Below are 53,225 nucleotides of genomic sequence, written 5' to 3' on the forward strand. Positions count from 1 at the left end.
GGATCAACGAGGCCGAGGGCACCATCACCTACTTCGACACCGAGAACATCGGTATCGCGGTGGACTCCGAGAAGGGTCTGATGACCCCGGTCATCAAGGGTGCGGGCGACCTCAACATCGCCGGCATCTCGAAGAAGACCGCCGAGCTGGCCGCCAAGGTCCGCGACAGCAAGATCACCCCGGACGAGCTGTCCGGCGCCACCTTCACCATCAGCAACACCGGCTCGCGCGGTGCGCTGTTCGACACCGTGATCGTGCCGCCGAACCAGGTCGCCATCCTGGGCATCGGTGCCACCGTCAAGCGCCCGGTGGTCATCGAGGCCGACGGCGGCACCGCCATCGGCATCCGTGACATGACCTACCTGTCGCTCTCCTACGACCACCGCCTGGTGGACGGCGCCGACGCCGCCCGCTACCTGGTCGCGGTCAAGGAGATCCTGGAGGCCGGCGAGTTCGAGGTCGAGCTCGGCCTGTAAGGCACTGCCGGTCCGCGGTTTCGGCTGCACGGAGCCCCGCGTCGTCCCTGGACGGCGCGGGGCTCCGCCGTTGCCCGGGCCCGCCTGCTGTCCGCCTGCTTCCGGCCGCGTCCGGTTGTCTCGGGCCGCGCCTGGCTGCGTCGAACATCACCAGCGTTTCGCCGGGCCATGGCATGCGCGGGGGCTTGCGAACGGGGATGCTGGAGCGGTGATGGACGAGACCGACTTCTGGCAGATGATCGACGAGACCCGGGAGGACGCCGACGGCGATCCGGACGAGCAGGCCGACCGGCTGGTGGAACGGCTGGTCCAGCTGACCCCGGACGACGTCATCGACTTCGCCCGGCTGTTCGAGGCCCGGTTCCAGCGGGCCTACCGCCACGACCTCTGGGGCGCCGCCTACCTGCTGCTGGACGGCGCCTCCGACGACACCTTCGACTACTTCCGCTGCTGGCTGATCGGCCAGGGCCGGGACGTCTTCGAGGGCGCCCTGTTCGAGCCTGACGACCTGGCGGACCTGCTGCCCGAGTTCGACGAGGAGGAGGACGGCGAGGCCGAGGACCTCGGCTACGCCGCCGACGAGGCGTACGAGCAGCTGACCGGACTTCCGCTGCCCGAGGTGGGCGGGCGGCAGTCCGGCCGACCGGCCGGGGCCGCGCTGGACTTCGACGACCCGGACGTCATGGCGAAACGGTTTCCCAAGCTCTGGGAGCGCTACGGGGATTAGGACGCGTCAGACACGCCCACGGCATGAGCGGGGCCGGACGCGTCAGGCGGTGCTGCCGCCGCCGGACGTGCCGTCCTGCTTGACGCCCTTGAGGATCTGGTCCAGCACGGACGCGTCCGGCGCGCTCGGGGTGTCGTCCACCCCGCCCTCGAACACCACGAAGCCGCCGCCCTTGGCCGGGACGGCCGCCAGCAGGACGTAGCCCTGGGTGCCGTCCGCGGTGCGGATGTGCCAGCGCACGGCGTAGCCGGACACGCCCGCGACGGTCGTGTAGCCGGAGCCGGAGTCGGTGTGCGAGCTGATCCCGGTGAAGATCTGGCCGGCGTACGCGGGCATCGTGGCCTCGGCGGCCGTCTTGGCGGTGACGCCCTGGACGGTGTCCTTCTCCACCGAGAACTGGCCGCGGATGCAGGAGCTGCCGTCTGGGCAGGTGTAGCGGCCGGTGCCCAGGTAGACCGTGGAGTGCGGGGAGTTGGGCGCCACGTCCCAGCCGTCGAACACCGGGACGGTGATCGCGTGCTGGGCGTCCGGGACGGTGCTCCTGACGGTCGGCGCCGGCTTGGGCGCGGGCGTCGGGGCGGACGTGCCCACCGTGGGGCTCGGGGCGGGGCCGCTCCGGGTGATGGTGACCGTCGGGTTCGGGGCCGGGTCGGCCTGCGGGGAGCCGCCACTGAGCACGATCCCGGCGACGATCCCGCCCACGGCGAGGACGGCGACCGCGATGCCGACGACCAGGCCGGGCCTCATCCGGCGGGGCGCCGGCTGCTGCGGCGGGTAGCCCGGCGCCGGGTAGCCGTAGCCCGCGCCCTGGGCGGGGTAGCCGTCCTGGGCCGGGTAGTAGCCGTCCTGGGCCGGGTAGTAGCCGTCCTGGCCCGGGTAGCCGTAGCCCGGGGCGGGGGCGCTGCCCGGGTAGCCGGGGGCGTCCTGCGGACCGCCGTAGCCGTACCCGGGCTGCCGGCCGGGGGGCTGCCAGCCCTGGGTGGGGGCGTCGGCGAGGTGGCCGACGCCGCCCTGGAGCGGGCGCAGCTCGCTGGTCCAGGCGTTGCCGTCCCACCAGCGCTCGTGACCGGGGGTGCCGTCCGCACCGGGGACCGGGTACCACCCGGGGGGCGTCGAGTTGCTCACGGCCGTACGGTACCCGGCGGGGTGCTGGTCCAGACAGAGCGGATCGGTCACGACTCTGCACCACCCGCCACATCTGACCACTCGTCAGATGTGGCGGCCGGCAAGGCCGGTCGGGCGGGTCAGTCCGCCAGGCGGCGGGCCATCCAGATGTCGTCCACGTAGGACCCGTCGATCAGGAACTCCTCCGCCAGCGAGCCCTCGACGACGAAGCCGCAGCCCTCGTAGAGGCGGCGGGCCGGGGCGTTCCAGCCGAGCACCCGCAGGGTCAGCTTGCGCGCGCCCGCGGCCCGGGCGGCCTCGCAAGCCGCCTCGACCAGGCGCCGGCCGACACCCCGGCCGCGGGCCGTGCCGTCGACGACCAGGCCCTGGATCTGCCGGACGTGCCGGTTGCTGGCCAGCGGGGTCGGCGGGACCTGGCGGACGTAGCCGACCACCCGGCCGTCCAGGAGGGCGACCAGGTACTGCTCCGGGGTGTGCCGTTCGTCGAAGACGCCGTCCTCCTCGGGCGGCTGCGGGGAGACGTCGGCCAGCGGGGACCAGGCGGCACGGTTGAGAACGGCGAGTTCGCCCTCGTCCTCGGGTTGAGCTGGGCGGATGATCAGATTGTCCTCGTGCATGCGCGTCATGCTAATGAGGCGCATGCCGACATGACAGGGCTTGAGGAACTGGGAGGATGGACGCATGCGCATCGCTGTCACGGGCTCCACGGGATTGATCGGTTCGGCTCTCGTCCGCTCCCTGCTGGCGGACGGCCACGAGGTGGTCCGGCTGGTCCGGCGCCGCTCCAGGACGGGCCCGCAGCCCGACGGCAGCACGGCCATCGGCTGGAACCCGCTGCTCGGCCAGGTCGAGCAGGACGGACTGGCCGGGGTCGAGGCGGTCGTGCACCTGGCCGGCGCCGGGGTCGGCGACCACCGCTGGACGGACGCCTACAAGCGGGAGATCCGGGAGAGCCGGGCACTCGGCACCGAGACGCTGGCCGTCGCGCTGGCCGCGCTCAAGGAGCCGCCCCGGGTGCTGGTCAGCGCCTCCGCCGTCGGCTGGTACGGGCAGACCGGCGACCGGGTGATCGACGAGGACTCCCCCGCCGGCGACGACTTCCTGGCCGAGGTCTGCGTCGAGTGGGAGGCGGCCGCGCGGCCGGCCGAGCTGGCCGGCATCCGGGTCGTCCACCCGCGCACCGGGATGGTGCTGTCCGCAACCGGCGGGGCCGGCGCGCGGCTGTTCCCGCTGTTCAAGCTGGGGCTGGGCGGGCGGCTCGGCGACGGACGGCAGTACTGGAGCTTCATCTCACTGGCCGACCAGGTCGCCGCGCTGCGGTTCCTGATCGACCGGGACGACCTCTCCGGCGCCGTCAACCTCACCGCGCCCGACCCCGTCACCAACGCCGAGCTGACGGCGGCGCTCGGGCGGGTGCTCCGGCGGCCGACCCCGTTCCCGGTGCCGGAGGCGGTGCTCAAGGTGGTGCTCGGCGAGCTGGCGGTCGAGGTGGTCGGCAGCCACCGGGTGGTGCCGCGGCGGCTGCTGGACGCGGGCTTCCGCTTCGCGCACCCGGACGTGGACGTGGCGGTGCGCGCGGCGCTGTGAGTGGCGCCGGGATGGTGCGCACGGCGCTGTGAGTGGCGCCGGGATGGTGCGCACGGTGCTGTGAGTGACGCTGGGGGCGACCGGCGTCGCGGAGCCCTGCCGTCCGCCGCGGGGCTCCGGTGCGGGCTCCGCCGCAGGGCTCCGGTACGTCCCGCTGCGTACGGTGGCTACGGCATTCGCCCTGGCCAGGGGCATATGCCGGGCGGAGATCGGGTGGGGGTCGGACGGGGCTCCGGGAGGGGGCGCATGGGAGCACACACCAGGCGCGTCGCACGCCCCCGGTGACCGTGCGCGCCCGCCGACCCCGGAACCCGGCCCCAACGGCGCACTGTCCGTGACCGCGCTCCCGCCCGGTGCCGCGCGCCCCCTCTCGCCCCTTGGATCGGGCCCGATGCGCTTGTCTGATGCTCACACTGACTGGGCATCACACCGTCGGACCGTGTCCCGGCACCCCGCTGCCTGCGTCGGCCGGAGCCCCGGGACCAGGGAGGGAGCACGCCAGTGCCCACATACGACTTCACCCGCCGCGCCCGCCGCCCGTCCGACCCTGACGTCATCGTCATCGGCGCCGGACTCGCCGGCCTGGCCGCCGCACGCACGCTCACCGGCCGCGGCCTCACCGTGCAGATCCTTGAGGCCACGGACCGGATCGGCGGCCGGATGGCCACCCGCGAACTGGACGGATTCCGGCTCGACGACGGCAGCCACCTGCTGAACACCGCCTTCCCCGAACTCCGCCGCGTCCTCGACCTCGACCGCCTCGACCTGCGCCCACTCGCGGCCGGAGTCCTCGTGCACAGCGGCGGCCGGCGCTACCGCACCGGGGACCCGCAGCTCACCACCGCCCGGCAGGCCGCCACCCGCGCCCCACTCGGCAGCCCGCTGGACAAGGCCCGGCTCGGCAGCTGGCTCGGCCGGCTCGCCACCACCCCCGCCAGCCGCCTCAAGGCCCGCCCGGAGACCACCACCGCCCGCGCGCTGGCCGGCCACGGGCTCGCCCCGCGCACCCTCGACGGCTTCCTACGGCCACTGCTCAGCGCGCTGCTCAGCGACCCCGCCCTCGGCACCAGCAGCCGGATCGCCGACCTGGTCCTGCGCTCCTACGCGCGCGGGCGGCTCTGTCTGCCCGCCGGCGGGATCGCGGCCGTGCCGGCCCAGCTGGCCACCACCCTGCCCGCCGGCACCGTACGCACCGGGGTGCAGGTCACCTCGATCGCCGCCGACGGCGTGGAGACCGCCACCCACGGGCGGATCGGCGCCCAGGCCGTCGTCCTCGCCACCGACGCCCGCTCCGCCGCCGAACTGCTGCCCGGGCTACGGCTGCCGGACTTCCACCCCGTCACGACCTTCTACCACGCGGCCGACCGCACCCCGCTGGGTGAGGCCGTCCTGCTGCTCGACGGCGACCGGCCCGGCGGGCAGCCGCCGCTGGTCTCGCACTCCCTGGTGCTCAGCGAACTGCACCCCTCGTACGCCCCTGCCGGGCAGGCACTGATCGCCACCACCGTGCTCGGGCGGCGCTCCTTCGACTCGGGTGGCCCGGCCGGGCTGGAACCGGCGGTCCGGGTCCGGCTCGCCGAGCTGTACGGCGCCTCGACCACCGGCTGGCAGTTCCTGAACGTGCGGCACGTCCCGGACGCGCTGCCCGCGATGCCGCCGCCGCACAACCCCCGGCGCCCGGTGCGGGTGCTGGCCGGGCTGTACGTCGCCGGGGACCACCGGGACACCAGCACCGTGCAGGGCGCGCTGGTCTCCGGGCGGCGGGCGGCGCAGGCCGTGCTGCGCGACCTCGGCGTCCCGACCAACGCCCGGGAGGCCGAGGCGGCGGCCTGAGCCTGGCGGGGTCGGCCTGCGGGCTCCCCGTCCGGCTCCCGGCCCGTCCGGCTCCCGGCCCGGCGGGCTCCGGGTCCGGCTCCGGCTCCCGATCCGGCAGGCTCCGGGTCTGGCTCCGGGGACACGCTGACGACCTGCCGGTGGGTGACGGAGCGGCGACATGCCAGGATGCCGACATGACCGCTCATCGGATGATTTACACCGTACGGCCGGTTGCGCGGTGAGCGCCGCCGTCCAGCCGGTGGCCCTGATCCTGATCCCCGCCGCGGCCGTCGCCGCGCCGCTGCTCGCCGACCGCCTGCTGCGGTGGATCGCCGTCCCGACCGTCGTGTTCGAGATCCTGCTCGGCGTCCTGATCGGCCCCGACGTCCTGAACTGGGCGCACGTCGACGACCTGGTCAACGCGCTCTCCCAGTTCGGCCTGGCCATGCTGATGTTCCTGGCCGGGTACGAGATCGACTTCGCCAAGCTGCGCGGCGGCCCGCTGAAACGGGCGGGCACCGCGTGGCTGGTCACGCTCGTGGCGGCGCTCGGCGTGGGCGCGCTGGTCAACCGGGACCCGCTGAACGGCGCCTTCGCCGGGCTCGCGCTCACCACCACCGCCCTCGGAACCATCCTGCCGATCCTCCGCGACTCCGGCGAACTCCCCACCCCCTTCGGATCGTTGGTGATGGCCACCGGGGCGGTCGGCGAGTTCGGGCCGATCATCGCGATCGCCATCCTGCTCAGCGGCAACTCCCCGGTCCGGACGGCCGTCATCCTCGGCGCCTTCGCGGTGATCACCGCCGTCGCGGTCCTCGGCGCACGCCGCCCCCGGCCCGGCTGGGCCACCCGGCTCATCGAGCGCACCCTGCGCACCTCCGGGCAGTTCGCGGTCCGGGCGGTGATCCTGGTGCTCGCCGTCATGGTGGCCGCCGCGATCTGGCTCGACCTGGACATGCTGCTCGGCGCCTTCACCGCCGGGATCGTCTCCCGGCTGCTGCTCTCCGACATCCGCCGGGCCGAGGAGGAGGTGATCGAGGCCAAGCTGGAGAGCATCGGCTTCGGTTTCCTGGTGCCGGTGTTCTTCGTGGTCAGCGGGATGAACTTCGACCTGTCCGCCCTGCTGGACGACCCCGGCACGATACTGCTCGTCCCGGTGTTCCTGCTGCTGCTCCTGGCCGTGCGCGGGCTGCCCGCCGGGCTGCTCGCCCCGGCCGGACTCGGCCGACGGGACCGCACGGCGCTCGGGCTCTACGGCGCGACGGCGCTGCCGCTGGTCGTGGTGATCACCACCATCGAGGTGGACGACGGTCACCTGCCGTCCTCGACGGCCGCCGCGCTGGTCGGCGCCGGCTTGCTCTCGGTGCTGGTGTTCCCGCTGGTGGCGCAGCGGGTGCGCGGCGGCGTCCGGCCGCCCGCACCGGAGGCCGGGCAGCCGCGCGTCCGGGCCGAGAGCTGGTGAGCCGCTTCGCCCCCGCCCGTCGCCGAGGCGGTCCTAGCCGCCGCCGGGGCACTCGGAGCCGGAGCCGGTGCCGGGCGGACGAGCCCTTCGGCCCGGGGCGGACCCGGGCCGGACGGGTTTCCAGGGCCGCCGGGGCTCGCCCGACCGGCCCCTCTTCGACAGGTCCTCAGATCACGCCGGCCTGGCGGGCCGTCTCCTCGAAGGCGCGGGCCACCGGGCTGCCCCGGTAGGGGGTGAGGCGGCGGTGGAAGTCCCGGACGTACTCCAGCGAGCGGGCCGAGCGCATCTCCCCCGCCGCCCGCAGCGCGTCGGTGGCCATGGTGCAGGCCTCGTCGAGGTCCCCCATGCCGAGCCGGGCGGTGGCCAGCACCAGCCGGCAGAAGATCCGGCTGCGCGCGTAGGCGGGCGAGCGCAGCCGCAGCGACTTCTCGGCGTGCTGCGCGGAGGTGCGCCACTGCTGGAGGTCGCGGTAGCAGTGGGCGAACTCGTCGGAGAGCTGGGCCTCGTCGAAGTACCGCGCCCAGGAGGGCAGTTCGTCGCCGACCCGGGCCGCGGCCAGCGCCCGCTCGGAGCGCACCAGGGCGGTGGTGCAGGCCCGGACGTCGCCCAGCAGGCCGTGCCCGCGCGCCTCGGCGGCGTGCATCAGCGACTGGACCACCGGCGGCACGGCGGTGCCCACGCCCTGCTGGGCGACCCTGGCCAGTTGGACGGCCTCCCGGCCGTGGCCCAGGTGGACGGCCTGCTGGCTCATCGTCACCAGGACGTACCCGCCGAGCGCGCGGTCCCCGGCGGCCTGGGACAGGCGCAGCGCCTGGACGAAGTAGCGCTGGGCGAGGCCGTGCGCGGCGATGTCGAAGGACGTCCAGCCGGCCAGCCTGGTCAGGTCGGCGACGGCGCCGAACAGCGCCCGGCCGATCTGCTCGCCGTAGCGGCCGCGCAGCATCGGCTCGGCCTCGCTCTCCAGGTAGCGGACCAGCGCCTGCCGGGCGTGCCCGCCGCCGTAGGCGTGATCGAGCGCCCGGAAGAGGTCGCCGACGGCGCGGATGGCGGCGATGTCGCCGCGGCCGACCCGCAGGGCGGGGCGCGACTCGCGGGCCGGTTCGGTGTACGGCGGCTCGACGGCGGTCGGCGGGCGCCGGCTCTGGGTGGGCACCCGGCCGATGGTGGGCCCGGCGGGGCCGGCCGCGCCCGGCACGGGGCGCATGCCGGGGGCCCCGTGGTGGGCCTGGCCGCGCGCCGGGCTCGGAGGGGGAGCGCCGGGCGCGGGGGGCACGCTCTGGGCGGGCGCGGCGGATGCTGCGGATGCTGCCGTCACGGCGGATGCCGCGGTGCCGGTGGTACCGGCAGTGGCGGCGGGCGGACCGGTGGGCGGACCGGTGGCGACGTCGGGGCGGGCCATCGTCGAGCCGTCCCGGGCGACGCGCTCGTCCGTGCGGCCGATCAGCCAGTCCCGGCTGGGGACGACCAGGCCCGCCGGGGTGAAGGCGATCCGGCGCAGTTCGGACTGCGGGCCGTTGTCCTTGCGCCACATGCTCGCCACGATGTCCACCGCCTCCTGCGGGGTCTCGGCGAACTCCAGGCCCGCGTACACCGGGGCGCAGGCGTCCAGGCCGAGGTCCTGGGCGGTGAGGCGGCGGCCGAGGCGGCGGGTGAAGACCTCGGCGATCAGCGCGGGGGTGGCGCCGCGGGGCTGCTGGCCGCGCAGCCAGCGGGTGACCGAGGTCTTGTCGTAGCGCAGGTCGAGGCCGTGTTCCAGGCCCAGCTGGTCGACCCGGCGGGCCAGGCCCGCGTGCGAGAAGCCGGCTTCCTCGATGAGCGCGGCGAGTTGGCCGTTCTGCGGGGCCGGGCCGGAGTGCCCGGAGTGGCCGCCGACCGGCCCGGGGGCGGGGACGGCGGGTTCGTGCCGGTCGGTTGTGGCCTGCGCGGGCAGCCGCAGTTCGTCGGCGGTCGGGGCGTCGGCGGTCAGGGCGTCGGGGGCGTCCGGCAGGGTCCGGCCGACCGGGCCTCGGTGGTGGCCGAGCGGGTCGAGCGGTCCGTACGCCGGGCTGTCGGTTGCAGGCCGTTGGGGCATGTCAGTCAACACCTCTCGGACGTCGCACCGGGCTCTACCAGCACTTCGGCTGCCTGGGGCGGCGCCCCCTGTCGGGAATCGGCGTGAATGTAGCGAGCATTCGGGCGCTATGGGTGGATCTGACCGAGCAATCCTCCGAACGGGTGAAGCAACCGCGCCCATTGTGGGGAAGCGCGGTCGGCGCGGGTTTGGCCTTCCGCGGTCGAACCGTCGATCGGCCGTCATGGCGGTGAACACCACAGCCCACCGGGCTGCTGTGGTGGACCACCACATGGGAGCCGGGCCCCCGGATTTCCTAGCGTTCTCGGCCATGGACACCACTACAGCCCGCCCGCTCGACGGCCGGACGGCCCTGGTCACCGGGGCCGCCTCGGGCATCGGCCGGGCCTGCGCCGAGGCCTTCGCCGAGGCCGGCGCCCGGGTCTACGTCGTCGACCTCGCGGCCGGACCGGCCCGGGAGCTCGCCGAGCGGATCGGCGGCCGCGCCGTCGTCGCGGACCTCGCCGACCCGGAGGCCGTGGAGGCCCTGCCGGCCGACGCCGACATCGTGGTCAACAACGCCGGCCTCCAACACGTCGCGCCCGTCCACGAGTTCCCGCCCGACCGCTTCACCCTCATCCAACGCGTCATGGTCGAGGCGCCGTTCCGCATCCTGCGCCGCACTCTCCCGCACATGTACGAGCAGGAGTGGGGCCGGGTGGTCAACATCTCCTCCGTCCACGGCCTGCGGGCCAGCGCCTTCAAGTCCGCCTACGTCACCGCCAAGCACGCGTTGGAGGGCCTCAGCAAGACCGTCGCCCTGGAGGGTGCCCCCTACGGCGTCACCAGCAACTGCATCAACCCGGGCTACGTCCGAACTCCCCTGGTGGAGAAGCAGATCGCGAGCCAGGCGCTCGCCCACGGCATCCGCGAGGACGAGGTCGTCGAGCAGATCATGCTCGAACGCACGGCCGTCAAGCGCCTCATCGAGCCCGAGGAGATCGCCCAACTCGCCCTCTGGCTCTGCTCCCCGCCCGCCTCCTACATCACCGGCGCCAGCCTCCCCGTCGACGGCGGCTGGACGGCGCACTGAGCGGCGGCACCTGGCCGTCCTCCCCAGACCGACCCCCGGGACTATGTGGGCGGCCCACATAGTCCCGGGGAACGCGCCTCCCTACCTTGTGGCGACGTCCCTTGGGGCGGCGCCCCTCGGGACGACACTCCTCGGGGCGACGTCCCTGGGGGCGACATCCTCCCCCCGGCCCGGAAGTGGTGACCATGAACGCCTCCGCACCAGCCACGGCAGCCACCCGCTCACTCCCTCGGGTCGTGGCCGCCAGTCTCATCGGGACCACCATCGAGTGGTACGACTACTTCTTGTACGGAACAGCGGCCGCGCTGGTGTTCAACAAGCTGTTCTTCCCGAACACCGATCCGCTGACGGGGACGCTGCTGTCCTTCCTCACCTACGCGATCGGGTTCGCCGCGCGACCGATCGGGGCGCTGGTGTTCGGGCACTTCGGGGACCGGGTCGGGCGGAAGAAGCTGCTCGTCCTCAGCCTGCTGCTGATGGGCGGGTCGACCACGCTGATCGGGGTGCTGCCCACCTACAGCTCCATCGGGGCGGCGGCGCCGGTGCTGTTGACGGTGCTGCGCCTGGTGCAGGGCTTCGCGCTCGGCGGGGAGTGGGGCGGGGCGGTGCTGCTGGTGTCGGAGCACGGGGACCAGCGGCGGCGCGGGTTCTGGGCGTCGTGGCCGCAGGGCGGGGCGCCGGCCGGGAACCTGCTGGCGGCGGGGGTGCTGTCGCTGCTGACGGCGGTGCTGTCGGAGGACGCGTTCCTGTCGTGGGGGTGGCGGGTGCCGTTCCTGCTGTCGGCGGTGCTGGTCGGGGTCGGGCTGTGGATCCGGCTGGCGGTGGACGAGTCGCCGCTGTTCAAGCAGGCGCTGGCGGCCCAGCAGCAGCGGAGGACCGCCGAACAGCCTCCGCTGGTGGCGGTGTTGCGCAACCACTGGCGGGAGGTGCTGGTGGCGATGGGCGCGCGGATGGCGGAGAACATCTCGTACTACGTGATGACCACCTTTGTGCTGACGTACGCCGTCACCCACGCGCACTTCTCCAAGCAGACCGCGCTGAACGCCGTACTGATCGGCTCCGCGATCCAGTTCGCGCTGATCCCGCTGTTCGGAGCACTGTCCGACCGGGTCGGACGCAAGCCGGTGTACCTGGTGGGCGCGGTCGGGGTGGGCGTCTGGGCGTTCGTCTTCTTCGGGCTGGTGGACACCAGGTCGTTCGGACAGCTGGTGGTCGCGGTGACGGTCGGGCTGGTCTTCCACAGCGCGATGTACGCACCGCAGGCGGCGTTCTTCTCCGAGCTGTTCGCCACCCGGATGCGCTACTCGGGCGCCTCGATCGGGGCCCAGTTCGCCTCGGTGGCCGCCGGCGCGCCCGCGCCGCTGATCGCGACCGCGCTGCTCAAGGACTACGGCAACGCCACCCCGATCTCGGTGTACGTGGCGATCGCGGCGGCGATCACCGTGCTGGCGGTGCTGTGCGGGCGGGAGACCAGGGGCAGCGACCTGGCGGACGTCGAGGCGGCGGTGGAGACGGAGGCCGCCGCCGTGGCGGCCAAGCCCGCCACCGCCTGACGGCGGAGCCGCTACGATCGCGCTTCCGCCGGACCCGACGCCGATTGGCGGCACGCACCATGAACCACCCTCACGAAAGCGCCGCGCCCGCGCTGCGGCGGCTGCTCAACCTGCTCGCCTCCGGTGCCGCCACCGAGGACTTCGCCGACGTGCTGGCCGACGCCCGCCGCCGCGGGGCGCCGGCCGCCGTCCTCGCCGAGATCGACGACGCCACCTGGCAGGCCCTGCGGGTGCACCGCACGCTGCGTCAACACCGGCGCCGGGAGGCGGAGTTGACCGCACTGTTCGACACCGCCGGGGACCTCGCGGCCTCCCGGGAGCTGGACACCGTGCTCCAGGCGATCGTCCGCCGCGCCCGGATGCTGCTCGGCACCGACACCGCGTACCTGACCCTGCCGGACGAGGCCGCGGGCGACACCTACATGCGGGTCACCGACGGCTCGGTCTCCGTCCTGTTCCAGACCCTGCGGCTCAGTCTCGGCCACGGCCTGGGCGGCCTGGTCGCGCAGACCGCCCGCCCGTACGCCACCCCCGACTACCGCACCGACGAACGGTTCCACCACACCGGCACGATCGACGCGGGCGTGCTCGACGAGGGCCTGGTGGCGATCATCGGGGTGCCGCTGCTGCTCGGCGGCGAGGTCATCGGGGTACTGTTCGCCGCCGACCGCTCGCCCCGCGCCTTCTCCCCCGACGAGGTGGCGCTGCTGTGCACACTGGCCGCGCACGCCGCGATCGCCCTGGACACCGCCAAGTCGCTGGCCGACACCCAGGCCGCGCTCGCCGAACTGAACAGCGCCAACGAACTGGTCCGCGCCCACTCGGCCGCCGTCCAGCGCGCCGAGCAGGCCCACGACCGGCTCACCGACCTGGTGCTGCGCGGCGCCGAGGTTCCGGACGTCGCCGCCGCCGTCGCGGCCCTGCTGGGCGGCGAGATAGCGGTCCTCGACGCCGAGGGCGAGCCGCTGGCCGGGCGGTCCGCACCCGCCGGCGAGCTGGCGGAGGCGGTCGCCGCGTCCCGGGCCGAGGGGCGGTCCGTCCGGCACGGCGAGCTGTGGGTGTGCGCGGTGCTGGCCGGGCACGACGCCCTCGGCACCCTGGTACTGCGCGGACGCCCCGGCCTCGACGACGCGGACCGGCGGCTGTTCGAGCGGGCCAGCGTGGTGACCGCGCTGCTCCTGCTGCTGCGCCGCTCGGTGGCCGAGACCGAGAACAGGGTCCGTGGCGAACTGCTCACCGACCTGCTGACCGCCCCCGACCGCGATCCGGCCGGGCTCACCGCGCGCGGCCGCCGGCTCGGCGTCGACCTCGCCCGCCCGCACCTGGTCCTGGTCGCCGAACCGGCCGAACCCGCCGGGCCCCCCGTCCCCGACCGCGGCCGGCTGGCCGGCGCCGCCCGGCGGTACCTGTTCGGCTCCCGGGGCGTCAGCGCCGAGCACGGCGAGGCGGTGGTGCTGCTGGTGCCGGAGGCCGGCGACCCGGAGGAGGCCGCGCGGCAGGCCGCCGAGCGGCTGGCCCGGCTGGCCGGGTTCCCGGTCACCGTGGGCGCCGGCCGTCCGGCCGCCGGCCCGCCCGCGCTGGCCGCCTCGTACGCCGAGGGCCTGCGCTGCGTCCGGGCACTGCGGGTGCTCGGCCGCGCCGGGGAGGGCGCCTCGGCCCGCGCGCTGGGCTTCCTCGGGGTGCTGCTCGGCGACGGGCACGACGTGGACGGCTTCGTCGGCTCGGCGCTCGGCCCGCTGCTCGCCTACGACGCCCGGCGCGGCACCGAACTGGTCCGCACCCTGCGCGCCTACTTCGACTGCGGCGGCAGCCTCACCCGCGCCAAGGACGAACTGCACGTCCACGTGAACACCGTCGTCCAGCGGCTGGACCGGGTCGAGGCGCTGCTCGGCCCGGACTGGAACCACCCCGAGCGCTCGCTCGAACTCCAGCTGGCGCTGCGACTGCAACTGCTCGCGGGGGGCTGAGCGGTCCTCGCGGAGGACTGATCGACCTCCTTGCGGAGGGCTGATCGGCCCTTGCGGGCGCGGCCCGTGCGGGTGCCCGAACGTCCCGTACGGGCGGCTGAACCGTCCGTACGGGCGTGGGCGTACAGTGGCGAGGTTGGTCTCGAACGCCTGGCAAGGAGCGGCAGCGGTGAGCGAGAACGTGCGTTTCGTTCGAATGGGGACAGGCGAGGGCGCCATCGCCTACCAGGAGGCCTGGGAGGAGCAGCAGCGCCTGCACGCGCTGCGAGTCGCGGACGAGATCCCCGACACCGTGCTGCTGCTGGAGCACCAGCCCGTCTACACGATGGGCAAGCGCACCAACCCCGCCGACCTGCCGCTGGACGGCACCCCGGTGGTCGAGGTCAACCGGGGCGGAGAGATCACCTGGCACGGCCCCGGCCAGCTGGTCGGCTACCCCATCGTCAAGCTGCCCGACCCGATCGACGTGGTCGCCTACGTCCGCCGGCTGGAGGAGGCGCTGATCCGCGCCTGCGCCGGGTTCGGCGTCGGAACCACCCGGGTCGAGGGCCGCAGCGGCGTCTGGGTGCTGGGCGAGTCCATCCCGGACGCCGTGGTGGACCCGGCGCAGGTGGTGGACATCGGCAAGCTGACCCTGCGAATGGGCCTGCCGCTGGGCATCGACCCGCGGCTGGCCGGCCCCGAGTACGCGCCGTCCAACGCCGGCCAGCGCGGCGACGACCGCAAGCTCGCCGCGATCGGCGTCCGGGTCGCCCGCGGGGTCACCATGCACGGCTTCGCGCTCAACTGCGACCCCGACATGACCTGGTTCGACCGGATCGTGCCGTGCGGCATCCGGGACGCCGGCGTCGCCTCGCTCGCCGGTGAGCTGGGGCGCGACTTCACCGTCGGCGAGGCGCTGCCGATGGTCGAGCGGCACCTGGCGGACGTGTTCGCGGAGCTGCCCGAACCCGCGCTCACCCGCTGACCCGGGCCCGGGCCCTCACCCGGGTCCTCACCCGGGTCCTGCTCCGGATTCTTCCCCGTGTCCTGTTCCGGGTTCTCCCCCGGGAATCTACCGGCCAGTAGCTCTGTTGCCCTGCGATTGCGGGGCAACAGGCCGCGCAAAGGCCTTACAACCACAGGCGTACCCTGGGGGTACCCCGTCTAGTTCTAGGAGTCGCACGTGTCCGCTGTCGCGCCCGACGGCAGGAAGCTGCTCCGCCTGGAGGTCCGCAACAGCGAGACCCCCATCGAGCGGAAGCCCGAGTGGATCAAGACCCGCGCGAAGATGGGGCCGGAGTACAACGCCCTCCAGTCGCTGGTGAAGAAGGAGGGGCTGCACACCGTCTGCCAGGAAGCCGGCTGCCCCAACATCTTCGAGTGCTGGGAGGACCGCGAGGCGACCTTCCTCATCGGCGGCGACCAGTGCACCCGCCGCTGCGACTTCTGCCAGATCGACACCGGCAAGCCCGCCGAGTTCGACCGGGACGAGCCGCGCCGGGTCGCCGAGTCCATCGTCACGATGGACCTCAACTACGCCACCATCACCGGCGTCGCCCGCGACGACCTGCCGGACGGCGGCGCCTGGCTGTACGCCGAGACCGTGCGCCAGGTGCACGCGCTGACCGCCGACCGCGAGAGCGGCCGCACCGGCGTCGAGCTGCTGATCCCCGACTTCAACGCGGTGCCCGAGCAGCTGGCCGAGGTCTTCTCCTCCCGCCCCGAGGTGCTCGCGCACAACGTCGAGACGGTGCCGCGGATCTTCAAGCGGATCCGCCCGGCCTTCCGCTACGAGCGCTCGCTCGACGTCATCACCCAGGCCCGCGCGGCCGGGCTGGTCACCAAGTCCAACCTGATCCTCGGCATGGGCGAGACCCGCGAGGAGGTCAGCCAGGCGCTGGCCGACCTCGTCGGCGCCGGCTGCGAGCTGATCACCATCACCCAGTACCTGCGCCCCTCGCTGCGCCACCACCCGGTGGAGCGCTGGGTCAAGCCGCACGAGTTCGTCGAGCTCCAGCAGGAGGCCGAGGAGCTGGGCTTCGCCGGGGTCATGTCGGGCCCGCTGGTGCGCTCCTCCTACCGGGCCGGGCGACTGTACCGGCAGGCGCTGGAGCGGCGCGCGCAGGCCGCGGTCTGATCCGGCTGGGTCGGTTGGGGCAGCGGGGTCGGCTGATCCTGCCGATCCTGCTGATCCGGTGCTTTTGAGCCACCCGCATGCGGGCGAAGGGCGGAGCCTCGGCTCCGCCCTTGTGGTTTTCACCGCGCTTTGACTGCCTGGTCACCGCCTGGTAACACGGGATGGTGACGATGGACTCGTTGCGATCGTTCGATTCTTCTCAGCCACGAGGGGAGCTGTTCGGCATGCGGATGCGCATCCGGTCGGTGGGGGTCGCGCTGCGGCTCGCCGAGAGCGTCCTGCTGGCGGGTGGCCAGCAGCAGGCCCGGCGCAACGCCTGGGCGGCGGTCTGCGAGAACCGCCAGTACGCGGCGGACCGCCGCCACGACGCGCGGGCGGCGACGACGTCACCGCCACGACGGTGACGTCCCCGACGGTTCTCTACAGTTCTCCACGGTTCTCGACGGCGACGTTCTCGACGGCGACGTTCTCGACGCGACCGCGCCGGGGGCCGTTCGCCGTGGCAGACGGTCGCTGTGTGCGACGACACAGGGCACACGAGTCACGGATCGAGGCGAACGGGTACCCGGGCTTGGTTATCCCGTACCCGTGCCACGTACCATGAGCGTTATGGCGAGGGAAACATCCGAGAACCCCGGGCGACTGAAGCAGATCCGCCTGGCGTACACCATGACCAAGAAGGTCGACACCAAGATCGGCCTGATCATCGCCGGCGTCGGCCTGCTGACCTTCGGCGTGTTCCTCGCCATCGGCTTCGCAATCGACCACCCGATCTACCTGGGCATCCTGGGCTTCATCGTGGCCTTCCTGGCCATGGCGATCGTCTTCGGGCGCCGGGCCGAACGCGCGGCGTTCGGACAGATGGAAGGGCAGCCGGGCGCCGTTGCGGCGGTGCTGAACAACATCCGACGCGGCTGGAGCTCCAACTCCACCCCGGTCGCGGTCACCCGCAACCAGGACGCGGTCTACCGCGCGGTGGGCCGGGCCGGAATCGCGCTGATCGGCGAAGGCAACCCGAACCGGGTGCGCCAGCTGCTGGCCTCCGAGAAGAAGAAGATGGCCCGGGTCGTCGGCGACGTGCCGGTGCACGACATCGTGGTGGGTACCGGCGAGGGCGAGATCCCGCTCAAGAAGCTGCAGATCCACCTGATGCGACTGCCCCGCGCCATCACCGCGTCCCAGGTCACCGAGACCAACGACCGTCTGCGCGCCCTGGGCGACCTGCTCTCCAAGGCGCCGATCCCCAAGGGCCCGATGCCCAAGGGTGCCCGGATGCCCAAGGGCGGCCAGGCCCGCTGACGCTCCCCCGACCACAACACTGAACGGCCCCGCCGCGGAGATCCCGCAGCGGGGCCGTTCAGTGTTGTGCGGCAAGGTCGTCCGGCCCTGGATCCGGACTGGGTCAGGGCCTCGACAGATCCCGACTAGATCCGGACCTCGACGGTGCCGACCGCCTTGTCGTGCAGGCCGCGGGTGTCACGGTCCCAGACCAGCGGCGGCACCACCAGGCAGAGCAGCAAGGTGCGCAGCAGCACCTGCGGGATGGTCGCGCGGCCGCCGTCCAGGCGGATCACCCGGAGGCCGAACAGCCGCTTGCCGACGGTCGTCCCGGTGGTGGCGAGCAGCACCGCCGCGACCAGGAAGTAGAGCGGGCTGGTCCACAGGTTCGCCTCGGCCGGGCTGCCCTTGCCGATCAGCCCGTAGGCGATCAGCGCGACCAGCCAACCGTCCACGAACAGGGCGCCGATCCGGCGGCCGGGGCCCGCGATCGAGCCGGGGCCCTCCTTGGGCAGGCCGAGGCGCTCGCCGCGGAAGCCGAAGTCGGCCCCCATCTTCTCGGCGGCCGCCTTCGGGCCGTCGATCCACGATCCCAACGCTTCTCTGGTGTCCACGAATCCACACTAACCGGGCGACCCGTCCGGACCGCCACCGGCTCCCCCGAACGCCACGGGCGGGTGAATCGTGCCGCCGGAGCTTTCCAAGTGGTCCAGACCACTTGTGGAGAGCCGAGCCTGACGGCGGTACGTTTTGCCCCGTCCCGTACATCTTTGCCACCCGATCGGCGGGCGTGGTTAACATTTATGAAACGACCGGGTCACCGGCCAGAAACGGCCCGTTCCTAGGGTGAGCCACATTCGCACGCCGAGGAGGATGGATGTTCAACAACGCCGCCGAAGTGAAGCAGTTCATTCAGGACAACGACGTGAAGTTCGTCGATGTCCGCTTCTGCGATCTGCCTGGCGTCATGCAGCACTTCTCCGTACCTGCGGCGACCTTCGACCCGTCCGAGATCCTGATGTTCGACGGCTCGTCGATCCGCGGCTTCCAGGCCATCCACGAGTCCGACATGGCCCTGGTCCCGGACCTCGCCACGGCTCGGCTCGACCCCTTCCGGGTCGAGAAGCACCTCAACATCAACTTCTTCATCCAGGACCCGGTCACCGGCGAGGCCTACAGCCGCGACCCGCGCAACGTCGCCAAGAAGGCCGAGGCCTACCTCGCCTCCTCCGGCATCGCCGACACCGCGTTCTTCGGGCCCGAGGCCGAGTTCTACGTCTTCGACTCGGTCCGCTTCGAGACCAGCGCCAACGCGTCCTTCTACCACATCGACTCGGAGGCCGGCGCCTGGAACTCCGGCGCCGCCGAGGGCGACGTCCGCGGCTACAAGGTCAAGTACAAGGGCGGCTACTTCCCCACCCCGCCGGTGGACCACTTCGCCGACCTGCGGGCCGAGATGTCGCTCGAACTGGCCAAGTCCGGCCTCGAGGTCGAGCGCCAGCACCACGAGGTCGGCACGGCCGGCCAGGCCGAGATCAACTACAAGTTCAACACCCTGCTGCACGCCGCCGACGACCTGATGCTGTTCAAGTACATCATCAAGAACGTCGCCTGGCGCAACGGCAAGACGGCCACCTTCATGCCCAAGCCGATCTTCGGCGACAACGGCTCGGGCATGCACGTCCACCAGTCGCTGTGGACCGAGGGCTCGCCGCTCTTCTACGACGAGCAGGGCTACGCCGGCCTCTCCGACACCGCCCGCTACTACATCGGCGGCCTGCTCCGGCACGCCCCCTCGCTGCTGGCCTTCACCAACCCGTCGGTGAACTCCTACCACCGCCTGGTCCCGGGCTTCGAGGCGCCGGTCAACCTCGTCTACTCCCAGCGCAACCGCTCGGCCGCGATCCGCATCCCGATCACCGGCTCCAACGCCAAGGCCAAGCGCATCGAGTTCCGCGCGCCCGACCCCTCCTCCAACCCGTACCTGGCCTTCGCCGCCATGCTGATGGCCGGCCTCGACGGCATCCGCAACAAGATCGAGCCGCTGGAGCCCGTCGACAAGGACCTCTACGAGCTGGCCCCCGAGGAGCACGCCAACGTCCCGCAGGTACCCGCCTCCCTCCCGGCCGTCCTCGACGCCCTGGAAGCCGACCACGAGTACCTGCTCGCCGGCAACGTCTTCACCCCGGACCTGATCGAGACCTGGATCGACTTCAAGCGCACCAACGAGATCGCCCCCATCGCCCTCCGCCCCCACCCGCACGAGTTCGAGCTGTACTACGACCTGTAGAAGGTGCTCTGACCTGCGGAAACACGCCAATTCATAATCGCGTTTCCGTAGGTCAGCCATGCGCTGACCTACGGAAACGCCTGATGGCTGGCACTCGTTCACCCCTCGGCCGATCCCTCCGCAGGGGCGAGCGGGAGGACGTACTCCTTCGCCAGTTGCGCGAGGTGTAGCGGGAGGGGGTACGCCAGGGGCGGGTAGTCGTCGTGGTAGCGGAGTTGGTGGGTCAGGGTGGCCCAGTCGACGGGATGGTCTGCCGAGCGTTCAGAGGAACAGCAGCCGAGAACCGTAACCTCAAGAAGCCTGGGGTTCCAGGCCGTCTTCCCGGGCGCGGTCCGGCTTCCCGGAGTCGGGGCGAGCTTCATCAGCCCCTTCGGCCTTGCCGCGGTGGGTGGGGTGCTGGTCGTACTGGCGAAGATGCGGTTGTGGGGACCGTCCGACAGGGCCCAGACGCCTTCGGAGAAGCCGATCTTGGCCAGCTCGTCATGGGCGTACCACTCGGGTACTTCGCCCCGGCCGTTCTCGTCCCGGACCAGGACCATCCGCAGGTCGTTGCCGTAGGCCGTGAGTCGCTGATCCGGACCGGTGCCGAAGGCGAGCATGTCGCGGGTCAGCGCGCCGTTGCGCAGCCTCGGCCAGCACTGCCGGAGGTTTCCCGAGTTGACCAGCAACAAGGTCGGCCGGTCACGGAGTTGGAAGAGCACGGTGCGAATCTCGCGCTCCAGGTCCGTGGGGACCGTGCCGCCGGCCTCTACGAGAGACAGCAGCATGCTGGGGTAGGGCACCCACTCGGCCCGTCCCGTGTCCCAACCCTCGACCGTCCCCGGGTCTCCGTCGGAACGGACCCGCACCGCAACCAGGCGGCGGGCTGGGCTCCGGGTGGGCCCGTCCTTTGTGCAGCGCACCAGCCAGAGCGCGGCGTACTGCAGGTCCCCTGGGATACCGTCACCCGCCCGGTGGGCCGGCGGGCTGATCGCACCGAGCTGCCGGAAGGCGTCCAGCCAAGCCCAGTTGGCCCGGTGTTCCAGGGCCGCCGTCCCGGGATCGGGCAGGTTGATGAACTGGGTGAGCCTCCCCTGTCGCCCGCAGGCGAGGCGCAGCGCATGTTTGGGGTCGGAACCGGGCACCGAGGCGAAGTGCTCCTTCCCGGCGATCTCTGCGATCACCAGACTGACGCCGTCACGCGTCCGGTCATCCGCTTCCGCCACCAGGGCGCAGCGCTCAGTGATGGCCTCGGCCAGGCGAACGGCCGGGCGGCGCTTGCGGTCGGTGGAAAGCCGCAGGGCGCTCGCCAGCTCTCCGGCCGGCCTGGTCCGGACCACGATCCGGACGCCGTCGGCCGTCCAGCTGGTCGCGCCGCCCCCGTCGGTCCGGCTCCCCGGCACAAGACCGATGACCTTCGGAAGTGCCGCAAGGAGGGCGTCCCGGGTCTGCGGTGACTGCCAGAGGATCTCCACGTCCAGCGGTCGGCCGTCGAGAGCACGGCCCAACGCGGTACGGCGTGCCAGAGCCTGCTGTGCTTCCCTGCTGCCCGGCTCGCCCTTCTTTGCGGAGCGGGGCAGCAGGGAAGGGGTGTTCCGCCGGGTGACCCGGCTCAGGTCCGCTACTCGGCGCAGGACGGGGCTCAGCCCCTGCTCGATCCACGCGTCCAGTCCAGCCCGCTCCCGTGGCATCAGGCCGGCCCCTACCTCGTGCAGCCCGAGCACCGGGTGGTAGACGATTCCGGCAGCAACGTCCTGGCGTCCGTTGAGCCACTTCTCGGGGGAGGTGAACAGCTCCTCCGGCTCCGGAAACCGGCGGGTGATGTCGAGATCGGACAGGAGCAGGGCGGGGCTGCGCCGCTTCCAGGCGATTTCCTTGGACCTCCAGTCGTACCCCAGGGTGTTGACCATCAGCCGGTAGCCTTGGTCCGGCCCTTCCGGCCACGGCAGTGGGGTATCCAGCAGTACGGTCGCTCCGCCCAGCTTCCACCGGGGGATGTCCAGCCGGGTGGCCCAGCGACGCACCCCGGTGGTCACGTGGACCCGGAACCGCTGGGCGAACGGCACCGTATGGACGGTGACGGTCAGGTGGGCCGAGTAGTACCAGGTCTGCTTCCGGTGTTCGTACCGCAGCGGCGGCCAGGAGACCAGATCGACCCCGCCGATTCCGGAACTGACGACACGGAAGCGGAGACTGCCGCCACCAGTACGAAAAGGCGTGCCGGCCAAGCGGAAGGCAACCGCCTCGGGGAGCAGGCGGTAGAGCCTGGACAGAGGTTCCGCCGTACCGCCGGGGGACACGACCGTCTCTGTAAGGTCAACCCGTTCGGTCTCCCACTCAGGCAGGGATAGCCCCGTAGCTTCACACCCTGTCTGCAACTCCCGTTCCAGGTCGACCGCTTCGTCATCGCTGCTGGAAAGGGCGGCGGCCCAGGTGCCGATCAGCGGCGCGAGGACCTGCCGCGGAACGGGCTCGCGCGCGTAGAGCCAAGGCAGTCGGCCGTCGGCTCCGGCGTTGCGCCCAGTGGCCAGTACCCCCGGCGCCCAGGCCCGCAGCAGCGAGTGGAGCCGGGCTACGGGGAGGTGCGACTGGCCACCGCCGCGCGAACGTTTCTGACGATCCATCAACTCCTTTTGCAGGCCGCATCCGAGCTGCAGGACGTGCAGGTCTTCCTGCCAGGCTCCGTGTTCAGGGTTCGGCTCGTAAGCCACGGCACGAATGGCGTGATACATGGCAGTGCTCCTCGGTGAAAGGACACGGACTCGACGACTGATGCACCATCAAGCCGCTGGCAGCGGCTGGGCCAGGCAGCGACCGAGCATGCGCCACAGCGGCTGGTAGAGGGCCCGGACGATGAATTCGTGGTCGGCAGGTGTCGCCCCGTCCTGGAAGTACGGATCGAGGACCTCAAGGATGCTGTGCAGCAGGCTGGACTTCGCCGTGTCCGCGGCCGGCGGACACGACGCGCGGTTCGGGGCGAAGGCCGCGTCCACGAAGACCACACGAGCCGGGACACCGCCACGCACGAGCCGACCGATGACCTGCCACATCAACACCAGGATGTCCCAGGTGACCTGCGCTCGGTCCTCGTTGAGCCGGCTCCACGCCATGGACCGCTGCAGCACCCGGTACCAGCATGACCTCGCCTCCCGACGGACCGCTTCGGCGCCTGCCTCCAAACTGTTCCCGCTGCGCACCCACTCCCCGAACCGTCCATCCTCCTGGGCCCGCACGATCCAGTCGTTGACGGCATGCACCGCCAGTGACAGGTCGTCGGGGTGCGGGTTCGGACGGGCGAGGAAGTAGACCGACCCGATGGCCGCCTCGTCCCTGCGGTTGAGGATGTTGTGCCCGCGTTCCACCGAGAGCAGCGGCGCCACCAGGATGTCCGCCTGGAGGTCCCGCAGGCGTTCGACGTCGCCCCGGCGCAGGGTCCGGGCCCGCTGCGCGGACGGGGCCTCGTCCTCCTCCTCGATCTCCTCGTCATCCGAGACGAGGCAGAGCACCTTGTTCCGCCAGCGCTTGTTGAGGTTGTGCAGGGTGTCCGCCACCACGCGTGCCTCTTGGTAGCTGCCCACCAGCAGCAGGATCTGGTCGCGCTCCGGAGGGAGCGACAGCAGTTCCTGCTCCAGCGGCCCGCCGTCCTCGATGTCGTCCGCGCTGGCGCCGAGCCAGGTCGCGATGCGGCGCAGCTTGGCCGGCCGCTCCGCCGGGGCGCTGCCCGACACACGCAACTTCCCCTGGTCGTCGTCGATGAACTCGAAGCGCATCCCGCTCTCGGCGGCGATCCGCTCCATCGCCTCCGGCGGTGGCTCGATCACCACTCCGACCGGAACCTGGATGTGGTAGCGGCTGGACTGCCCCGCCCAACTGCTGCCGGACATGAGCAGCACGTGGGCACCGGGCCGGCCGTCCACTGCGGCCAAGCCGGGCATGACCCGCAGCAGTTCACGGCCGACCCCGCTGCACCGGAAGAAGGTCAGCTCCCCGCTACGGACCCCTTCGCCGTCCTCGCCGTGCACCAGGAACTGAAAGCCGAGCACGTTTCCCATCGGCGCCTCGGGCACCATCGGGGCGTAGTCGTTCGGCCGTCGGTACATCTCGCTGAAGCCCAGACTGAGTGCGGCTTCGACCCGCGGCCACATGGCGTTGATCAGCGCCAGGCGCGGTTCCAGGGCGCTCAACAACAAGGTGAGTTCGAACCGATCGGCCATGCTGTCGCACCATTGCCCGGGGGTCTGCGGCGGCGGGGCCTCCTTTCCGACTCGCTTGCCGCTGCGCTGCCGGCACTGCCGCGCCTCCTGCTTCGCCTGCCAGGCCGCGAACCGTTCCTGGTACTCCGCCTCCTTCTCGGCCATGAAGGCCTCATCGAGCTGGAGCAGGGACTTCACGACGGCCAGTAGGCGGGCCCGGGTCCGCTCCGGGTTCCCGGTGTGCAGCAGTTCGTTGAGCAGCACCGTGAGGTGCGAGAAGTCCACCTCGGTGTGCCGGGCGCGGTCGCCGAACGGGTTGTCGCGGAAGGCCTCCAGTAGGTTCTGGAGCTCCTCCAGCGGGGCACGGTGCGGGTGGTCCTCAGCCGCGTCCTCAGGCAGGGGGAATCGCTCGTCGAGGATGTCCAACTGGAGCGTCCAGGCGCTGAAGTAGCCGCGCCCCACCCATTGGCGCAGTGGATACTGGGCCACCAGCATGGCGTGCAGCCGGTCGGTCGCCGCCACTACGGTGTTGAGCGCGGCGGAGAAGATCGCCACGTCTCGGTCGGACAATTGGGTGCGACCACTCGCGGCGAGTTCGCGGATTTTGTGCCGGCTCAGCCAGTCGATCAGCCCCCGCTCCTTGTCGGCGGCCAGCAGCACCGCGGGGGCGAAAGTCTGGTCAAGTTGCATCTGGATCCGGTCGGCCTCGTCGATGATCACCAGATCGCTGCGCCGGCAAGCGAGTTCGAGGTAGCGGATGCGTTCCCCGTTCTGCGGGTACGGTGGCGCGGAGTCGATCAGGCTGGGCAGCGTGGCGACCCAGATGGCCGCCTCGACCAGGGCCCGCGCACCATGGTGCCGGGGGCAGGCGGACCAGTACGGGCAGGCCAGGTTCTGTTTCTGCCACTCCGAGGCGTGGGCGCGCCCGGTCCGCCGGTGCGGGTCGGACGGTGGGCGTAGCCGGCTGCACGGCGACTCGCCGAAGGCGAGCGGCTCGCCGTTCCCGCCGCGCAGCTTGAGGTTCAGCACGCAGGACGTCCCCAGGTAGGCGAAGGCCGGGTCGTCGTGCGCCAGCAGTCGGTGTTCGCCGCGGCCGGCCAGTCTGCGGTGCAGCCGCTGGGCGTGGCGCTCCCGGCCGGAGGAGCCGAGCACCGGCGCCGCCGCGCCACCGGTGTACCGGTTGTAGAGCTCGACCAGCTTCAGGACCTCGGCCACGTCGGAGACCACGACGGTAGTCCGCCTCCGGCGCCTGGCCAAGTGGACCGCGATAATGTCCCGCAGCGTGCTCTTGCCCGCCCCGACGATGCCGAGCAGGTGCTGGATCCCGTCCACGGTGAACTCCTCGGACCCCCGGAAGACACCGAGCTCCGCCGTGGACATCTCGAACCCTCGCAACCGCCCCGCCCAGCTCAGGTCCTTCGCCTTGTCGAAGCGCCGGTCCACGGCGTCCATCACGGCTGCGGTGCGTGCCAGGTCCTTCAACCGGAAGGTCAGCGGCTCACCCCCGCCGGCCGGGACCAGATCCACGTCGTGGACCACCATGGGCGCCGGGGAGACCTCCGGCAGGTCGACCACCGCCAGCGAGCGGCCGACCGGGAAGGCGTGTGGCCCCGGACCGGCGACCGGAAGCCTCCGACCCGCCAAAGGTGGTGCCACCGACAGCAGCTGGTCGTAGGTCTGCCACCGCTCTGTTCCCACCGAGACCTCCCGGCGGACCGCCTCGGTGTCGGCGTGCGCCACGTCGTAACCGCGTAGCGCCGGGTCCAGCTGCTGGTAGCGCTCCAGGGCCTCCCGCCAGGCCCTGCGCCGGGCCAGGGTCCAGAGTGAATACCTGGCGACTTTGAGGGTTCGATCGGCATCCGGCGGCAGCGGAACCTGATAGGCCTTGGCGAACCCGTACCCGCTGAACAGCACCCAGGCCTGGGCCGCCGGGGCCTCCGGCATCAGCCGGTGCTGGAGGTACAGACCGAGTTCGACCTGGCAAAGGAACTCCGCCGTCGGTCCGGGCAACTTCGGTCGGGCGTAATGCTGGAGCTCCCGAACCGTCCTATGCAGGATCGGCGTCAGACTGCGCACTTCCTTCTCCCCTCATCTCTGTTTCGCCGAAGGCTCGTTCACCACGGAGCCGGGCTCCCAGATCGCCCGGCCCGGTCAGCAGGACCTGTTCTGGGGCGGACAGCGCCTGGGTGAAGGCGTTCCGGTACCGGACGACGCCGGCGAGGTCCTCCGGCACCACCACCAGGACCGGCCCCGTGGCACCGCTGAACCGCTCAGCCAACAGCGCAGGCTGAACCCGGTCATGAATGTGTAGTTGGCGGACCGACAGCCCGGCGCCCTGGAGCCGGTACGCGCTCAGCTCATTCGGCAGGGCCTGGTAGCCGACGGCCGCGCGGTCCAGGTCGGCCAGGACCGCCTGCTCCAACCGGAACGGGAGCGACAGGAAGGCCCGCAACGGCCTGCCCAGCAGCAGGACGCCGTCCGTCGTGCGGATCAGCTCCATCGGGATCCCATGCGGGCAGCTCTCGCCCTCGCACCAGGTATCCGACCCGGACACCGCCCCCTGGTCCGGCACCCGACGTCCCCCCAGCAGGGCCGGCAGCCGGCAAGTACCGCAGCGCAACAGGGTGCCCTCGACGGTCAGAGACTCCGGCACGGGACGGTAGAGGTCCTTGACCCGGGACCAGATCTCCTTGCTCCAGCTGCGCTGGAAGCGGTCTCCATGACGCACCACCGGATTGAGTGCCAGGAACCGCCGGCTCTTGTGAAACCGCTCCATCGAGCCGCACCGGCCAGCCAGTTCGCTCAGCAGCACGTGAGCGGCCTTCTCCGGACCACCCTCCGCGCCCGCGGAGGCCAGCTCCAGGCAGGTGCGGGTGGGCAGCAACCCGTTCCGGTCGACCAGGGCCGCGTCCGGGAAGACCAGCGCGGGTGGGACCTCGAAAGGCCGGTCGCCGGCCAGCGTGCAACGACACCACTCGATCAGCTCCGGCAGGCTCTTCGGAGGCACCAGGCCGAGGCCCATACAGTGCAGCACCATCCGGTCCAGTACTCGCTGCGCAGCGGGCGGGTAGGGCAGCAGGAACGACCTGAGACCGACCTCCTCCCCCAACTCGCATACGACTTCCGCAAGTTCACGGAGCAATGCGATTCCGTCCGACGTCATCGGGCCGCCTGGAAAGCCGGTCCGCTGGAGCACCATCGCGCCGTCTCGCACCGGGCACAGGCCGGTCCGGGACGTGGCGCGTAGTCCTCGTCCCGGAGCCAGCGGTCCACCAGCCCGCGCACGACCTGCTCGGCCGCGGCCCGTACTTCCAGGACGAACGGATCGATGATCTCCAAGTCCGCGCCGCCCGGCCGCAGCACCTCGAACTCGATCCGGGCCCGGTCCGACGTGCCGGCCAGGTCGCCGCGGGCGAGCAGCAACACGGCCAAGGCCAGTTGCGGGTACTGCTCCAACAGCGGGCGGTCGAAGGACCGATCGCGCGCCGCCGTCTTGGTCTCGCGCCACACCCAGGCACCGCCGTCCCGGTAGAGCAGGTCGGGCCTGGCGACCACCACCACGTCAGCGGCGGTGTCGTGGCGCACCACCCGCGGCTCGTTGCGGACATCGGTGGCGTCCCGGACCAGCCGCATCGGACAGACCGCAGCGTGGCCGCGCAGCAGCTTCGCGCCGAGCGCGCGCTCGGGCTCGGGCAGTTCGAAGCCTTCGGGCACCCACTGCTCGGGGACCTTCACCGTGCACGGGCGCGGTGGACCACCGCCGTGGCGCTCGGCGAGGTACGCGTGCAGGGCGCGGCCACGATCGACCGCCGCGGCGTGCTCGACGTCGTCCGCAGCCGGCAGGTGCAGCCGACGCATGTGATCGCGGGCCGGGCAAGCCCTGTAGTTCCGTCCATTGGTGACGGACCACCAACGCTTGGTCCGTCCCGGCTCGTCGATCCCCAGCAGGCCGGGAGCGCGGCGCAGCACCGGACAGGCGGAGACGTACGGGCAGTCGGCGCAGGAGGCGCCCGGGCGGTACTCCTGGCTGGCCAACAACGCGGTCAACGCGGCGCGACCGTGTGCACGGTAGTGCGCGAGCGACTCCTCCCGAGTGCCGTCGAAGAGCGGGCGGACCCGGCCGTCCAGCAGTGCGAACTCAACGATCCGCACGCGCTCCGGCCGTGGCCCGGGGGCACCCTCGGCGAGCACCAGAGCAGCCGCCGCGACGAAGCTTTCCGGCGGACGCTGCCGTCCCAAGCGATTGACAGGCAAACGCAGTTCGCGCACCGTGCCATCACGGGACTGCAAGCACCGGCCCCAGACCGTCAGGTGGTACTCGTCCGCACCCGAGGAACTGGTACCGGTCACCAAGTGGCTGTAGCGCCAAGGAGTTTTCACGTCTGACAGCAGGAGATCCGGGTCCTCCGGAAAGGCGGCGGTGTAGCTCGCCACCGCGTGCGCTGTCCACTGACGCAGGCCATCATGCAGCGGCTTCGCGGACCGCGGCTCCTCGGCGGGCTCGCCCGTGGGCTGGCTGAGGGCGTCACATGCGGCCATGAAGGGGCCGAAGGCGAACTGTTCCAACCGCTCTTGGCGCCGACGGCCGGCCTGCACCGGCTGGTAGCCGCGCGCCTTGAGCGCGTCAGCGGCCGGACAGCGGAAGTCGCCGCCCTTGAACATGCCGACCGACACCCTGATGACGTTGGAAACACGGCGAACCCCGTCCGGGGGTAGCCATGAGTCAGGCATTATGACTCCATATCTGTGGAAACCGGAGCCCTGCTGACATGCTCGGAAATCAGCCGGACTCCGAACAACGACAGGACGGGAAGACGACCATGACGCGACGGATCAAGAAGTTCGGCGCAATCGAAGACCACTACGAACTGATCGAACACATCGGCGGGGGTGCCCAAGGAGATCTCTACCTCGCCCATGGCCTGGGAACCGGGGAACAGGTAGCCATCAAGATCCAGCGGGAGCAAGAGTTCGAATCGGAGCGGAGCTTCGCCGAACTTGCACGTGAACTCACCCGCGAAGGGGTCTTCAGCCACCTGGTCTCCGACGGTCCGGGCGGAACGCTGCAGTTGTTCGGAATGGGCGAATACCAAGGTCGGCGCTGCATCGTCATGGAGTACGTCGACGGCGTCCTGCTGTATGACCTGATGACGGATTTCCGGCCGATCAAGGATGTAGCCACCGTGGCCTCGATCACCGGCCAACTCTGCGAAATCCTGGACGATGTCCACCGCAAGGGATTCGTCCACCGTGATCTGAAGCCCGAGAACGTCATGGTGGAGCACTCCGGGCGGGTGCGGCTGCTCGATCTCGGGCTCAGCGTGCTGGCCCGCCAGGGCACCCGGCACGGCTGCGGCACGATCGGCTACGCGCCCCCCGAGCAACTCACCGCGACCGCCGACGGAGTGACCGCGCGGGCCGACATCTTCGCACTCGGCTGCCTACTCCTGGAGATGACCGTCATGCAGCTCCCCTACGGCGGGACGAGGGCGGGGATCACCGCCACCCCTCCGGTCGTCCTGCCTGCGGATCGACTCGCCCTCGTGCCGACGCCTTTCACCGCGCTCGCCCTCTCGATGGTGGAGTTCACGGCGGAGAAGCGCCCCGCCTCGGTGCGCGAGGTGTTCGAATGCCTCCGCCCGCACCTACCCACAGTCGACGGGCCCCGACCCGTGAAACCGCTCCGGCCCGACCCGACGGAGTACTACCGGACCCGGCCGCCCAGGTGGTGAGGCGGTGACGGCCCCGGGCCGTCACCGCAGTGACTCCAGACGGTCGCGCACCTCCCGGAGATCCCCTCTGCCCATCAGCTCGCGCAGCACCAACACCCGTTCCAGTGCCGACACGGCCTCGGCCGCCCGACCCAGCGCCACCAGGGCATCGGTATGCAGGCACAGCGCCCTGTCCTCATCGGTCCACGAGCCCAGATCGCGGTAGATGTCGACGGCCTGCTGGAACAGCACCAGCGACGACTCCCTCTCACCCAGCGCGAATCGGACTCCGGCCAGGGTGCGCAGCACGTCGGCCCGGCCGCTGCGGTCTGCCGTCCGGCGCACCAGGTCGAGCGCCTCGTTGCAGAGCCTGAGGGCTTCGTCGTGCTCCCCGCGGTCGTGGTAGAGCGTCCCCAATCCGTTCAACGCGGCCGCCGCCCCCGCGTCGTCGGCCAGCTCCCGGTACAGCTCCAACGCCGACCGATGGCACTGCTCCGCGTCCGTCTCCTGTCCCTGTTTGCGGCGGGTGAGCGCCAGGGTGTGCAGGGATCGGGCCAGGCTCAGCCGCCCACTCGGGCTGCTGTCCCGCTTGCTCAGCAGCACGGCACGGGACAGATGGTTGGCGGCGATCTCGAAGCGGCCCTGACGCCAGCGGGTCCCCGCAAGCATCCGGAAGATCATGGCTTGGTCGACCGGGGGTGCGTCGTTCCGCTCTGCGGCCTCGCTGGCCCACGTGAGACCCCGCTGGGCGTCCTCGAAGCGATGGCGGCGCCATTGGTAGGTGACCAAGGCCATCGGCAGCAGCCACATGTGGCGTCGGCTTCCGCGCTCGATCGACAATTCGACTCCGCGCATGGCTGCTTCGTACTCGTCGTCGAGGAGGGCCAGCGCCCGCTCCAGGTCCTCGGGCTGGACCACCGTAATCCCTTCCGGCTCTCCGACCGGCAGCCATCGCTGCCCGTCCAGCCACCGGTCGCAGGCCCAGACGTAGTGCAGTTGGTGTTCCAGGATCTGCCAGACGGTGGCCTCCTCGAACCTGGGGGACGAGGTCAGGGCCGGAGGTCGCACCTGTTGGCGGGCGAAGGTCCGCACCAGGTTGTGCAGGCGGTACCGGCCCGACTGCAACTCCACCAGGTGCGCCGCCCGCAACTCCTCCACCGCCCGGTCGGGGTGCACGCTCTCGGCCGCCGAACCGAGATCCATCACCGCATCCCAGCCGATCGACGGCCCAGGATGCACCGCGAGCTGCCAGAGCAGACAACTAGCTTCTTCGGAAAGGGCGTTCACTGAGCAGGCCAAGGCCGCCCGAACGGACAGGCGGGCCGGCGGGTGTTCCAGGGCATCGAGCCGTCCCTCCTCCTTCGCGAGTTGTTCGCGCAGGTGGCGGATCGCCCTGGCCGGACGGCCTTCCAGGCGCCGAGCGGTCACGGTCAGCGCCAATGGGTTGCCGCCGCACACCTCGACGAGATCCTCGACCTCCTGGGTGAACATCCGACGATCGGATGGAGAGATGTCTTCCTGAAGCAGCTCCGCGGCAGCCTCGTCGTCGAGTTCACCCAGAGCCCAGAGCTTCACCTCCTGGCGGGCACGGAGCATTTCCGGCCTCCGGCGGCTGGTGATCAGCACCGCACTGGGCCCGGTTCCTGGCAGCAGCGGCAGCACCTGCTCGTCGTCCCAGGCGTCGTCGAGCACGATAAGCACGGAGCGGCCCGCCAACACCGAGCGCAGCGTCGCACTCTTCTGCTCCAATCCGACCGGTGAGTAGGGCAGCGGGAACTCCGCCAGGAACTTGTCGACGACGCGCTCGGGATCGGCCGGTTGCTCTCCTTCCCCCGGGAATCCGCCGAGTTCGGCGTAGAGTGCCCCGTCCGGGAACGCCTCCCGCAGCCGATGCGCCACGCGGTTCACCACCAGGCTCTTCCCGATGCCGGGCATGCCGCAGACCACGGCCACGGTCGGCCGGCCGGAGTCCTGCTGCCGCAGCACCGCCGCCACCACTTCACGGATCACCCCGTCACGGCCCAGTGCCGATCGTCCGAGAGGCGGCAACTGACTCGGCACGGAGGTCAGCGCGGTGGCACCCGATCGTGGTGCATTCCCCTGCAACTCGTCGATGACTGCCTGCAGTCCCTCGTCCGGACGCCTGAAGCGACTCTTCCATTCCTTGATCACCCTCTTCAGTCCCGCCGACGTCAGCGAGCGGCCGTGTGCGATCAGGTAGTAACGCAAGGGCCAGTCCTCCTCCGGCAGGCTGCGGTACCACCGGTCCGTCTCCGTGCGCAGCCAGTCCTCCATTCCAGCCCGCCGAGCGGTCTCCAACTGGGCTTCCACCACTGCCCGCCGTTCCCGCCGCAGCTTCGCCCGGCGCTGTACGGCCCATTCCCCCTTCAGGCCGCTCAGCGGAACCAGGTCGCCCCACTCCCCCAGGGCCGCGGTCAGAGCATCGACCCTGTCCTTCCCGAACAGCCGTTCCGCGTGCTGCACCTGGTCTCGGAAGCGGTAGAGATCAATCCGATCCCTCGGTAGATAAATGGAACAGATTCCCGATTCCATGCGCAGCGATTCCTTCCCCAGCCCCAATGCCTTCCGCAGCACGGTCATGACCTGGTCCAGCCGATCCCGCCCGAACTCCTCCGCGGGCCACAAGCAGGCGAATACCTCGCGCGCGGGACACCGACCGCCCGGCGACGTCACCAGCAAGGCGAACAGGGCTGCTGGCTTTGTGGATCCCATTACGGTCGGACTACTCGATGAATTTGATGGCCCAACACTCACCACCCCAAGCACTCGTCCATCCATGTTCGATTCCTCCGCTTCACGGTGATCGTCTCGGCCAGGGCTGTGGCACCACAGGGATCTGTGCGTTTCCGAGCGCCGGTTTACACGGTTGCGCTACTTCGCGCCCCCTCAGATCGAACTCAGAGTTTCCTCAGTTCCGCGCCCACCGAGCTCCTCGCCGGCTGGGCACCATGGCGTCAGTCGCTCGCCGAACCCGGCGACGACGGCTCGACCACGGAAAATGTCAGAAAAGGAAGGACGAGACCATGAGCAACCGCCTGCCCGCCCGCCGAGGGGGTCGCACCAAGCGGACCTCCGGCGGGTTCCCGCCGACCGCCAAGCGTCGGACCCGCGAGAAGGAGCTGCCGCCGGCGCCGGCAGCGCTGCCCGACCCCGCTCCGGACAACCCGTCACCGCCGGAGGTCTGAGACCTCCGGCTCAGGCCGAATCGGGGTGCCCGCCGACGGGTGGGCACCCCCTCCGGGAGGACTTTTCGTCCTTCCTACCGTTTCGGCCCGCCTAGTTCACGGGCTAACACGCGGTACCACTGCGTAGCACTCGGTACCACTCAGCAACAGTTCCACAGAACAGCCGCACCGAGTCCAGGCGGGCGGCAAGAGAGGACTGCACCTTGACCGTTGCCGGCGCCAGCAGCGTGTTCGCTGCCGTAGCACGGTACTTCGACAACCCCCGGGCACAGGAGGTCCGGCTGACCCTCCACCCGAACGGCGAGCCGCCGGTCCTGCTGAGCCCCGCTCAGGCGCGCGACGCCATCTACGGGACGGTCCAGGACCCCGCTCTGGTCACCGAGATCTGGCGGGCGGCCCTGCGCGCTGCGCAGACCGAGCACGGACCCGCGGAGGAGTGGCGACTCCTGTTGGTCTGGTTGGCCCTGCCGAGGCTGACCGGAACCGCCTTCCGCATCTGCCACCGGATGCGGGCCGACCGAGCCGATGTGGAGGCGGAGATGGTGCTGGGCCTTCTGGAGGGTCTGCGGACCGGCGAACCGCCGTCGGCGCTGTCGGTCGACGCCCTGCTCAAGGCCGTGTGCAGCAGGGCGTGGCGGCTCGCGCGGGCGGGGCGGCACGAAACCGCGTGCGCCACGCTGGAGCAGTGGGTGGACGATAGCGGCGGCACGGCGGCGTGTGACGGACCGGAGGAGGACGACCAGGTACAGCAGCCCCAGGTCGAGGTCACCCGGCACGAACGGGTCGGCGGACTGCGGGCCCAGCTGCGCTTCACCATCTCCCCCGAGCGCCTGAGCCAACAGGCTCTGACCGCACTCACCGAGGAGGCCGAGCGGCAGCAACTCAACCGCCGGGCGCGGCATGTCAAGCGGCAGCGCCACGCCAACAGCGCCTCCCCGCACCGAGGCGCGAGGCACCTGTGAGCCCCGCGAAGCACGGCCAGCTGAGCTTCATGGAGGCCTTCAACCTGCCGGTCGTGGTCGACGTGCCGACCGCCGCCCGAGCCCTGGGCATCTGCCTGGCGACCGCCTACCGGTTGGCCCGTCAGGACGCCTTCCCGTGCAAGATCTTGCGGATCGGCACCCGCTACCGCGTTCCCACCGTCGAACTCATGCGAGCCATCGGCGTTGACGAACGTGCCGTGTACACACTGGACCACCGCGCCTGAGCCCGAGCCACCTCACCCGCGCGAGTTCGAGTTGTACGACGATCCGCAAGGGCTCTCTGGCCTACGGGAACCCGGGTAGGTAGCTTGCGTCTGTGCAGGTCAGCGAGATCGCTGGCCTGCACAGACGTAGTCAGTACGGAAGCTCCCGCCACTTCAGCCCGTCGTGATGCGCGGTGGGGCTCTCGATTGCTTCTTGTGGCGGCCCTCGGGCGGGTGGGGCCGATCGGGTGGAAGTGGGGGGTTGTGCGTTGCGTCGGGGGAGGGACGGTCGGACGGTCGGATGAACTTCCGAGATGCGCATTCACTTCCGGACCGGGCGGATCGCCTCGGTGCTGGCCCTGCTGGCCGGTTCGCTGCTCGGCAGCAGCGTGCTGGCGCCGCCGGCCCAGGCCGCGATCTCTTTCACCAAATCCGTCGACAAGGCGACCGCCTCCCCGGGGGAGAACGTCACCTACACCCTCCGGTACACCTGTTCCATCACCGAGTGCACCGACGGGCGGATCACCGACACCCTGCCGTCGAACATGCAGTTCGTCGGCTGGACGCCCGACCCCTCCTCGGTGGACCAGGCCGCCTCCACGGTGCCCGCGGCGGGCGCGATGGGCGGCACCATGGACATCAGGCTCAAGGACCTCAGCCCGGGCACCACCGCCACCATCACGGTGACGATGAAGTACCCGAACTTCACCACCCCCGACGGGGCGGCCTCCACCAACTCGGCCACCATGACGGCCACCGGTGAGCCCAGCCAGACCGCCACCGCCGACACCAAGGCCCAGGTGCAGCCGCAGTACACGGTGACCAAGGGCATCCAGACCTCCAGCAGCGACGGGCGCACCGTCACCTACCAGTTCAGCGCCTGCGCCACCGACCTGGTGCCCAACGTCGACCTGGACACCAGCCGGCTGCTGGACACCCTGCCGCCCGGCGCCGTGGTGGACACCGGCCGCTCGCCCGGCTGGAGCCAGGTCGCGCCCGGCCCCAACACCTGGGGCTACGACATCGGGGAGTTCCGCTCCGGCAACGGCCGCGGCGGCTGCCGGCTGCCGGGTGTGCTGGTCGTCAACTACCCGGAGGCCGACTTCCCGGACGGGACGACCTCCGACAACACCGTGGACCTGTACGGCGACCCGATCGGCCCGGACGCCGAGCGCGAGCTCGACACCGCCGGCACCACCACCGGTCAGTTCCGGCCCCCGGCCACCGGTGTGATGGTGACCGCCAGCAAGGTGTGGCGCGACAGCGTCGCCTCCGGCGACCTCGACTCCTTCAGCCTGTCGGCCACCAACACCTCCGGCCCGGCCACCAGCCTGACCATGACCGACCCCGGCGCCGGCACCACCGACGGCCTGTACAACTGGCTCTTCCCGCAGTCCCTCCAGCTGGAGCCGTGGAACCCGACCAGCATCGGGCTCACCCTGCAGTACCGCCTCGACGGCGACCCGACCTGGCAGACCTTCAGCCCGTCCAGCCCGCTGGACGGGTCCAGCGCCCGCCGGATCACCTTCGTCCAGGGCGCCGGCGACCCGACCCGCGACGAGCTGGGCATCCCGGCCGGCCGCCGGCTCGACGGCCTCAGGTTCACCTGGGACGGCCCCATCCCGACCGGCTGGAGCCCGGGCAACTCGGTGCAGGTGATCACCCAGGTCGTCACCCCCGGCCACGACGGGCGCCCGGCCCCCAGCCCGCTGACCAACTGTCTGGACACCACCGCCGGCGACGGCACCAGCACCTCCGCCGCCAACGCCTGCGCCTCGACCACCGTCACCGCCGCGACCAACCTGGGCGCGGCCAAGACCACCGTCGCCGGCGAGCTGTCCGCACCCGGCGGCATGGCGACCTTCCAGGTGATCCCGTACAACCGCAGCGGCCGCGACCTGACCCGCCCGCTCGTGCTGTACGACGTGCTCCCGGCCGGTGTCGTCTACGTCGAGGGCTCGGCCCGCCCGGACCCGAACTACCCGGACGCCAAGGCCCCCCAGTCGATCACCGTCACCCCCGGCCCGGACGGCCGCCAGATCGTCCGGATGGAATGGCCGCCCGGCGCGCCCGACATGACGTACCTGCACGACGCGCTGGCCTACCGGATGCTCTTCGACGTCCAGGTGGCCAGCAGCATCCGCTCCGGCGAGCTGACCAACGACATCTACGTCACCGTCGACCAGCCGACCGCGCCGGTCTCCTGCATGTTCTCCGGCTCCGACAGCGGCAGCACGCCGGACGTGCTGGACCTCAACGGCAACGGCGACACCTCCGAGCTCATGTGCCACGCCTCCTCCCAGATCCAGGTGGACGTGCCGAGCGTGCTGCGCTCGTACAAGGAGGTCATGGGCGACCTGGACGCCGACTACGTCAGCATCGGCAGCGCCACCCCCGGCGGCCGGATCTCCTACCGGATGACCGTCCGCAACGACTCGCCCGACCCGGTCACCGACTTCATCGCCTACGACAAGCTCCCCACCCCGGGCGACAACTACGTCCTCACCCAGGACGCTCCGCGCGGCAGCGCCTGGACCCCGTCGCTGAGCCAGCCGATCACCACCAGCGACCCGACCGTGGGGATCGAGTACACCACCGACCCCAACCCGTGCGTCGACGCCGCCCTGGTCAACCGGACCGGCTGCAACAGCGGCGCCACCTGGAGCAGCACCTTCCCCGGCCCGGGAACGGCCACCTGGTTCCGGGTCCGCCGCCCCGGCAGCCTGCCCTCCGGCGAGGCCTTCACCCTGACCTGGCCCATGGTCGCCTCGGTGGACGCCCCCGACGGGGAGTACGCCTGGAACAGCTTCGCCTTCACCGCCACCGACGCCAGCGGCCGCCAGCTGCTGCCCGCCGAGCCGGCCAAGGTCGGCGTCGCCGTCAAGCAGACCAGGCCCTCCGACAACGCGCTCGGCGACTTCGTCTGGCAGGACGTGGACAGTTCCGGCATCCAGAAGCCCGGCGACCCGGGCATCGCCGGCGTCACGGTGAAGCTGCTCGACGGCAACGGCCAGCCCGTCCGCGACAAGAACGGCAAGCCGGTCACCACGGTGACCGACCAGAACGGCCACTACCTCTTCGACCACCTGCCCGACGGCAGCTACGCGGTGCAGTTCGACCTGTCCACCCTGCCCGCCGGCGCCGTCGTCACCAAGCGGGGCGTCGGCACCGATCCGGCCAAGGACTCGGACGCCGACCCGGCCACCGGCATCACCCAGACCGTCACGCTCAGCGGAGGGCAGCGCGACCTCGACCTCGACATGGGCGTGATCCTGCCGACCACCCCCACCGGGTCGCCGTCCCCGTCGCCGTCCCCGTCCCCGACCTCCTCGCCTTCCCCGACGTCGTCCCCGTCGCCGACGTCCTCGCCGACGCCGTCGCCGTCCCCCTCGCCGACCGCGACCCGGTCCGGCAGTACGACCCCGACCGCCGGCCCGACCCACAGCGCGAGTCCGTCGGCGAGCGGCGGGACACTGCCCAACACCGGCGGCTCGGCGCCCGACGCGCTGATCGCAGCCCTCGGCGCCCTCGCCGTCCTGGGCGGTGTGGCGCTGTGCGCGGTGGTCTACCGGCGGCCCGGACGACACAGCTGACACCGACGACGGACAACTGAACACCCGACCGACACCAGTGGCGCCGCCCCCAGCGGCGCCACTGGCGCGTTGTCGGAGGCGGACGGGCAGGCAGGCGGACGGGCAGGCGGGCAGGCGGGCAGGCGGGCAGGCGGGCAGGCGGGCAGGCGGGCAGGCGGGCAGGCGGGCAGGGCTGGAACCGGGGGCTCGGGCTGCGGGAGTTCACCCGGGGAAGGCCTACGGGCGCTCCGGAGTCAGCGCCAGGACGGCGAGGTCGTCGGCGAGCAGGCCGGCGTACTCGTGGACGTCCTGGGCCAGGAAGGAGACCAGCCGGTCGGGCGAGGTGGTGCCGAGGGCGGCCAGGCGGGGGGCCAGCGGGTAGAAGGCGCCGGTGGCGTCCCGGGCCTCGCTCACACCGTCGGTGTAGAGCAGGACGGTGTGGCCCGGGGGCAGCGCGACGGCGGTCGGCTTGCCGCGCTCGTCGGGGGGCCCGAGGTGGGCCAGGCCGAGCGGGAGTTCGTCCGCGCAGGACACCGGGGTGATGGTGTGCTCGGTGAGCAGCAGCGGGGTGGTGTGGCCCCGGTTGACGATCTCCACGCAGTCGGAGCCCGGCCGGTACTGCAGCAGGACGGCGGTGACGAACAGCTCGTCGTCGCCCCGGTCGGCGGCGTCGCGCAGGACGGCACGGTCCAGCTGGTCGGCGAGGTCGACCAGGTCGGGGGTGTCGTGCGCGGTCGCCCGGAAGGCGCCGAGCACGTCGGCCACCGTACGGACGGCGCCGAGGCCCTTGCCGCGGACGTCGCCGAGCAGCACCCGGACGCCGAAGCGGGTGTCGCACACCTCGTACAGGTCCCCGCCGACCAGGACCTCGGCCTGGGCCGGGCGGTAGAGGCCGGCCACCCGCAGACCGCCCGCCCGCTCGGGCACCGGGCGCAGCACGGTGCGCTGCAGGGTCTCGGCGACGGTACGGGCGTGCAGCAGGGTGCGGTTCTGCCGGGTCCGCTGCCAGGACAGGGCGGTGCCCATCACCCCGGAGAGCAGCGTGGCGATGTAGACCCAGACGTGGTGCTGCTCGTCGATGTGGCCCGCCCGCACGGCCAGCACCAGTTGCAGCGCCAGGGCGCCGACCGTGGTGGTGGCGGTCAGCACCGGGCCGTAGCTGAACGCCGCCACCACGGGCAGCGCGGTCAGCAGGAAGCCGGCCGCGACGGCGTCCGGGACGACCGCCTCGGCGGCCAGGTCAAGCAGCAGGAGGAGCACCGGCAGCCAGGGCACCCAGCGCGGTGCCCGGGGTTCCACGGCCGCCGGATGCTCCGGGCGGGGTGCTACGGGCACGGTGGGGTCCTCCTGGCCGACCGGTCGGTATGACCGGTTCGTCCCTCCATGCTCTCCTACGGAGGACCCGGCCACGAACGGCCGAACGTCCCGGTTTCCGGGGCCGACCGGGCCCGGAAGCGGGGCGTCAGGGCCGGTCGGCGGACGGTGACCGACCCGGCCCCGGCCGGCGGACGGGCCGCCGGACGGGCCGGCGGACGCGCCGACAACCGGGCCGGTGGGCGGTCAGCGGCGACCCCACCGGTGGGCGGTCAGCAGCGAGACGGTCATCAGCGGACGATCACCGGCAGGGTCTCGAAGCCGCGCAGGACCAGGCGGTCCCGCCGGGCCGGCACGCCGCCCGGGGCCAGCCGGGGGAAGCGGTCGAGCAGGGCGGGCACCGCGACCTCGGCCTCCAGTCGGGCCAGCTGGGCGCCCAGGCAGTAGTGCGGGCCGCCGCCGAAGCTCAGCGGCTGGCTGTCCCGGCGGGTCGGGTCGAACACCTCCGGGCGGTCGTACCGGGCCGGGTCGTGGTTGGCCGCGCCGAGCAGCAGGAGCGCCACGTTGCCGACCGGCACGGGCAGCCCGTCGACGGCCAGCCCCTCGGCCAGCGCCACCCGGGAGGTGAGCTGGACCGGGGAGTCGAAGCGCAGCACCTCGTCGGTGAAGCCGGCCGGGGTGATCGCGCCGCTGCGCAGCCCGGCGGCGGCCTCCGGGTGGCGGAACAGCAGGGCCAGGCCGTTGCCGAGCAGGTTGGTGGTGGTCTCGAAGCCGGCCACCAGCAGCAGCACCAGGTTGGCCAGCAGTTCCCGGGCGGGCAGCCGCTCAGGGTCGTCGACGGCGATCCGGGCCAGGTCGGTGACCAGGTCGTCTTGCGGGCGGGCGAGGCGCTCGGCAGCCAGCTCGGTGAAGTAGCCGGCCAGTTCGTCGGCGGCCTCGTCCGCCTCGGTGAGCTCGGAGCGGTCGTCGATGAACTCCAGGGCGACGGTGAGGTCGGAGGCGAGGTCGCGGAAGCGGTAGCGGTCCCGCTCGGGGACGCCGAGCAGTTCGCAGATCACCCCGACCGGCAGCCGGAAGGCGAAGGCGTCCATGAAGTCCACCGGCGAGCCGTCGGCGCCCTGCTCGGCCATCCCGTCCAGCAGCCCGGCGACCGCCTCCTCCACCGCCGGGCGCAGCGCGGCCACCCGGCGGGCGGTGAAGACCGAGGCGATCAGCGAGCGGACCCGGGGGTGGTCGGGCGCGTTGCGCTGCAGGATCGAGCGGCCGAACAGCGCCAGCGACGGGTGCTCGGCGAACTCCGGGGTCAGCTCCGCCATCATGTCGGCGGTCGCGACGGCGAAGGCGGGGGTGCGCAGCACCTTGTCGGCCGCGGCGTGGCCGGCCACCAGGAAGGTGTCCGGCCCGGCGGGCACCGCCGCGCCCAGCGCGTGTGCCCGCGCGTACAGCGGGTACGGGTCGGCCCGGCCCTCGCTGGTCAGCAGTTCCTCGATGATCGCCGCGCCGTCCATCCGGTGCTCCCCTCCCAGAGGCCACGTTCCTGCTGCGTGAACCACCGGAGGGTGCAGCGGAGTTCCCGTCCGGCGGGGGCGCCGGGCCGGACCGGGGGCTCGACCGGCGGAGGCCCGGGTGCGCGCCCGGCGGGGGCGCCGGGCCGGGCGGGTTGGCACCCGGCCGTCGGGCGGCTCGGTAGGGTTGCCGGTATGGAGATCTGGATCAACCCGCGCTGCGGCAAGTGTCGATCGGCGCTCGGCGAGCTGGAGGCCGTCGGGGCCGAGTACACCGTGCGGCGCTACCTGGAGAATCCGCCGACCGCGGCCGAGCTGGAGCAGGTGCTGGAGCGGCTGGGCCTGGAGCCGTGGGACATCACCCGCATCGACGAGCAGGTCGCCAAGGACCTGGGGATGCGGAAGTGGTCCCGGGAGCCGGCGGACCGGGACCGCTGGATCGCGGCGATGGCGGAGCACCCGATCCTGATCCAGCGCCCGATCATCACCGCGGACGACGGCCACGCCGTCGTGGCCCGCACCCCCGAGGCGGTCAAGTCCGTCCTGCCGTAGCAGCGCCGCGTCCGGAGCCCAAGAGGCGTCCGGGGCGTCCGGGGCCGGTCAGTGCAGCTGGATCCGCTGCACCGGCCGGCCCGGGTGCCAGTTGAGGACCCACAGGTGGCCCTCCCCCACGGCGGTGTGCACCACCTGCTCCAGGTCCAGCCGGAAGGCGTGGAAGGCGGTCGGCGGCGGCTCGGGCAGATCGGCCGCGTAGGCGGAAAGTTCGGCCTCGTCGGTGATCTCGACCGCGCGGCCGGAGACCTTGGAGTCCCCGCCGGCCATCGTCTCGTCCCCCGGATGGGCGTGCAGCGCGAAGCGGCCGTCCCGTTGGAGGTCGCGCGCCTTGGCCGAGCCGTACATCGACCCGAGCATCAGGTCGGCGCCGACGAAGTCGACCTCCGTACCGCTCACCCGGGGCGACCCGTCCTTGCGCAGCGTCGCCAGGACGTGGTGCTTCTCGGCTTCGAACCGGGCCCGCACGAGGGGCGCCAGCTCGGGTGCCTGCTGCTCGAAATCCTGCCAGGTGGCCATGGCGCCAGTCTGGCACCGGGCACCGACAACCGCCGGGTGTCAGGGGCCGGTGCCAGACTGGCGGAGTGACCACCACGACCACGTACATCGCGTTCCTGCGGGCGATCAACGTCGGCGGCCGGACGGTGCGGATGGAGCGGCTGCGGGCGCTCTTCGCCGAGTTGGGGCTCGGGGGCGTGCGCTCCTACATCCAGAGCGGCAACGTCTTCTTCACCACCGACGAGCCGGACCGCGCCGCCCTCACCCGGCGCATCGAGGAGCACCTGGAACGGTCCCTCGGCTACCCGGTGCCCACGCTGCTGCGGACGGTCGACGAGGTGGCCGCGCTGCTGGCCGCCGAGCCGTTCAAGAGCGTCGAGGTGACGCCCGACGTCCGGCTGGTGGTGGCCTTCCTCTCCGAGCCGCTGCCCGCCGACCTCGCCCTCCCCCGCCTCTCGCCGAAGGGCGACCACGAGGTGGTCGGCGCCGACCCGGGCGCCGCGTACGTGGTGGTCCACCTGCGGGACGGCAAGTGGGTCACCGGGGAACTGTTCGGCAAGGCCTACCGGGGTGCGGTCACCTCCCGGTTCCTGCACACCACCGAGAAGATCCTGGCGGCCGCCCGGAAGGGCTGACCTCCTGACATCCGCGTACCGGCCACCCCGGCACCAGGCAACCCGGAACCGCGGTGGCGCACCGGGCGTCTGGAGTGCAGTGACGTACTCACCGTGCGCCGGCACCCGGCGTGATCTGGACAGTCCGAGCCGGCCGAGCCGACAATCGGGCCATGACGTCTCCTGAGTTCCGCACCGGCGCCGTCCGGCCCTCCGGCGCGGTCCGCCCCTCGGACGCCGAACGGGACCAGGCGCTCGGGGTGCTCAAGGACGGAGCGGGCAGCGGACGGCTGTCGCACGACACCTTCCTCGGCCGGATGGACATCGTCCTGCACGCCACCAGCCGGGGCGAGTTGGACGAGGCGATGACCGGGCTGCCGACCGGGAGCCCGGTCGAGCGCTTCCTGCTGCGGACGGTCGGCCGGGTCTCCGCGTTCGGGGACCGGCTGCGCCGGGCCTGGCGCACCGAACGGCTGCCCGGGCTGAGCCTGCCGGAGACCGGGGCCGGGCAGTTGACGATCGGTCGGTTCCCCGGCTCGGGGCTGCGGCTGCACGACGCCTCGGTGTCCCGACGGCACGCCGAACTGCGGCGCGAGGGCGGCGGCTGGGTGCTGTACGACCTGGGCTCGACCAACGGCACGCATGTGAACGGGCGCCGGATCGCGGGCGGGGTACGGGTCCGGCCGGGCGACCAGGTCCGGTTTGGGAACCTGGAGTTCCGGCTCGCCTCGGACTGAGTCGCACCCCCGGCCGGTCGGTACGGACCCGAGCGGGCACCGGGGAGGCGTCGGGTGGGCGTCCATGCGTGCGGACGGTGAACGTGCGGGTGTGCGGGCGTGCGTGCGGGTGTGCGGGCGTGCGGGCGTGCGGGCGGTGAACGTCAGCCGCGGGTGACGTGCAGTTCGGCGTAGCGGTCGCCCTTGTCCGCCTTGCGCAGGGTGACCTTCGCCGTGCCGACGGCGGTCTCGGCGCCCTTGCCGACGGTCTTCCGTTCGTCCCCGACCGCGACCTCGACCGTGCTGTCGGTGATGTGGCTGACGGTCATCTTCACGGTGCGGTCGCCGCCGAAGACCTGGAGGGTCTTGGAGGCCTCGGCGTCATCGGTGCGCACGACGACGTCGCAGCTGTCGTCGTCGAGGCAGAGCGCGACACCGCCGTCGCAGGCGGTCAGTCCGGCGCCGAGGGTGAGGACGGCGCCGGCGGCGAGGAGCGCCGGGCGGCGGACGGCGGGCCCGAAGCGGCGCCGGGCAGGGGTTCGGTGGGAGTTCGGGGTGCTCGCTGTGGTCATGGCGTCGACGGTAGGCGCCCGCACGCGCCCCGCCATCGGCCGTCGGCGGTACGCACCCCCTGGCCGGCCCCGGAGCGCCCGAACGATCGCGACCCCGAGGGCGATGGGTCGAATCCCCTAGGGGACGAGGGGAGTTGGAACTGCTGGATCGGATTCCGGAAAGGCTCGGCATATGCCTCAGAGGTATGCCACGCGCGTAGATCGACGGGCCGCGAAAAGGACCGGCGGTCAGTCGGCGACACCGCCCAGGTCGCTGCCCCGCGCACCGGCCGGACCCCACAGCGGCGCCATGCAGCGCTGGTAGGTGGCCTGCCAGTGCGGCCAGTTGCGGGCCACGTCGTCGTCACACTCGGCCAACAGCCGCTCCACCAGAGCCGGTTCCACACCCTCCAGCAGCCAGGCCAGCGCGTCCGCCGTCCCCGGGCCGTCCGCCGAGCGCAGCAGGTCCATCAGCTCGCCCAGGCCGCCGAGCCGGGAGCCCTCCGGGACCACCCGCTCCATCCGGGGCAGCAACTGGCGCTCCTCGATCCGCAGGTGCGTCTCCAGCCGGGCCGCCAGGTCCTCCATCGCGTACGCCACCGGCCAGGCGCTGCCGGTGTCCCGGCTGGCGATCCGCACCAGCGTGGTGACCCGAGTGAACGAGTGGTCGAGGTTGTGGTGGTCCGCCTCCAGCCAGTTGAGCAGCAGCCGCAGCTCGGGGGCGAAGCGGCGCACGATCGGCCAGATCCGGCTGTCCTGCTGCTCGTGGTGGCAGGTCAGCATCGCGGTCACGAAGCTCCAGTGCCGCAGCAGCGCCTCGCCGGCGTCGTCCTCGCCGGGCTGGAGCAGCCGCAGGGCGTTGGGCAGCCGGGCGAGGTCCCGGCGCAGCGCGGCGTGCACCAGCCGCAGTCCGGCGAAGCGGGCCGTCGCCGGCTCCTCGCCGACGGCCCGCACGGGCACGGCCGCGCCCCGGGTGTCGACCCCGGACCCCGCCTGCTCGGGCACGGAGGGGGACGGCTGGGGCAGTAGATGGATCGGCATGGCACTCTCTTCACGACGTCGTGGGGCGGGCGGGGCCAGCCGGTGGAGCGGCCCCATCCAAGGTGCTCACAGTCGATCAAAAGTGAATCAATGTCCGATTGACGCGCAGGTCACAGGCATGTGCGCGGGGGAAGCCGCGCTGCGCGGGTGCCGCCCCGCGATCGCCCGCCCCGGCCTCCGGACGCTGCCGGAACGCCGTGGGGGCGGGGGCCCCGGGGGGGCCCGACTGCTGTGCGGGAGCCGGGTTCAGGACGGCAGGCGCAGCGCGGTGCCCGGCTGGATGAGGTCGGGGTCGTCGCCGATGGCGGCGCGGTTGAGCGCGTAGAGGGCCGGCCAGCCGCCGGGCACGCGCAGGGTTTCGGCGATGTCGCCCAGGGTGTCGCCCTCGCGGACCGTCCACCCGCCGGCGCCGGCGCCGTCAGCGGCAGGCGCGGGCGCGGGTGCGGGTGCGGGCGGCGGGGGAAGGGCGGCGTCGCGCTCGCGGTCGTGGCCGCGGGTGGCGCGGGCGCCGCAGGCGGGCCAGGGGGAGAGGCCGCGCCGCCCGGCGAGGTGCTGGGCCACCGCGATCTGCTCCTCGCGGCTGGCGAGGTCGGCGCGCGGTGCGTAGGCGAGGCCGCCGTTGTCGCGCCAGGTGGGGGTGTCGAACTGGAGGCCGCCGAAGTAGCCGTTGCCGCTGTTGACGTGCCAGTTGCCGCTGCTCTCGCAGGCCGCCACGCTCTCCCAGTCGTACCTCCCTCCGTCGTACCCCCGGCCGGGGTCGGTGCCCGGGCCGCGGCCCGGGGGAGCGGCCTGGGCCGCGGGAGCGGTGAGGGCCACGGCGAGCACGCACAGGGCGGCGGGGACGAGGCGGCGAAGACGAACGGTGGGAGGCATCGGCGGCTCTCAGCTTCGGGAACAGGGCGTGCACCGCCCGGAGGCGGCGCACACCCACCGACGCACGCCGGGTGGGGCGCGTCGCCGCCGACACGTCCGGCAGGTCACCCGCTCGGCCGCCCCGGACCACCCCGTCGGCCCGCGGCCATCCGGCCCCGCCCGCCGTCCCGGAACCGTAAGGACCCGTGCCGCCGCGTGGACCCTAGAGTGGCCGGGACGCCTCCCCGAGGAAGGGTACGAACGATGACGATCGATCAGGGAACCGGTGCTCCGCGCGCCGAACTGGGCGTGATCGGCGGCTCAGGGCTCTACGCGCTGCTCGACGACGTGACCGAACTGCGCGTCGACACGCCGTACGGGCCGCCCAGCGACGCGCTGTTCCTGGGCGAGGTGGCCGGCCGCCGGGTCGCCTTCCTCCCCCGGCACGGGCGCGGCCACGGCCTGCCGCCGCACCGGATCGACTACCGGGCCAACCTGTGGGCGCTGCACTCCCTGGGCGTGCGCCAGGTGCTCGCACCGTGCGCCGTCGGCGGGCTGCGCCCGGAGTACGGGCCCGGCACGCTGCTGGTGCCCGACCAGTTCGTCGACCGCACCTCCGGCCGGGTGCAGACCTACTACGACGGCCTGCCGCTGCCCGGCGGGGCGGTGCCCGAGGTGGTGCACGTCTCGATGGCCGACCCGTACTGCCCGGACGGGCGGTGCGCCGCCCTGGACGCCGCCCGGGACGCGGCCTGGGAGCCGGTGGACGGCGGCACCCTGGTGGTGATCGAGGGCCCGCGCTTCTCCACCCGCGCCGAGTCCCGCTGGTTCACCGCGAACGGCTGGTCGGTGGTCGGCATGACCGGTCACCCGGAGGCCGTCCTCGCTCGCGAACTCGGCCTCTGCTACACCTCGTTGGCGCTGGTCACCGACCTCGACGCGGGCGTGGAGAGCGGCGAGGGCGTCACCCATGCCGAGGTGCTGGAGGTCTTCGCCGGAAACGTCGACCGGCTGCGCACGGTGCTGTTCAAGGCGCTGGAGAGCCTGCCCGCCGTCCGGGACTGCGTCTGCTCGCACGCGCTGGACGGGCTCACGACGGGTCTGCCGGGCGTCTGACCCGCGGGCGACGCCGCCACCACCGGACGAGTGCGAACAGCAGCACCGGCCCGGCGGTGGCGGCCAGCACCAGCAGCCAGTTGCGCAGGTACGGCAGCGGCAGGAGGGAGGAGTTGCCGTGGTTCTCGCCGTCCCGCAGCACCGCCGGCAGCCCGATCGCGCTCACCGCCGCCGCGACGACCAGCCAGCCGCGCAACGCCCAGTCGCGCGCCAGTCGCGCGCCGACCAGGCAGAGCAGCGGCACCCACAGCCCGTCGTGCAGCAGCACCCCGCCCACCGCCCAGACCAGCACGTCGAGCGGGGCGGTGATGTAGGAGTTGGTGAGCAGGCCCGACAGGCCGAAGCCGATCAGGGCGAGGCCGCCGAGCAGCAGTACCGCGCGCAGCCACCGGGGCATCAGATCACCTCCAGGCGCGCGACCCACTTGGTCTGCAGCACCCCCGGCCGGTTGGGCGCGATGATCCGCGCCGGGAATCCGTGGTCCGCCGTCAGCACCTCGCCGTTGATCCGCAGGGCGAGCAGGGTGAGCGGGTCGACGGCGTACTCGGCGGGCATCCGCATCTCGCGGTACGGGCCGTCCGCCTCCAGCGAGGTGATCAGCAGGCCCGAGCCGGCCGGGGCCCCCGCCCGGACCAGCAGATCGGCCACCCGCACCCCGGTCCAGCGCGCCGAGAAGCTCCACCCCTCCACGCAGGAGATCGGCAAGTGCACGTCGTACTGGGGGAGTTGGTTCAGCTCGGCGAGGGAGAGCCGGTACGGCTGCGGGCCGTCCACCCGGAGCCGCCAGTCGGCCGGCACGGTGACCGTCCCGGCCTGCGCGGCGGTCCGGTTGACCGGCAGCCCCTGCGGGCCCAGGTCGGGGCGGCGCGGGGCCAGCAGGACCAGCCGGCGCAGGAAGGGGACGGTCTGCCCGGCCGTGGTGAGCGTGACCACACCCACCGCGGCCGTCACGGCGGCGAGGAACGCCCGCCGCTGCGGCAGCCCGGCCGCCGGGCGGCGCCAGTGCCGCGCGATCACCGGGCCCTTGGCCGCGAGGTGGACGAACAGGCCGCCGGTGGCCAGCCAGGCCAGCCAGAAGTGCGTCTGGCGGAACGGGAACGGCCACGGATACCACTGCAGGGTGTCGAACAGCCCGGTGAACAGCTCCAGCAGCATCGCCGCGACCAGCACGAAGATCCCCAGCCGCTCCAGCGCGTGCGCCGCGCCGCGCACCGGCGGCCACGCGAACAACTGCGGGTAGACCGTCCACAGCTTCGCCCCCAGCAACGGGACGGCCGCCAGGCCGCTGATCACGTGCAGCCCCTGGGTCACCCGGTAGCCGTTCACCGGGCGGCTCAACAGATACGGCGTCAGCCAGCCGGGCGGGTCCTGGAGGGCGTGGCTGACCAGCCCGGTCAGGAAGCACACCAGCAGCGCGGAGCCCAGCCAGCGGCCGAGCACCACGGCGGTGCGCGGCTCGTGCAGCGCCGAGCGGAATCGCGGAAGGAGGTTCGGAGTCACCCGTCCATAGAACCGCCGGGCCCCGGTTTCGCGGCGGTACGACGTGCTTACGGAATCCGAACGGCGCCACGCCGCTGCGGTCGCGCGCCGCCGCCCGGTGGCAAGGTGGGCGGGTGCCCACCCGCCTCCCGCTCACCCGCCTCCGGCCCGCCCGCGTGCTGCCCTGCCTGCTCGCGCTGGCCGCCCTGACCGCCGCGCTCGCCCTCACCGTCACCGGCGGCGGCACGCTCGGCCACCGCGCACCGCTGTACGCCTGGTACGCCGTCGACGCCGCCCTGTACGCGCTCGCCCTGCTGGCGCTGCGCCGGGTGGGCGGCCGTCAGATCGTGCCCCTGGTCCTGGCCGGGAGCGTCGCCGTCGCCGCCGTCGGCCTGCTCGCCCCGCCGCGCACCAGCGACGACGCCTACCGCTACGTCTGGGACGGCCGCGTCCAGGCCGCCGGCACCTCCCCGTACGCGCACACCCCGGACGACCCGGCGCTGGCCCGGCTGCGCACCTCCGACCTGTGGCCGGCCGGCGGCGCCTGCGACGGCTGGGACGAGCGGCGCACCGCCGCCGGTGACTGCACCCGCATCAACCGGCCCGCCGTGCACACCATCTACCCGCCGGTCGCGGAGGCCTGGTTCCTCGCCCTGCACCCCTTCGAGGGAGGGGTGCGCGGGATGCAGGCCGCCGGCGCCCTGCTCGCGGTGGCGACCACGGGGGCGCTGCTCGTGATCGGACGGGGCAGCCGGCGGGCCGCGCTGTGGGGGTGGTGCCCCGGCGTGGCGGTGTGGTCGGTCAACGACGCGCACGTGGACACCCTCGGGGCGCTGCTGCTGGTCGTGGGCCTCGGGTACGCGGCCCGGCGGAAGGCGACGCGGGCCGGCGCGCTGCTCGGCGCGGCCGTGGCGGTCAAGCTGATCCCCGCACTGGCCCTGCCGGGCGCACTGGCCCGCCGACGCCCGCGCGAGAGCGCCCTGCTCCTGGGCGCCTCGCTCGGCGCGTTCGCCCTGGCCTACCTGCCCTACCTCGCCGCCTCCGGCACCGGCGTGCTCGGCTACCTGCCCGGTTACCTGAAGGAGGAGGGGTACGAGCAGGGGCACCTCGACCGCTTCGGCCTGCTCGCCCTCCTCCTGCCGGACGCCCTGCTGCCGTGGGCCGCCGGGGCGGTCCTGGCCGCCGTCGCCCTGTGGGTGCTCCGGCGCGGCGACCCCGCCCGCCCCTGGGACGGCGCCCTGTTCGTCACCGGCACGGCCCTGCTCCTCGCCGCGCCCGCCTACCCCTGGTACGGCCTGCTGGTGGTGGCCCTGGTCGGCCTCACCGGCCGCTGGGAGTGGCTCGCCGTCCCCGCCGCCGGGCAGTACCTCTATCTGACGGGCGGGGTCGAGGCCCAACAGGCCGCCTACGGCGCCGCGTTGGCGTGCGTCGCGGTCGGCGCCCGGCGGCGCGGGAGAACGGCCGCCGTCCTCAGCGGGGTTCCAGGCCCTGGAGCATCTCCGGCAGGTCCCGGCTGTGCAGCACCCCGAGGGACTTCGTCGCCCGGGTGAGGGCGACGTAGAGGTCGTTCACGCCGTGGGCGTGCGCCGCGAGGATCTCGGAGGGCTCCACGACCAGGACGGCGTCGAACTCAAGACCCTTGGACTGGGCGGCCGTCAGCAGGACGGCCGGCGAATCCAGCGACGCCGGACCGTCGTTGACGCAGATTCCTGCCAACCCGGCGATTCCGCCGAGCAGTTCGGCCGGGGCGTCCGGGGCGTGGATGACCGCCAGCCGGCCGCCGTCCAGCGCCGCGAGCTCCCGCTCGACGGCGCCGCGCAGCGCCGCCGCCCGGCCGTCCGCGGGGATCCGCAGGCTCCACGGGCGGGTTCCGCCGCTGCGCACCGCGGTGGGGGCGGCGAGCGAGGGGTCGAGCGCCCGCAGGACGCCCTCGGTGACCTGCATGATCTCGGCCGGGGTGCGGTAGTTGATGGTGAGTTCCACCGTGCGCCAGCGCCCCGCCGTGTACGTGTCGAGGGCCTGGCCCCAGGAGCTCAGCCCGGCCGGCGCGCCGGTCTGCGCCAGGTCGCCGACGATCGTCATGGAACGGCCGGGGCAGCGGCGGGCCAGCATCCGCCAGGCCATCGGGGACAGCTCCTGGGCCTCGTCCACGATCACGTGCCCGTAGCCCCAGGTCCGGTCCTCGGCCGCGCGCTCGGCCAGCGGCCGGAGCGACTCCTCACCGCGGTACTGGCGGGCCAGCATCTTCGCGTCCATCTCGACCAGCCCCACGCCGAAGTCGTCGAGGACGATCTTGGCGAACTCCAGCTCCGCCGCCTCGGCGGCGGCCTCGGCCCGGCGGGCGACGGCGGCGCCCGGAAGCGGGCCGAGCAGTTCGGCGGCCTCGTCGAGCAGCGGTACGTCGTCGGTGGTCCAGGTGGTCCGGGCGGTCGCAGCGGTCGAGGCGGCCTCGGCGGCGGACTCCCGTTCCGGGCCGGGCAGTTCGCGCAGCAGCGCGGCGCGTTCGGCCTCGGTGAAGTCCGGCATCGCGCTCGCCAGCAGCTCCGGGGAGCCGAACAGGCTCGTGAGCACCTGCTCCGGGTTCAGCAGCGGCCACAGCTTCTGGGCCACGGCCTGGAACTCGGGCTCGTCGACGAGCGCGTCGGCGAGGTCCGCCACGGCGTCCAGGTCCATCTCCCCGCCCTGGTCCCGGGCGATCCGCAGGGCCAGCTCCGAGGAGAGCCGCTCCACCAGGTCGGCCCGGGCCGCGTTGTGCGGCCTGCCGCTCCGGTGCGCGGCGGCGTGGGCCCGCTCGCAGAGCGCCCGGCCGATCCGGAGCTGAAGGTTGTAGGGCGAGGTCCGGCCCACGGTGATGGTCCACGACTCCTCGGGCAGCTGCCGCAGGCCCTCCAGCGCGGCGGCGAGGACCTGCGCCATCCGGACGTCGCCCTTGACGGCGGCCGCCTCGGGCGTCTCGGTGCCGGTCCCCGTCACCCCCGGGTAGAGCGTGCCGATGCTGCTCAGCACGACCTCGCTCTCGCCGAGCGCGGGAAGCACCTCGTCGATGTAGCGCAGGAACGTCGTGTTCGGCCCGATGACCAGCACGCCGTGCTTGGCCAGCCGGTCGCGGTGGGTGTAGAGCAGGTACGCGGCGCGGTGCAGGGCGACGACGGTCTTGCCGGTGCCCGGGCCGCCCTGCACGACCAGGACGCCGCCGAGCGCGTCGCGGATGACGCGGTCCTGCTCGGCCTGGATGGTGGAGACGATGTCGCCCATCCGCCCCGTCCGGGCCGCCGTCAGCGAGGCGAGCAGGGCGCCCTCCCCGCTGAGCTCGGCGTTGTCGCGGCCCGCGTGGGCGCCCACGCCGAAGGCGTCGTCGTCGAAGTCGACGACGGTCCGGCCCTTGGTCCGCAGGTGCCGTCGCGCCACCACACCGCCCGGTGCGGCGGGCGTCGCCCGGTAGAACGGCTCCGCTGCCGCCGCCCGCCAGTCGGTGAGCAGCGGCTCGTGGTCGTCGTCCGACAGGGCGATCCGGCCGATGTACTGCCGCTCGCCGTCGGCGTCGTCGATCCGGCCGAAGCACAGCCCGTACTCGGCGGCGTGCAGCGCAGCCAGCCGGCGGGTGTGGTGGATCTCCATGGTGTCGCGCTCCAGGAGGGCCTGGATCGTCCCGCCCTTGTCCTGGAGGTGGACCTCGCGCAGTCGGCCGGCCGCGAGCGCGCGCTGGGCTTCGAGCCGCTCGTACAGCCTGCCGACGTACGCGTTCTCCGCCCGCAGTTCGCCGGACCGCCAGTCGTCGGCGGGTGAATTCGGTTCGGGCGAGGAGGATTCGGGCGAGCGGGATTCGAGCGAGGAGGATTCGAATGAGGAGGATGAGGAGGACGAGATGGGGGACAAACCTGGCTCCAGGTGTTCTGAGCTTTTCGATTCCGCGGGCGGTCGGCCGAGGAATCGGGGGTGGCGGCGGGTGGAATTATCCGGCACGCCTCAGCGGCCGGCCGCGTCGAGCAGCAGTTGTGCGGCCAGCGCCGCGCCGTCGGTGCGGATCATGGTGGCCACGGCGGTCGCCCACACCCGGGTCTCGGGGGCGAGGGCCGTCCTGAGCGCGGCCGACAGGGACTCGGTGGTCGGGGTCGGCCCGTCGAGTGCCACGCCGATGCCCAGCCGGGCCACCCGGCCGGCCCAGTACGGCTGGTCCGCGGTCTGCGGGACGACGACCTGGGGCGCGCCGGCCCGGGTGGCCGTCGTCGTGGTGCCCGCCCCGCCGTGGTGCACGACGGCGGCCACCCGGCCGAACAGCGCCTGCTGGTTGACCTCGCCGACGACGAAGCAGTCGCCCCGGTCGTCGATCGGGGCCAGACCGGCCCAGCCGCGGGCCACGACCGCGCGGCGGCCCTGCGCGCGGACCGCCTCGACGGCCACCTGGGCGGCGTCCTGGGAGGCGAGCATCGGCATGCTGCCGAAGCCCACGTACACCGGCGGTGCGCCGGCGGCCAGGAAGGCCTCCAACCCGGCCGGCAGCGGGCGCCGGTCCGGCAGGATCCACGCGCCGGTCTGCACGACGTCCAGGTCGGCGGGCTGCTGCCACGGGTCCAGGACCGGGTCGGTCGCCAGCCACGGCCGGTCGCCGATGACGTAGTCGCGGACGTCGTCCACCGGCGGCAGGCCGATCGACGCCCGGTTGGTGTTGAGCGCCGCGCCGAACAGCGCATTGATGCTCTCGGCGTCCAGGCCCCACAGCACCCGGTTGTCGGTCACCTCCGGCGGGAACGGCCGGCCCGGGTACGCCAGCGGCGGGCGGCCCGGCGAGGGCAGGGTGAGCTGCTGGAAGGTCACCGACACGGAGCGGATGCCCAGCTTCTCGGCCACCGACAGCGCGCCCGCCGCAGCCGGCAGCATGCCGGTGGCCACCAGCACGTCGCAGCCCTCGGCCGCCGCCGTGACCGCCTCCAGCTGCCCGGCGATCACCGCGGCCGCGCGCTCCGGCAGGGACGACGGCGGCGGCGCCGCCACCGTCAGCGCCCGCGCCGACGGGCCGACCGGCACCAGCGGCACGTCGATGTGGTCCAACCGCTGCGCGAAGTCCTCGTCCGGCGGCGCACACACCCGCACCTGCGCGCCGGACTCCCGCAGCCGCGCCGCGAGCCCCACCAGCGGTTCGACATCCCCGCGGGACCCGTACGTCGACAACAGCACACGCATTTTCGCGACCCCAAATTTCCGCGGATTCCGGTTCAGGTCGACGATTGTGCGGCACGACCAGGGCCTTGCCGCAAGGCCCCCCGTACGCTATAAGTTGGAAGTGGCCGGGAGTGGTTTTTCCTCCTGTGCCTTTTTTCTCGTCCGCTGCGGGCGGACTTCCTTTCTGCTGGTGAGACGCTGTGTGCGGCGCGTGTCGCATGTGCTGCGTGTGCGGAGTGTTCGGCGCGCGATGCGGTCTTCGCCCGGAATGACGACGCGACGACGTCGGGGGGGGGGGGGGGGGGGGGGGGGGGGGGGGGGGGGGGGGGGGGGGGGGGGGGGCCGTCGTAGGTGAGGAAGGCGGGGCGGCGGGCGGCGAGGAGGACGACGGCGGCGACGCAGGCGAGGCCGCCGGTGATCACCGAGGTGGCGGGGTTG

General features: G+C 72.6%; 42 protein-coding genes (1 of these 42 running past the window's edge). 23 read left to right on the forward strand and 19 right to left on the reverse strand.

Features of this window, described 5'->3' with window-relative positions; translation table 11 throughout:
- Together sucB and ACIOGZ_RS28065 are read left to right on the forward strand one after the other, a co-directional pair.
- Window positions 1–476: the final stretch of a 2-oxoglutarate dehydrogenase, E2 component, dihydrolipoamide succinyltransferase gene (sucB, locus tag ACIOGZ_RS28060; RefSeq protein WP_363628806.1), read on the forward strand. It extends 1,297 nt beyond the left edge of the window; only the last 476 of its 1,773 coding nucleotides appear in the window; its start codon lies beyond the left edge, outside the window; its stop codon occupies window positions 474–476.
- 211 nt (window positions 477–687) lie between these two features.
- Window positions 688–1,203: a DUF4240 domain-containing protein gene (locus ACIOGZ_RS28065; protein ID WP_350885237.1), complete on the forward strand. Its 516-nt coding sequence runs from the start codon at window positions 688–690 to the stop codon at window positions 1,201–1,203.
- A 42-nt stretch (window positions 1,204–1,245) separates the two neighbouring features.
- Here ACIOGZ_RS28065 and ACIOGZ_RS28070 read toward each other — a convergent pair whose 3' ends face one another.
- Complete coding sequence (locus tag ACIOGZ_RS28070) at window positions 1,246–2,328, reverse strand: DUF2510 domain-containing protein (protein ID WP_400987845.1); 1,083 nt, start codon at window positions 2,326–2,328, stop codon at window positions 1,246–1,248.
- A gap of 119 nt (window positions 2,329–2,447) precedes the next feature.
- Window positions 2,448–2,945, reverse strand: coding sequence for a GNAT family N-acetyltransferase (locus ACIOGZ_RS28075; protein WP_363580948.1), 498 nt, complete (start codon window positions 2,943–2,945; stop codon window positions 2,448–2,450).
- 64 nt (window positions 2,946–3,009) lie between these two features.
- On the opposite strand from ACIOGZ_RS28075, the gene ACIOGZ_RS28080 reads away from it, so the two are divergent.
- From ACIOGZ_RS28080 to ACIOGZ_RS28090, 3 genes are all read left to right on the forward strand, one after another.
- On the forward strand, window positions 3,010–3,915 hold the full coding sequence (locus ACIOGZ_RS28080; protein ID WP_400987847.1) for a TIGR01777 family oxidoreductase: 906 nt from the start codon (window positions 3,010–3,012) through the stop codon (window positions 3,913–3,915).
- A 501-nt stretch (window positions 3,916–4,416) separates the two neighbouring features.
- Complete coding sequence (locus ACIOGZ_RS28085) at window positions 4,417–5,748, forward strand: NAD(P)/FAD-dependent oxidoreductase (protein WP_400987850.1); 1,332 nt, start codon at window positions 4,417–4,419, stop codon at window positions 5,746–5,748.
- Window positions 5,749–5,968: 220 nt separating this feature from the next.
- Entirely contained in the window at window positions 5,969–7,192 is a 1,224-nt protein-coding gene (locus ACIOGZ_RS28090) for a cation:proton antiporter (RefSeq protein WP_363580943.1), read from the forward strand.
- Between the two features lie 166 nt (window positions 7,193–7,358).
- Here ACIOGZ_RS28090 and ACIOGZ_RS28095 read toward each other — a convergent pair whose 3' ends face one another.
- Window positions 7,359–9,263, reverse strand: a complete 1,905-nt coding sequence (locus tag ACIOGZ_RS28095) for a regulator (RefSeq protein ID WP_363580941.1) — start codon at window positions 9,261–9,263, stop codon at window positions 7,359–7,361.
- A gap of 310 nt (window positions 9,264–9,573) precedes the next feature.
- On the opposite strand from ACIOGZ_RS28095, the gene ACIOGZ_RS28100 reads away from it, so the two are divergent.
- The 7 genes from ACIOGZ_RS28100 (at window position 9,574) to ACIOGZ_RS28130 (ending at window position 17,273) form a co-directional block, all read left to right on the forward strand.
- Complete coding sequence (locus tag ACIOGZ_RS28100) at window positions 9,574–10,335, forward strand: 3-hydroxybutyrate dehydrogenase (RefSeq protein ID WP_363580939.1); 762 nt, start codon at window positions 9,574–9,576, stop codon at window positions 10,333–10,335.
- A gap of 185 nt (window positions 10,336–10,520) precedes the next feature.
- Window positions 10,521–11,888 carry an MFS transporter gene (locus ACIOGZ_RS28105; RefSeq protein WP_400987853.1) on the forward strand — a complete coding sequence of 456 codons (1,368 nt, stop codon included), beginning with the start codon at window positions 10,521–10,523 and terminating at the stop codon, window positions 11,886–11,888.
- Between the two features lie 59 nt (window positions 11,889–11,947).
- The gene (locus ACIOGZ_RS28110; protein WP_400987855.1) at window positions 11,948–13,855 is read left to right on the forward strand and encodes a helix-turn-helix domain-containing protein; all 1,908 of its coding nucleotides are present in this window, start codon (window positions 11,948–11,950) and stop codon (window positions 13,853–13,855) included.
- 196 nt (window positions 13,856–14,051) lie between these two features.
- Window positions 14,052–14,822: a lipoyl(octanoyl) transferase LipB gene (gene lipB / locus ACIOGZ_RS28115; protein WP_400805695.1), complete on the forward strand. Its 771-nt coding sequence runs from the start codon at window positions 14,052–14,054 to the stop codon at window positions 14,820–14,822.
- A gap of 198 nt (window positions 14,823–15,020) precedes the next feature.
- On the forward strand, window positions 15,021–15,974 hold the full coding sequence (gene lipA / locus ACIOGZ_RS28120; protein ID WP_063347320.1) for a lipoyl synthase: 954 nt from the start codon (window positions 15,021–15,023) through the stop codon (window positions 15,972–15,974).
- A gap of 224 nt (window positions 15,975–16,198) precedes the next feature.
- The gene (locus ACIOGZ_RS28125; protein WP_363580931.1) at window positions 16,199–16,378 is read left to right on the forward strand and encodes a hypothetical protein; all 180 of its coding nucleotides are present in this window, start codon (window positions 16,199–16,201) and stop codon (window positions 16,376–16,378) included.
- Between the two features lie 205 nt (window positions 16,379–16,583).
- The gene (locus ACIOGZ_RS28130; protein ID WP_063347321.1) at window positions 16,584–17,273 is read left to right on the forward strand and encodes a DUF4191 domain-containing protein; all 690 of its coding nucleotides are present in this window, start codon (window positions 16,584–16,586) and stop codon (window positions 17,271–17,273) included.
- 125 nt (window positions 17,274–17,398) lie between these two features.
- Here the strand turns inward: ACIOGZ_RS28130 and ACIOGZ_RS28135 are convergent, their stop codons facing one another.
- Complete coding sequence (locus ACIOGZ_RS28135; protein ID WP_350885262.1) at window positions 17,399–17,866, reverse strand: RDD family protein; 468 nt, start codon at window positions 17,864–17,866, stop codon at window positions 17,399–17,401.
- Between the two features lie 263 nt (window positions 17,867–18,129).
- Here ACIOGZ_RS28135 and glnA point away from each other — a divergent pair, with 263 nt between their 5' ends.
- Complete coding sequence (gene glnA, locus ACIOGZ_RS28140; RefSeq protein ID WP_063347323.1) at window positions 18,130–19,542, forward strand: type I glutamate--ammonia ligase; 1,413 nt, start codon at window positions 18,130–18,132, stop codon at window positions 19,540–19,542.
- A gap of 98 nt (window positions 19,543–19,640) precedes the next feature.
- Here the strand turns inward: glnA and ACIOGZ_RS28145 are convergent, their stop codons facing one another.
- Genes ACIOGZ_RS28145 through ACIOGZ_RS28160 form a run of 4 tightly spaced genes read right to left on the reverse strand, consistent with a single transcriptional unit; the run spans window position 19,641 to window position 28,388 of the window.
- Entirely contained in the window at window positions 19,641–22,253 is a 2,613-nt protein-coding gene (locus ACIOGZ_RS28145) for a pPIWI_RE module domain-containing protein (RefSeq protein ID WP_400805593.1), read from the reverse strand.
- Between the two features lie 48 nt (window positions 22,254–22,301).
- Window positions 22,302–25,724: a hypothetical protein gene (locus ACIOGZ_RS28150; RefSeq protein WP_400805592.1), complete on the reverse strand. Its 3,423-nt coding sequence runs from the start codon at window positions 25,722–25,724 to the stop codon at window positions 22,302–22,304.
- Between the two features lie 37 nt (window positions 25,725–25,761).
- Window positions 25,762–26,877 (reverse strand): hypothetical protein, encoded by a 1,116-nt coding sequence (locus tag ACIOGZ_RS28155; RefSeq protein WP_400987857.1) that lies wholly within the window; start codon window positions 26,875–26,877, stop codon window positions 25,762–25,764.
- Window positions 26,874–28,388, reverse strand: a complete 1,515-nt coding sequence (locus tag ACIOGZ_RS28160) for a PD-(D/E)XK nuclease family protein (protein ID WP_363580923.1) — start codon at window positions 28,386–28,388, stop codon at window positions 26,874–26,876. Before ACIOGZ_RS28160 ends, ACIOGZ_RS28155 begins: the two co-directional genes overlap by 4 nt.
- A gap of 146 nt (window positions 28,389–28,534) precedes the next feature.
- On the opposite strand from ACIOGZ_RS28160, the gene ACIOGZ_RS28165 reads away from it, so the two are divergent.
- Window positions 28,535–29,446 (forward strand): serine/threonine-protein kinase, encoded by a 912-nt coding sequence (locus ACIOGZ_RS28165; RefSeq protein ID WP_363580921.1) that lies wholly within the window; start codon window positions 28,535–28,537, stop codon window positions 29,444–29,446.
- A 21-nt stretch (window positions 29,447–29,467) separates the two neighbouring features.
- On the opposite strand, the gene ACIOGZ_RS28170 is transcribed toward ACIOGZ_RS28165, so the two are convergent.
- A complete protein-coding gene (locus ACIOGZ_RS28170; RefSeq protein WP_400987859.1) occupies window positions 29,468–32,026 on the reverse strand; it encodes a tetratricopeptide repeat protein in 2,559 nt (852 codons plus the stop codon).
- 443 nt (window positions 32,027–32,469) lie between these two features.
- Between ACIOGZ_RS28170 and ACIOGZ_RS28175 the strand changes: the two genes are divergently transcribed.
- The 4 genes from ACIOGZ_RS28175 (at window position 32,470) to ACIOGZ_RS28190 (ending at window position 37,410) form a co-directional block, all read left to right on the forward strand.
- The gene (locus ACIOGZ_RS28175; protein WP_363580917.1) at window positions 32,470–32,631 is read left to right on the forward strand and encodes a hypothetical protein; all 162 of its coding nucleotides are present in this window, start codon (window positions 32,470–32,472) and stop codon (window positions 32,629–32,631) included.
- A 203-nt stretch (window positions 32,632–32,834) separates the two neighbouring features.
- Window positions 32,835–33,593 carry a hypothetical protein gene (locus ACIOGZ_RS28180; RefSeq protein WP_363580915.1) on the forward strand — a complete coding sequence of 253 codons (759 nt, stop codon included), beginning with the start codon at window positions 32,835–32,837 and terminating at the stop codon, window positions 33,591–33,593.
- Window positions 33,590–33,838: a helix-turn-helix domain-containing protein gene (locus ACIOGZ_RS28185; protein ID WP_363580913.1), complete on the forward strand. Its 249-nt coding sequence runs from the start codon at window positions 33,590–33,592 to the stop codon at window positions 33,836–33,838. Before ACIOGZ_RS28180 ends, ACIOGZ_RS28185 begins: the two co-directional genes overlap by 4 nt.
- Before the next feature lie 293 nt (window positions 33,839–34,131).
- On the forward strand, window positions 34,132–37,410 hold the full coding sequence (locus ACIOGZ_RS28190) for an SdrD B-like domain-containing protein (protein WP_400987861.1): 3,279 nt from the start codon (window positions 34,132–34,134) through the stop codon (window positions 37,408–37,410).
- Window positions 37,411–37,626: 216 nt separating this feature from the next.
- On the opposite strand, the gene ACIOGZ_RS28195 is transcribed toward ACIOGZ_RS28190, so the two are convergent.
- Together ACIOGZ_RS28195 and ACIOGZ_RS28200 are read right to left on the reverse strand one after the other, a co-directional pair.
- On the reverse strand, window positions 37,627–38,724 hold the full coding sequence (locus ACIOGZ_RS28195) for a PP2C family protein-serine/threonine phosphatase (protein WP_363580909.1): 1,098 nt from the start codon (window positions 38,722–38,724) through the stop codon (window positions 37,627–37,629).
- Window positions 38,725–38,993: 269 nt separating this feature from the next.
- Entirely contained in the window at window positions 38,994–40,211 is a 1,218-nt protein-coding gene (locus tag ACIOGZ_RS28200; protein WP_363580908.1) for a cytochrome P450, read from the reverse strand.
- Window positions 40,212–40,403: 192 nt separating this feature from the next.
- Between ACIOGZ_RS28200 and ACIOGZ_RS28205 the strand changes: the two genes are divergently transcribed.
- On the forward strand, window positions 40,404–40,760 hold the full coding sequence (locus tag ACIOGZ_RS28205; RefSeq protein ID WP_400805584.1) for an arsenate reductase family protein: 357 nt from the start codon (window positions 40,404–40,406) through the stop codon (window positions 40,758–40,760).
- A gap of 48 nt (window positions 40,761–40,808) precedes the next feature.
- Here the strand turns inward: ACIOGZ_RS28205 and ACIOGZ_RS28210 are convergent, their stop codons facing one another.
- Window positions 40,809–41,279, reverse strand: coding sequence for a pyridoxamine 5'-phosphate oxidase family protein (locus ACIOGZ_RS28210; protein ID WP_363580906.1), 471 nt, complete (start codon window positions 41,277–41,279; stop codon window positions 40,809–40,811).
- A gap of 65 nt (window positions 41,280–41,344) precedes the next feature.
- Here ACIOGZ_RS28210 and ACIOGZ_RS28215 point away from each other — a divergent pair, with 65 nt between their 5' ends.
- Together ACIOGZ_RS28215 and ACIOGZ_RS28220 are read left to right on the forward strand one after the other, a co-directional pair.
- Window positions 41,345–41,893: a DUF1697 domain-containing protein gene (locus ACIOGZ_RS28215; RefSeq protein ID WP_371516731.1), complete on the forward strand. Its 549-nt coding sequence runs from the start codon at window positions 41,345–41,347 to the stop codon at window positions 41,891–41,893.
- A 152-nt stretch (window positions 41,894–42,045) separates the two neighbouring features.
- On the forward strand, window positions 42,046–42,609 hold the full coding sequence (locus ACIOGZ_RS28220; protein ID WP_363628525.1) for a DUF1707 and FHA domain-containing protein: 564 nt from the start codon (window positions 42,046–42,048) through the stop codon (window positions 42,607–42,609).
- A gap of 143 nt (window positions 42,610–42,752) precedes the next feature.
- On the opposite strand, the gene ACIOGZ_RS28225 is transcribed toward ACIOGZ_RS28220, so the two are convergent.
- From ACIOGZ_RS28225 to ACIOGZ_RS28235, 3 genes are all read right to left on the reverse strand, one after another.
- Window positions 42,753–43,160 carry a hypothetical protein gene (locus ACIOGZ_RS28225; protein ID WP_363580902.1) on the reverse strand — a complete coding sequence of 136 codons (408 nt, stop codon included), beginning with the start codon at window positions 43,158–43,160 and terminating at the stop codon, window positions 42,753–42,755.
- Window positions 43,161–43,388: 228 nt separating this feature from the next.
- Window positions 43,389–44,180 (reverse strand): hemerythrin domain-containing protein, encoded by a 792-nt coding sequence (locus ACIOGZ_RS28230; protein ID WP_363580900.1) that lies wholly within the window; start codon window positions 44,178–44,180, stop codon window positions 43,389–43,391.
- Between the two features lie 246 nt (window positions 44,181–44,426).
- Entirely contained in the window at window positions 44,427–45,053 is a 627-nt protein-coding gene (locus tag ACIOGZ_RS28235; RefSeq protein WP_400987866.1) for a transglycosylase family protein, read from the reverse strand.
- A 243-nt stretch (window positions 45,054–45,296) separates the two neighbouring features.
- Between ACIOGZ_RS28235 and ACIOGZ_RS28240 the strand changes: the two genes are divergently transcribed.
- Window positions 45,297–46,148, forward strand: coding sequence for an S-methyl-5'-thioadenosine phosphorylase (locus ACIOGZ_RS28240; RefSeq protein WP_363632689.1), 852 nt, complete (start codon window positions 45,297–45,299; stop codon window positions 46,146–46,148).
- Here the strand turns inward: ACIOGZ_RS28240 and ACIOGZ_RS28245 are convergent.
- Complete coding sequence (locus ACIOGZ_RS28245) at window positions 46,123–46,545, reverse strand: hypothetical protein (RefSeq protein WP_400987868.1); 423 nt, start codon at window positions 46,543–46,545, stop codon at window positions 46,123–46,125. The two genes, ACIOGZ_RS28240 and ACIOGZ_RS28245, sit on opposite strands and share 26 nt — an antisense overlap.
- On the reverse strand, window positions 46,545–47,648 hold the full coding sequence (locus ACIOGZ_RS28250) for a molybdopterin-dependent oxidoreductase (protein ID WP_363579889.1): 1,104 nt from the start codon (window positions 47,646–47,648) through the stop codon (window positions 46,545–46,547). Before ACIOGZ_RS28250 ends, ACIOGZ_RS28245 begins: the two co-directional genes overlap by 1 nt.
- Window positions 47,649–47,761: 113 nt before the next feature.
- Between ACIOGZ_RS28250 and ACIOGZ_RS28255 the strand changes: the two genes are divergently transcribed.
- Window positions 47,762–49,177, forward strand: coding sequence for a glycosyltransferase 87 family protein (locus ACIOGZ_RS28255; protein WP_400987870.1), 1,416 nt, complete (start codon window positions 47,762–47,764; stop codon window positions 49,175–49,177).
- On the opposite strand, the gene ACIOGZ_RS28260 is transcribed toward ACIOGZ_RS28255, so the two are convergent.
- Both ACIOGZ_RS28260 and ACIOGZ_RS28265 read right to left on the reverse strand, forming a co-directional pair.
- Window positions 49,098–51,503: a HelD family protein gene (locus ACIOGZ_RS28260; RefSeq protein ID WP_400843274.1), complete on the reverse strand. Its 2,406-nt coding sequence runs from the start codon at window positions 51,501–51,503 to the stop codon at window positions 49,098–49,100. The genes ACIOGZ_RS28255 and ACIOGZ_RS28260 overlap by 80 nt on opposite strands.
- 90 nt (window positions 51,504–51,593) lie before the next feature.
- A complete protein-coding gene (locus ACIOGZ_RS28265) occupies window positions 51,594–52,808 on the reverse strand; it encodes a glycosyltransferase (protein ID WP_400987872.1) in 1,215 nt (404 codons plus the stop codon).
- Window positions 52,809–53,225: the final 417 nt, after the last annotated feature.

It is taken from the genome of Kitasatospora sp. NPDC088160 (assembly GCF_044741445.1).
Lineage (GTDB): Bacteria > Actinomycetota > Actinomycetes > Streptomycetales > Streptomycetaceae > Kitasatospora.

Excerpts from the sequence above, each read along its gene's own strand:
- ACIOGZ_RS28065 (WP_350885237.1), top strand. The coding sequence starts at position 688 with ATGGACGAGACCGACTTCTGGCAGATGATCGACGAGACCCGGGAGGAC.
- ACIOGZ_RS28075 (WP_363580948.1), bottom strand. The coding sequence starts at position 2,945 with ATGCACGAGGACAATCTGATCATCCGCCCAGCTCAACCCGAGGACGAG.
- ACIOGZ_RS28080 (WP_400987847.1), top strand. The coding sequence starts at position 3,010 with ATGCGCATCGCTGTCACGGGCTCCACGGGATTGATCGGTTCGGCTCTC.
- ACIOGZ_RS28095 (WP_363580941.1), bottom strand. The coding sequence starts at position 9,263 with ATGCCCCAACGGCCTGCAACCGACAGCCCGGCGTACGGACCGCTCGAC.
- ACIOGZ_RS28100 (WP_363580939.1), top strand. The coding sequence starts at position 9,574 with ATGGACACCACTACAGCCCGCCCGCTCGACGGCCGGACGGCCCTGGTC.
- ACIOGZ_RS28105 (WP_400987853.1), top strand. The coding sequence starts at position 10,521 with ATGAACGCCTCCGCACCAGCCACGGCAGCCACCCGCTCACTCCCTCGG.
- ACIOGZ_RS28110 (WP_400987855.1), top strand. The coding sequence starts at position 11,948 with ATGAACCACCCTCACGAAAGCGCCGCGCCCGCGCTGCGGCGGCTGCTC.
- lipB (WP_400805695.1), top strand. The coding sequence starts at position 14,052 with ATGGGGACAGGCGAGGGCGCCATCGCCTACCAGGAGGCCTGGGAGGAG.
- ACIOGZ_RS28125 (WP_363580931.1), top strand. The coding sequence starts at position 16,199 with ATGCGGATGCGCATCCGGTCGGTGGGGGTCGCGCTGCGGCTCGCCGAG.
- ACIOGZ_RS28130 (WP_063347321.1), top strand. The coding sequence starts at position 16,584 with ATGGCGAGGGAAACATCCGAGAACCCCGGGCGACTGAAGCAGATCCGC.
- glnA (WP_063347323.1), top strand. The coding sequence starts at position 18,130 with ATGTTCAACAACGCCGCCGAAGTGAAGCAGTTCATTCAGGACAACGAC.
- ACIOGZ_RS28145 (WP_400805593.1), bottom strand. The coding sequence starts at position 22,253 with ATGTATCACGCCATTCGTGCCGTGGCTTACGAGCCGAACCCTGAACAC.
- ACIOGZ_RS28155 (WP_400987857.1), bottom strand. The coding sequence starts at position 26,877 with ATGACGTCGGACGGAATCGCATTGCTCCGTGAACTTGCGGAAGTCGTA.
- ACIOGZ_RS28165 (WP_363580921.1), top strand. The coding sequence starts at position 28,535 with ATGACGCGACGGATCAAGAAGTTCGGCGCAATCGAAGACCACTACGAA.
- ACIOGZ_RS28170 (WP_400987859.1), bottom strand. The coding sequence starts at position 32,026 with ATGACCGTGCTGCGGAAGGCATTGGGGCTGGGGAAGGAATCGCTGCGC.
- ACIOGZ_RS28175 (WP_363580917.1), top strand. The coding sequence starts at position 32,470 with ATGAGCAACCGCCTGCCCGCCCGCCGAGGGGGTCGCACCAAGCGGACC.
- ACIOGZ_RS28190 (WP_400987861.1), top strand. The coding sequence starts at position 34,132 with ATGCGCATTCACTTCCGGACCGGGCGGATCGCCTCGGTGCTGGCCCTG.
- ACIOGZ_RS28200 (WP_363580908.1), bottom strand. The coding sequence starts at position 40,211 with ATGGACGGCGCGGCGATCATCGAGGAACTGCTGACCAGCGAGGGCCGG.
- ACIOGZ_RS28205 (WP_400805584.1), top strand. The coding sequence starts at position 40,404 with ATGGAGATCTGGATCAACCCGCGCTGCGGCAAGTGTCGATCGGCGCTC.
- ACIOGZ_RS28210 (WP_363580906.1), bottom strand. The coding sequence starts at position 41,279 with ATGGCCACCTGGCAGGATTTCGAGCAGCAGGCACCCGAGCTGGCGCCC.
- ACIOGZ_RS28220 (WP_363628525.1), top strand. The coding sequence starts at position 42,046 with ATGACGTCTCCTGAGTTCCGCACCGGCGCCGTCCGGCCCTCCGGCGCG.
- ACIOGZ_RS28225 (WP_363580902.1), bottom strand. The coding sequence starts at position 43,160 with ATGACCACAGCGAGCACCCCGAACTCCCACCGAACCCCTGCCCGGCGC.
- ACIOGZ_RS28230 (WP_363580900.1), bottom strand. The coding sequence starts at position 44,180 with ATGCCGATCCATCTACTGCCCCAGCCGTCCCCCTCCGTGCCCGAGCAG.
- ACIOGZ_RS28235 (WP_400987866.1), bottom strand. The coding sequence starts at position 45,053 with ATGCCTCCCACCGTTCGTCTTCGCCGCCTCGTCCCCGCCGCCCTGTGC.
- ACIOGZ_RS28240 (WP_363632689.1), top strand. The coding sequence starts at position 45,297 with ATGACGATCGATCAGGGAACCGGTGCTCCGCGCGCCGAACTGGGCGTG.
- ACIOGZ_RS28245 (WP_400987868.1), bottom strand. The coding sequence starts at position 46,545 with ATGCCCCGGTGGCTGCGCGCGGTACTGCTGCTCGGCGGCCTCGCCCTG.
- ACIOGZ_RS28265 (WP_400987872.1), bottom strand. The coding sequence starts at position 52,808 with ATGCGTGTGCTGTTGTCGACGTACGGGTCCCGCGGGGATGTCGAACCG.